The organism is Variovorax stachyos (genome assembly GCF_051400855.1).
Classification (GTDB): domain Bacteria; phylum Pseudomonadota; class Gammaproteobacteria; order Burkholderiales; family Burkholderiaceae_C; genus Variovorax.
Window position 1 is genome coordinate 1 of sequence record NZ_JBLFFN010000025.1, and the last position, 56,356, is coordinate 56,356.

The window sequence follows — 56,356 nt, forward strand, 5'->3', positions numbered from 1 at the left end:
TTTCTTTGGCGAGACAAAGAAAGTAACTCGCCCGCCGGGGCGAATTCCCGGCTCCGCACTCAACACAACAGCACCGTTCGAAATCAAACGAAAGGAGCGCCCCACCCCAACCCTCCCCCCAAAAGGGGAGAGGGAGAGAGAGAAGACCTCAAGCCAGCGTGTACGCCGTCTTCACCACAGTAAAGAACTCCTGCGCATACCGCCCCTGCTCCCGCGCCCCATAGCTAGACCCCTTCCGCCCACCAAACGGCACGTGATAGTCCACCCCTGCCGTCGGCAGGTTCACCATCACCATCCCCGCCTGGCTGTGCCGCTTGAAATGCGTCGCGTACTTCAGCGAGGTCGTGGCAATGCCCGCGGAAAGCCCGAACTCCGTGTCGTTCGCCGTCGCCAGCGCCTCCTCGTAGTTCTTCACGCGGATCACGCTCGCCACCGGCCCGAAGATCTCTTCCTTGTTGATGCGCATGCTCGCCACCGTTTCGCTGAACAGCGCCGGCGACATGTAGTAGCCCTCGGTGTCCAGCTTCAACCGGTCGCCACCGGCCACGAGGCTGGCGCCTTCGCCCTGGCCGATCTCGATGTAGTCCAGGTCCTGCCGCAGCTGGCTCTCGCTGGAGACCGGGCCGATGTCGGTGCCCTGCGCCAGCGCATCGCCGACCTTGATCTTGGCCATGCGCGCCTTCATCGCCTCGATGAACTTCGGGTAGATGCCCTCGGTCACGATCAGCCGGCTGGACGCGGTGCAGCGCTGGCCGGTGGAGTAGAAGGCGCTCTGCACGCTGAGCTCCACCGCCTGGTTCAGGTCGGCATCGTCGAGCACCACCTGCGGGTTCTTGCCGCCCATCTCGAGCTGCACCTTCTTGTGGGTCGTCGCGCATTGCACCGCGATGCGGCGGCCGACGCCGACCGAGCCGGTGAAGCTGATGGCGTGGATGCCCGAATGGTTGACCAGCGCATCGCCGATCACGCTGCCGCGTCCCATCACCAGGTTGAAGACGCCGGCCGGAATGCCCGAGCGGCTGATGATCTCGGCCAGCGCCCAGGCGCAGCCCGGCACCAGGTCGGCGGGCTTGAGCACCACGCAGTTACCATAGGCCAGCGCGGGTGCGACCTTCCAGGCCGGGATCGCGATCGGAAAGTTCCACGGGGTGATCAGCCCCACCACGCCCACCGGCTCGCGCGTGATCTCGATGCCGATGCCGGGGCGCACGGACGGGATCACCTCGCCCGCCAGGCGCAGGCATTCGCCGGCGAAGAACTTGAAGATGTGGCCGGCGCGCGTGGCCTCGCCGATGCCCTCGGCGCGGGTCTTGCCCTCCTCGCGCGCGAGCAGGGTGCCGAGTTCTTCCTTGCGGGCCAGGATCTCGTTGCCGATCTTGTCCAGCGCATCGCTGCGTGCCTGCACGCTGCCGGTGGACCAGGCCGGGAAGGCGGCATTGGCCGCCGCCACGGCCTCGTCGACCTGGGCGGCGTCGCCCTGGGCGTACTGGCCGAGCACATCCTGCAGGTTGCTCGGGTTGATGTTGGGGCTGTAGCCGGCGCCGGCGCGCCATTCGCCGTTGATCAGGTTGTCGAAGTTCTGCATGGCAGGTCCTTGGTGTCGTCGGAAAAAGTGCGGGGCCGTCTGGGCGGCCCCGCACGCTGTCTCAAGAATAGGCCAGGCGCGGCGCCTCGGCCAGTGCCCGGCCCTGCGACCCTACTGCGGCCCGAGTTGGCCGATGAGCGCCGCCAGCGCGTCGTATTCCTGCGGCTTGAGCTCGGTGAGCGGCGTGCGCACCGGGCCCGCGTCGTGCCCGACGATGCGCGCGCCGGCCTTGACGATGCTCACCGCGTAGCCCTGGCCCTTGTTGCGGATTTCCAGGTAGGGCATGAAGAACTGCTTGAGCAGGCGGTGCTGCGTCGCCGTGTCGTCGGTTGCCACCGCCTTGTAGAAGTCCATCGCGGTCTTCGGGATGAAGTTGAAGACGGCCGAGGAATACACCGGCGTGCCCAGCGCCTTGTAGGCGGCGGCGTAGACCTCGGCCGTCGGCAGGCCACCGAGGTAGGCGAAGCGGTCGCCCATGCGCAGGTAGATCGAACTCATGAGCTCGATGTCGCCGATGCCGTCCTTGAAGCCGACGAGGTTGGGGCAGCGCTCGGCCAGCTTCGCCAGGGTCTCGGGGTACAGCCTGCTCTGGCCGCGGTTGTAGACGATGACGCCGAACTTCACGCTCTTGCACACCGCCTCCACGTGCGCCGCCAGGCCTTCCTGGCCGGCTTCGGTCAGGTAGTGCGGCAGCAGCAGCACACCGTGCGCGCCGGCCTTCTCGGCCGCCTGCGCGCACTGGATCGCGAAGCGCGTGGGCCCGCCCGCGCCCGCGATGATCGGCACCTTGCCGCGGCAGGTCTGCACCGCCGTCTCGATGATCGCCGGGTACTCGTCGGCGGTCAGCGAGAAGAACTCGCCCGTGCCGCCGGCCGCGAACAGTGCGCTCGCGCCGTAGGGGGCCAGCCATTCGAGTCGCTCGATGTAGCCCTTCTTGTCGAAGTTGCCCTCGGCGTCGAAGTCGGTCAGCGGAAAGGACAGCAGGCCGGAGCCCATGATGGATTTGAGTTCTTGGGGATTCATCCAAAGATCCTAAAAAGAATGAAGGGAAGTCGGGGAACACCGCGGAACCGGCTTTGCCGGGCCGCTGGTGTTGCCCCCGGTGAGGGGGTGGGCGGCTACACGAAGTGAGCCAACCTGGGGAGAGCTTCAGTCGAGCTTGATCTGCGCGGCCTCGACCACCTTGGCCCAGCGCGCGCGTTCCTTGTTGAAGAACTGCTCCTGCTCGGTCGGCGTCATGGTCACGACCTCGGCGCCCTGTCCGGCCAGCCGCGAACGGATGTCGGCCGAGCGGATGATGGTGACCAGTTCCTTGTTGAGGCGCTGGATGACCGCCTCGGGCGTGCCGCGCGGCGCCAGCATGCCCTGCCAGGTGCCCGACTCGAAGCCCGGCACGCCCTGCTCGGCGATGGTGGGCACGTCGCCGATCAGCGGCATGCGGGTGGATTTGGAGACGCCCAGCACCTTCAGCTTGCCGCTCTGCACGTGCGGCAGCGTCGCGAGCATGCCGTTCATCAGCACCTGGGTCTGGCCGCCCACCGTGTCCTGGATGGCCTGCACGCCGCCCTTGTAGGGCACGTACTGCCAGCGCGCACCGCTGGCGCGCTCGAGCGCCACACCCGCCAGGTGCGGTGCGCTGCCGGTGGCGGTCACCGCGAAGTTCAGGTCGGCCTTCTTCGACAGCGCGATCAGTTCCTTCAGGCTGCCGGCCTGCACCGACGGATGCACCACCAGCAGGTGCGGCGAATAGGCCAGCATGGTCACGCCGCGCAGGTCCTTCGACGGATCGAATGCGAGCTTGGTGTAGACCGAGGGGCTGATCGCCAGCGCGCCGACGTCGCACAGCAGCAGCGTGTAGCCGTCGCCGGCGGCCTTGGCCACGAGGTCGGCGCCCAGATTGCCGTTGGCGCCGGCGCGGTTCTCCACGATCACCGACTGCTTCAGCGCCTCCGACAAGGGCTGGCTGATTGCACGCGCAATGATGTCGGAGGAGCCGCCCGGCGGGTAGGGCACCACGATGCGCAGGGGCTTCGAAGGCCAGGCGTCGGCCGCATGGGCAGAGCCGGCCAGCAGGCCCGCGCCAACGGCGCCGAGCACGAGATCGCGTCGATTGAGGGTCATGTCTTGTGTCTCCTTGGAGATGAAGGGATGTGGGGCGCCACGCAGGCGTTTCGGAAACTGCGAAGTTGTTTTAAGTTATCAGTCATCGTACAACTAGGCCGACACAATGTCCAGCACAGGCCACTGCGCCGCTCAGGTCGAAGCGGCTCCGCCTGGCGCCGGCGCCTCCGCTTCGCGCTGCGCCGCCTCCTGCGCCAGGCGCAGGCGCTCCCGGCTGTTGGTCAGGTGGATGCGCATGGCCGCGCGGGCGGAGTCAGGATCGCCCCGCGCGATGGCCGCGTAGATCTCCTCGTGCTCGCGATTGACGCGGCTCAGGTATTCGCCACGGCGGTCGTGGTTGCGGATGGCCGTGATGCGGGTGCGCGGAATGATGGTGGTGCCGAGGTGGCTCATGATGTCCGCGAAATACGGGTTGCCCGTGGCCTGCGCGATCTGCAGGTGGAAGCGGAAGTCGGGTGCCACCGTGTCCCCCGCCACGGCCACGTTGCGCTCGAAGTCGTCCAGGGCGTCGCGCATCGCAGCCAGGTGCTCCTCCGTGCGGCGGGTGGCGGCCAGCCCTGCGGACTCGGTCTCCAGGCTGATGCGCAGCTCCAGCACCGCCAGCACGTCGACCGTGGTCGCGATGTCCGAGCCCTCCAGCCGGAACATGCCCGCCGCCCGGGGCTGCAGCACGAAGGTGCCGATGCCGTGGTGCGTCTCCACCAGGCCGCCAGCCTGCAGCTTCGACAGCGCCTCGCGCACCACGGTGCGGCTGACGCCGTAGGCCTGCATGATGGCCGACTCGGTGGGCAGCTTGTCGCCCGGGCGCAGCTGCTGGCTGCGGATCTTCTCGCCCAGGTCGTCCACCAGGCCATGCGCCAGGCCGCGCCCGCGACGGCGCGGGCTGCCGCCCAGGGCGGCCGGCTCGGCGGCTGCGGTTGTCCCCGTTGACAGGTTCGACATGGGGTGATGATAATCAACCGAGCGTTGTACGACAACCGATAACTTACGACATTCAGAGAGACAAGCAAACGATGAGCGCGCCTTCCTCCCCTCCCCGCATGAGCAGCACGGCCGCTCCGAAGGCGAATAGCACCGCAGCCAAAGGCGAAGGTGCTCCAGTAAACCGCCTGCTGCTGACCGGTGCCGCCGGCGGCCTGGGCAAGGTCCTGCGGGAGCGCCTGCGCCCCTTCGCCCAAGTCCTCCGCGTGTCCGACATCGCCGCGCTCGCGCCGGCCGAGGGCGCGCACGAGGAAGTCGTCCCCTGCGACCTGGCCGACAAGGCCGCGGTCGATGCGCTGGTCGCCGGCTGCGATGCGATCGTGCACCTGGGCGGCGTCTCCGTCGAACGCCCTTTCGAGGAGATCCTCGAGGCCAACATCAAAGGCGTCTTCCATATTTATGAAGGCGCGCGCCGCCACGGCGTGAAGCGCGTGGTGTTCGCGAGCTCCAACCACGTGACCGGCTTCTACAAGCAAAGCGAGAAGATCGACGCCCATGCCCAGCGCCGGCCCGACGGCTACTACGGCTTGTCCAAGTCCTTCGGCGAGGACATGGCCCAGTTCTACTTCGACCGCTGGGGCATCGAGACGGTGAGCATCCGCATCGGCTCCTCTTTCCCCGAGCCCGCCAACCGCCGGATGATGAGCACCTGGCTCAGCTACCGCGACCTCACCTCGCTGATCGAGAAGTCGCTCTTCACGCCGGACGTCAAGCACACGGTGGTCTATGGCATGTCCGCGAACCGCGATGTCTGGTGGGACAACAGCGCCGCCGCGCACCTGGGCTTCCAGCCTCAGGACAGCTCGGAGGTCTTCCGCGCCAAGGTCGAGGCGCAGCCGCCGGTCGCCGCCGACGATCCCAACGCGATCTATCAGGGCGGCGCCTTCACCGCCCAGGGCCCCTTCGGCGACTGAGGGCGCAACCATGTCCACGCAGGCCGAGCTCGTGGTCGATGCCCGTTGCGGCACCGGCGAAAGCCCCGTCTGGTCGACGGCCGAGCAGGCGCTCTACTGGGTCGACATCCCGGGGCGGGCCCTGCACCGCTGGTCGCCCGACGGGCACCGGCATTGGACCGGCGAGGAAATGCTCGCCTGCATCGCGCCGCGCGCCGATGCGCCGGGGACATGGATTGCAGGCATGGAAAGCGGCCTCTTCTCGATCCAGCCGAAGGACGACGGCACCCTCGCCGCGACGCCGCTGGCGAAGGTGACGCACGCCCTCGACGGCATGCGCTTCAACGATGGCCGCTGCGACCGCCAGGGCCGCTTCTGGGCCGGCACCATGCTGATGGACATGGCGGCCGGCGCGCGCGCCGGCCGGCTTTATCGCTTCGACGGCGGCACCAAGGCGCCATCGCTGCAGCTCGAAGATCTCATCGTGCCCAACGGGCTGGCCTTCAGCCCCGACGGCCGCACCATGTACCTCTCGGACTCGCACCCGAGCGTGCAGACCGTGTGGGCCTTCGACTACGACACCACCACCGGCACCCCGGCCAACCGGCGCGTCTTCATCGACATGAAGCCCCTGCCCGGGCGCCCCGACGGTGCGGCGGTCGACGCCGACGGCTGCTACTGGATCTGCGGCAACGATGCCGGCCTGGTGCACCGCTTCACGCCGCAAGGCCGGCTCGACCGCTCGCTCGAAGTGCCGGTGAAGAAACCGGCGATGTGCGCCTTCGGCGGCCCGAAGCTCGACACGCTCTTCGTGACTTCGATCCGGCCCGGCGGCGATCTCTCCGACCAGCCGCTGGCCGGCGGCGTGTTCGCGCTGCGCCCCGGCACGCAGGGCATCGCGGAGCCGCCCTTCGGCACCCCGCAACAACAAGATCTCGTCTCGACCACCACCACTACAGAGGAAGACAAATGAAGTTCAAGTTCAACCGCACCCTGATCGCCCTGGCGGCCGGCGCCCTGGGCCTGGCCGCGCAGGCCGTCGAGTTCCGCTCGGCCGACGTGCACAACAGCGACGACTACCCCACAGTGGCGGCCGTCAAGCACATGAGCGAGCTGCTGGACAAGCGCAGCAACGGCAAATACAAGATCAAGGTCTTCAACAAGAGCGCGCTCGGCTCCGAAAAGGAAACGCTGGACCAGGTGAAGATCGGCGCACTGGAAATGAACCGCGTGAACATCAGCGCGCTCAACTCCATGTGCCCCAAGACGCTGGTGCCCACCATGCCCTTCCTGTTCGGCTCCATCGACCACATGCGCAAGACGCTGGACGGTCCGATCGGCGAGGAGATCCTCAAGGGCTGCGAGCACGAAGGCCTGATCGGCCTGGCCTTCTACGACAGCGGCGCACGCTCCATCTACGCCAAGAAGCCGGTGAAGTCGGTGGCGGACACCAAGGGCCTGAAGATCCGGGTGCAGCAGTCCGACCTGTGGGTCGCGCTGGCAAGCGCCATGGGCGCCAACCCGACGCCCATGCCCGCCGGGGAGGTGTACACCGCGCTCAAGACCGGGCTGATCGACGCGGCCGAGAACAACATCCCCTCCTACGACGGCTTCAAGCACTACGAGGCGGTGAAGTTCTATTCGCGCACCGAGCACTCGATGGCGCCCGAGATGCTGGTCATGTCCAAGGCCGTGTACGACAAGCTGCCCAAGGCCGACCAGGAACTGTTCAGGCAGGCGGCCAAGGACTCGGTCCCGTTCCAGCGCAAGAAGTGGGACGAGCAGGAGGCCAAGTCGCTCAAAGTCGTGACCAAGGGCGGCGCGACCATCGTGTCGGACGTGGACAAGACTTCCTTCCGCCAGGCGATGGCACCGGTGTACGCCAAGTTCATCAACACGCCTGACCTGCAGCGCCTCGTCAAGGCCGTGCAGGACAGCCAGAAGTAAAGCGTCCAGCCCGCCCCCGCCTGCGACGGCGCGGGGGCGTCCGCCGGTTTCCTTCCTGAAAGACTTCCATGACCCTTGCCGCCGCACCGGCAGAGACGGCCACGGACGTGAACGACGTGCCGCTGCAGCTCCCGGACCTGGGGCACATGCACGATCGTCCGCCCGCGCGCCACGCCTATACGCGCATCTGCGCCATTCTTTCGAAGGTCAGCCTGATGCTGGCAGTGGCGATGCTCATCGCCATCATCGTGTGCGTTCAGTACCAGGTGGTCGGCCGCTACGTCTTCAACGACACCCCCACCTGGGCCGAGGGCCTGGCGCTGCAGCTGGTGCTGTACGTCACCGCACTGGGCGTCGCCGTGGGTGTGCGCGACGCCGGCCACATCGGCCTGGAGTCGCTCGTCTCCCTGCTGCCCGAGGGCATGCGCCTGAAGCTCGAGGTGCTGATCCACGCACTGGTCGCGTTCTTCGGCGGCATCATGACCTGGAGCGGCTGGACCTGGACCGTCCTCAAGTGGACCGACATCAAGCCCATGATGGGCATCCCCGTGGGCGCCGACTATCTCGCGCTGATGGTTGCGGGCATTCTCATCGTGCTTTTCTCGATTGAACATATCGTCGCCCTGCTGCGCGGCGAGGAAGTGGTGCCAGCGTGGAATTGACTGTCTTGACCGTGTCCTTCCTGGCACTGCTCGTGCTGGGCGTGCCGGTGGCGTTCTCGATCGGCCTGGCCTCGGTGGCCACCGTCTGGTATGCGGGCCTGCCGACCGCGGTGGTGTTCCAGAAGATGGTCGGCGGCATGCAGATCTTCTCCTTCCTGGCCATCCCCTTCTTCGTGTTCGCGGGCGAGCTGATGCTCTACGGCGGCATCGCGCAGCGCATCGTGCGCTTCGCCAACAGCCTGGTGGGCCATGTGCGCGGCGGGCTGGGCATGAGCAACGTGGTCGGCTGCACGCTGTTCGGCGGCGTGGCGGGCTCGCCGGTGGCCGACGTGTCGGCCATGGGCTCGGTGATGATCCCGCTGATGAAGCGCGAGGGCTACGACGCGGACTACGCAGTCAACGTCACCACGCACGCGGCGCTCGTCGGCGCGCTGATGCCGACCTCGCACAACCTCATCATCTTCACGCTCGCCACCACCGGCATCGCCTCCGTCAGCGTGCTGAGCCTGATCCTCGCCGGGCTGATCCCGGCCCTGCTCCTGACGCTGTGCAACCTGGCGGCGGCCTACTACGTGGCGATCAAGCGCGGCTACCCGGTCCGCGGCGCCTTCCCCGGCTGGGGCGAGGTGCTGGCGGCCTTTCTCGGTGCACTGCCGGGGCTGCTGATCGTGGCGATCATCCTGGTCGGCATCCTGTCGGGGGTGTTCACCGCCACCGAGTCGGCGGCGACGGCAGTGCTGTGGGCGCTGGGCGTCACGGTGCTGGTGTACCGGTCGCTGAGCTGGAAGGACTTCCTGAAGGCCTGCGCCAAGGCCTGCAAGACCACCGGCGTGGTGCTGCTGCTGATCGGCATCTCCTCGGCCTTCGGCTACTTCATGGCGCTGTACGAGGTGCCGCAGAAGACCGGCGAGCTGATGACCTCGGTCTCCAGCAGCCCGTGGGTCATCTTCCTGATGATCAACGTGCTGCTGTTCGTGCTGGGCACCTTCCTGGACATGGCCGCCACCATCCTGATCTGCACGCCGATCTTCCTGCCGATCGCGATGCAGTTCGGCATGAGCCCGGTGCAGTTCGGCATCGTCATGCTGATCAACTGCGCGCTCGGGCTGAACACGCCGCCGGTGGGTACCACGCAGTTCATCGGCTGCGCGATCGGAGGCGTCTCGGTCGGGCAGGTGATGCGATCGATCTGGCCCTTCTACGGGGCGCTGCTGGTGTGCCTGATGCTGGTGACCTACGTGCCGGCCTTCTCGCTGTGGCTGCCCGACCTTCTCTCCGCACCCAAATGAGCGAACCCCTCTGCATCGCCATGCACGAGCGCGACAACGTCGCGATCGTGGCCAACGACGGCGGCCTTCCCGCGGGCACCGTCTTCCCATCGGGGCTGACGCTGCGCGAGAAAGTGCCGCAGGCGCACAAGGTGGCGCTGGTGGACATCCCCGAGGGCGGCGAGGTGCGCCGCTACGACGTCGTGATCGGCTACGCGCTGAAGCCCATCGCGGCGGGCAGCTGGGTCCACGAGCGCCTTCTGCGGATGCCCGCTGCGCGCGCGCTCGAGGGGCTGCCGGTCGCGACCGTGAAGCCCCCGCTTCCGCAGCCGCTGGAGGGCTACACCTTCGAGGGCTACCGCAACCCGGACGGCTCGGTCGGAACGCGCAACATCCTGGCCATCACCCAGACCGTGCAGTGCGTGGCCGGCGTCACGGAGTTCGCGGTGCAGCGCATCAAGGCCGAGCTGCTGCCGAAGTACCCGAACGTCGACGACGTGGTGGCGCTGGAGCACGGGTACGGCTGCGGCGTGGCCATCGATGCGCCCGACGCGGTCATTCCGATCCGCACGCTGCGCAACATCAGCCTCAACCCTAACTTCGGCGGCGAGGTGATGGTGGTGAGCCTGGGCTGCGAGAAGCTGCAGCCCGAGCGGCTGCTGCCGCTCGGCACCATCCCGCTGATCGACGAACGCAACGTGGCCGACATCGGCGACACCGCCGAGCCGAAGCTCGACGTGGTCTGCCTGCAGGACGAAGCGCATGTCGGCTTCATGTCGATGGTCGACTCGATCCTGCGCCAGGCAGAGGAACACCTGGAGCGGCTGGACGCCCGCCGGCGCGAGACGGTGCCGGCCAGCGAGCTGGTGGTCGGCGTGCAATGCGGCGGCAGCGACGCCTTCTCGGGCGTCACCGCCAACCCGGCCGTGGGCTTCTGCACCGACCTGCTGGTGCGCGCCGGCGCGACCGTGATGTTCTCGGAGGTGACGGAGGTGCGCGACGGCATCGACCAGCTCACTTCGCGCGCGGCAACGCCCGAGGTGGCCGAGGCCATGATCCGCGAGATGGCCTGGTACGACGCCTACCTGGATCGCGGCCGGGTCGACCGCAGCGCGAACACCACGCCCGGCAACAAGAAGGGCGGGCTTTCCAACATCGTCGAGAAGGCGATGGGCTCGATCGTCAAGTCGGGCAGCGCGCCGATCTCCGGTGTGGTGCCGCCCGGCGAGAAGGCCCGGCAGAAGGGCCTGCTCTATGCGGCCACGCCGGCTTCGGATTTCATCTGCGGCACGCTGCAGCTCGCGGCGGGGATCAACCTGCATGTCTTCACCACCGGCCGCGGCACGCCGTATGGCCTGGCCGAAGTGCCGGTCATCAAGGTTGCGACCCGCAGCGAGCTGGCCAGACGATGGCACGACCTGATGGATGTGAATGCAGGCCGCATCGCGGACGGCGAAGCGAGCATCGAGGACGTGGGCTGGGAGCTGTTCCGCCTGATGCTCGACGTGGCCAGCGGTCGCAGGAAGACCTGGGCCGAGCATTGGAAGCTGCACAACGCGCTGGTGCTGTTCAACCCGGCACCGGTGACTTGATTCACGAAAACAGGAAAACAGGAGAACATCATGGAAGACCTCAAAGGCAGGATTGCCCTCGTCACCGGTGCCAGCACCGGCATCGGCGCTGCTGTGGCCAAAGCATTCGCCGCCCGCGGCATGCGCGTGGCGGTGCACTACAACCGCTCGGCCGGCCCCGCGCAGGAAGTGGTCGACGCGATCACCGCCGCCGGCGGCGAGGCCTTCGCGCTGCAGGGCGACGTGCGCGACAGCGAAGCGATCCGGCGCGTGGTGCGTGAAACCACGGCGCGCTGGGGCGGCCTCGACGTCCTCGTCAACAACGCGGGCAGCCTGGTCAAGCGCGTGCCGATCGCCGAGTTCGACGACGCTCTGTTCGACGAGATCCTTCACATCAATGCCCGCTCGGTGCTCGCCTTCTGCCGCGAGGTGGTGCCGCTCATGCGGGCGAAGGGGCGCGGCGGCAGCATCATCAATGTGTCCTCGGTAGCGGCGCGCCACGGCGGCGGACCGGGCGCCTACCTGTATGCGGGCGCCAAGGGTTTCGTCAGCACGGCAACCCGCGGCCTGGCCAAGGAACTCGCGACCGAGCGCATCCGCGTCAATGCGGTGGCGCCGGGCGTGATCCAGACGCCCTTCCACGACCAGTTCTCGACGCCGCAGATGCTCGAGTCCTTCAAGGCCACCATTCCGATGGCGCGCATCGGCGACCCGGACGACTGCGTGGGCGCCTTCCTCTATCTCGCCTCGGAGCAGCTCTCGGGCTATGTGACCGGGCAGATCCTCGAGGTCAACGGCGGCCAGTACATGCCCTGAGCCCACCAGGGCATCGAGACAAGAACATGCATAAAGCCACTACCTCTCGCGCACTGCGCAGCGCGACACTGCTGCTTGCGGCCGGCCTTGCCGCCATCGGCGGCAGCGCTTCGGCCGCCACCTGGGTCTACGTGTCGAACGCCGACAGCCAGGAGATCTCGGTTCTGGAGCTCGACCGCAGCCAGGGCACGCTGAAGCCAGTCGAATCGGTGAATGTCGGCGGCACGGTGATGCCGATGGCGGTCAGCCCCGACAAGCGCTTCCTGTACGCAGCGCTTCGCTCGCAGCCTTTTCGCGTCGTGAGCTTCGCGATCGATGGCGCGAGCGGCAGGCTGAAGAAGCTGGGCGAGGCGCCGCTGGCCGACAGCATGGCGAACATCGACACCGACGCGACCGGGCGCTGGCTGTTCGCGGCCTCCTACCCGGGGCACAAGATCACGGTCAACGGCATCGACAAGACAGGCGCCGTGGGCGCGATCCAGCAGTTGCTGCCGACGGCACCGAATGCCCACGCGATCCACGCGGACGCTAGCAACCGCTTCGTGCTGGCGACCAGCCTGGGTGCCGACCACGTCTCGAGCTGGCGCTTCGATGCGCAGTCCGGCGTGCTGTCGCCCAACGAGCCCGCGCTGACAACCGGCGCCGCCAAGTCCGGACCGCGCCACTTCGTCTGGGACAAGGCGCAGCGCTTCGTCTACCTCCTGGGCGAACTCGACGCCCGGCTCCATGTGTACGCCTGGGATGCCACGCGCGGCACGCTCCAGTTGCAGCAAAGCACCACCGCCCTGCCCGAGGGCTTCACCGGCAAACCGTGGGCTGCCGATCTTCATCTGACACCGGACGGCCGCTATCTCTACGCGTCGGAGCGCACGTCCAGCACGCTGTCGGCCTTCAGGGTGGACGGCGCGACAGGCCGGCTGCAGCCGCTCGGCCAGACCCCGACCGAGAAGACGCCGCGCGGCTTCGCCATCGACCCGAGCGGCCGCTTCCTCGTCGCCGTCGGCCAGGAGTCCCACAGCGCCGCGGTGTATCCCATCGATGCTGCAACGGGGGCCCTTGGAACGCCGCAGCGGCTGCCGCTGGGCAAGAACCCGAACTGGGTCGAGATCGTCGAGGTGCCTTGAGCGCCTCTCGCTCCGTCCCCGGCAGGCGCGCAGATGCCGCGTCTATTTATTACCTGAACGTCAAGGAGACACCCTCATGCAACGCCGCACACTGATCCGCACCGCGCTCGCCTCGCTCGCCGTGGGCTTGCCGGGGCTGTCCGCCCTCGCGCAAGGCCAATGGCCGACCGGCAAGGCCATCACCTACCTCGTGCCCTTCCCGGCCGGCGGCACCACCGACGTGCTCGGCCGGCTGATCGCCCAGAAGCTCGGGCCGGCGCTGGGCACCAGCGTCGTGATCGACAACAAGGGCGGCGCGGGCGGCAGCATCGGCTCCGAGATCGCGTCGCGCGCCGCACCCGACGGCTACACGATGCTGGGTGGCACCATCAGCTCGCACGCCATCAACGTGAGCCTCTATCCGAAGCTCGGCTACGACCCGCTGAAGTCCTTCGCGCCGGTCACCCTGATCGGTACCAATCCGGTGGTGCTGGTGGTGAACCAGGCCAGCCCCTACAAGACGCTGAAGGATGTGCTGGAGGCCAGCAAGACCAAGTCGGGCGGGCTCTCCTCCGCCTCGGCCGGCACCGGCACCTCGCAGCACCTGACGCTGGAGCTGCTGGCCTACAAGTCCGGCGTCAAGTTCACCCACGTGCCGTACAAAGGCAGCGGCCCCGCGATCCAGGACGTGATCGGCGGCCAGGTCGACATGATGTTCGACACCACCGTCGTCGCCGGCCCGCACGTCCAGAGCGGCAAGCTGCGCGCGATCGCGGTGAGCTCGGCCAAGCGCCTGCCGTCGATGCCCGACGTGCCGACGGTCGCGGAATCGGGCCTGCCCGGCCTGCAGGACTTCGAGGTGCTGTCGTGGCAGGCCATCTTCGTGCCGGCCGGCACGCCGGCGCCGGTGATCGACCGGCTGCACACCGAGATCCGCAAGATCCTGGCCGAGCCCGAGATGCAGGACAAGCTCAAGGGCTTCGGCATGCAGCCGGCCGACATGACGACCACGCAGATCGCGGCCTTCCAGAAGGCCGAGGTCGAGAAGTGGGCGCAGGTGATCAAGGCGGCGAACATCAAGCCGGAGTAGGCGCCGTCCCGCAGGCGGCGAACGGGGCGCTGGCTAGAATCGCCTTCCTTTTCCGGAAGCCAGCCGTGTCCCGTTTCGCCGTCCTGCCGCAGTACCTGTTTCCCAAGCAGGCGCTGACCAACTTTGCCGGCTGGGTCGCGGGCAAGGAACGCGGCGCCGTCACCACCTGGATCATCCGGCGCTTCGTCGCCAAGTACGGCGTCGACATGGCCGAGGCGCTGAACAGCGACATCGCGAGCTACCCCAGCTTCAACGAGTTCTTCACCCGCGCGCTGAAGCCCGGCGTGCGGCCGATCGCGCAGGCCGACCTGGTCTGCCCGGTCGACGGCGCCATCAGCCAGTTCGGCCTGATCGAGGGCGACCAGATCATCCAGGCCAAGGGCCACCTCTACACCACCACTGCGCTGGTGGGCGGCGACGCGGCGCTGGCCGCGCAGTTCCAGCACGGCAGCTTCGCCACGCTGTACCTGAGCCCGAAGGACTACCACCGCATCCACATGCCCTGCGACGGGCGCCTGCTGCGGATGATCCATGTGCCGGGCGAGCTGTTCTCGGTCAATCCGGTCACGGCGCGCGGCGTGCCGGGGCTGTTTGCGCGCAACGAGCGCGTGGTGTGCGTCTTCGAGTCGGCCCGCGGGCCCTTCGTGCTGGCGCTGGTCGGCGCCACCATCGTCGGCAGCATGGCCACGGTCTGGCATGGCGTGGTCAACCCGCCGCGCGGCGGCACGCTGCGCGAATGGCGCTATGACGATCGGCAGACCGTGCTCAGGCAAGGCGAGGAGATGGGCCGCTTCCTGCTCGGCTCGACGGTCGTGATGCTGTTTCCGAAGCCGCCGTTGGAATTCAATCGCGACTGGGCTCCGGGCCGCGCGGTGCGCCTCGGCGAAGCCATGGCCAGCTACCCGGCGACTTGAAGAGCCCGCTTCACAGCCCGCGGCAGGGTTGACGGGGCAGCTATGAAACTTGTAGCAGCCCGCCATCTGGGATATAGTCGCCGGCCCGGTCTGTGGCCGGTTCGACAAGAACATGCAGCGCCGCGTCGCGGCCGCCGTCCCCGAGGAGATGCCCCGAATGAGCAGCAAGGAAAACGCGGCGGTCAGCCAACTGCTCGCGTTGCTCGAAGCCCGCTACGCACTGCGCGTGCTCTGGGCGCTGCGCGACGGCCATGCCCAGACCTTCCGGCTGCTGCAGGACAGCGTCGGCAACATCACGCCGAACACACTCAACACCCGCATCAAGGAGATGCGCGAGGCCGGCATCGTGAGCCACGGCGGCGAAGGCTACAGCCTCACGCCCACCGGCCAGGACCTGCTCAGGCGCCTGTCGGACCTGCAGGCCTTCGCGGTGAAGTGGCAGCTCAACCAGGTCAAGAAGAACGTGCCGGCGCCGCTCAAGCCGGGCGCGCCGCCGCCGGAGGCACCACCGGAGCCTCGTTAAACTGCAGGGCTTTCCCTTCCACTTCCCAAGGAACGCCATGCCTACCACTCCCTCCGGCCTCCAGTATGAAGACAGCGTCGTCGGCGATGGCGCCGAAGCCAAAGCCGGCCACCATGTGCACGTGCACTACACCGGCTGGCTCTACAACGACGGCGTGCAAGGCGCCAAGTTCGACTCCAGCCGCGACCGCAACGACCCCTTCGCCTTCTCGCTCGGCGCCGGGCAGGTGATCAAGGGCTGGGACGAGGGCGTCGCCGGCATGAAGATCGGCGGCAAGCGCACGCTGATCATTCCGCCCGCGCTGGGCTACGGTGCGCGCGGCGCCGGTGGCGTGATCCCGCCCAACGCCACCCTGAAGTTCGACGTGGAGCTGCTCGACGCGCATTGAGCAGCCTCCGCGGCACGCTGACCGCGCCGCTCGCCAGATGCGCCTCCCGAGGCGCATTTTTTTCTTGAAATCCCCCCGCCTGGCCCCAGTTGGCCGTGATCGTTCGCTTTTTCCTGAGTCCCGGCGAGGCCGCCGGCTTTTTTGAGCATGACTGACCCGCAAAAACCCCCATCGAATCCCGAGACGCTGCAAGGCGAAGCCAGCCCCGAGGAGCAGGAGGCCGCCCAAGCCGCCAACGAGGCCGATGCGCTGACGGCCGCCACTGCCGAGATCGCACAGCTGCAGGCCAAGAACGCCGAGCTGGCCGACCAGTTCCTGCGGGCCCAGGCCGACGTGCAGAACGCGCGCCGCCGCGCCGACGAGGAGATCACCAAGGGCCGCAAGTTCGCCATCGAGTCCTTCGCCGAGAGCCTGCTGCCGGTGCTCGACAGCCTCGAGGCCGGCCTCGCGCACAAGGACGCCACGCCCGAGCAGATCCGCGAGGGCGCCGAAGCCACGCTGCGCCAGCTCAAGAGTGCGCTCGAGCGCAACAAGGTGATCGAGATCGCGCCATCCGCAGGCAGCAAGTTCGATCCCCACCAGCACCAGGCGATCTCCGTCGTGCCGGCCGAGGGCCAGGAGCCCAACACCATCGTCGGCGTGCTGCAGAAGGGCTACACCATTGCCGACCGCGTGCTGCGCCCCGCACTGGTGACTGTCTCGTCGGCCAGCTGATCCACAAGAAAAGCACAGGAAATCCCCGCTTCTTCCCTTGAATCGAGCCGGGTTATCCACACGTTCACAACAACATCTTTATCGCGTTCCAGGAGAAACAACATGGGCAAAATCATCGGCATCGACCTCGGCACCACGAATTCGTGCGTGTCGATCATGGAAGGCAACACGACGCGCGTGATCGAGAACTCGGAAGGCGCCCGCACCACGCCCTCGATCGTCGCGTACCAGGAAGACGGCGAAGTCCTCGTCGGCGCGTCGGCCAAGCGCCAGGCAGTGACCAACCCCAAGAACACCATCTACGCGGTCAAGCGCCTGATCGGGCGCAAGTTCGAGGAAAAGGAAGTCCAGAAGGACATCGACCTGATGCCCTACAGCATCGTCAAGGCGGACAACGGCGACGCCTGGGTCGAGGTGCGTGGCAAGAAGCTGGCGCCGCCCCAAGTCAGCGCCGAGATCCTGCGCAAGATGAAGAAGACCGCCGAGGACTACCTCGGCGAGCCCGTGACCGACGCCGTGATCACCGTGCCGGCCTACTTCAACGACAGCCAGCGCCAGGCCACCAAGGATGCCGGCCGCATCGCCGGGCTGGACGTCAAGCGCATCATCAACGAGCCCACCGCGGCCGCGCTGGCCTTCGGCCTGGACAAGCAGGACCGCGCCGACCGCAAGATCGCCGTGTATGACCTGGGCGGCGGCACCTTCGACATCTCGATCATCGAGATTGCGGACGTCGACGGCGAGAAGCAGTTCGAGGTGCTGTCGACCAACGGCGACACCTTCCTCGGCGGCGAGGACTTCGACCAGCGCGTGATCGACTACATCATCGGCGAGTTCAAGAAGGACCAGGGCGTGGACCTGAGCAAGGACGTGCTCGCCCTGCAGCGCCTGAAGGAAGCGGCCGAGAAGGCCAAGATCGAGCTGTCGAACAGCGCGCAGACCGACGTCAACCTGCCCTACATCACGGCCGACGCATCGGGCCCGAAGCACCTGAACATCAAGCTCACCCGCGCCAAGCTGGAGAGCCTGGTCGACGAGCTGATCGAGCGCACCATCGCGCCCTGCCGCACCGCCATCAAGGACGCCGGCGTGTCGGTCAACGACATCCATGACGTGATCCTGGTCGGCGGCATGACCCGCATGCCCAAGGTGCAGGAAAAGGTGAAGGAGTTCTTCGGCCGCGAGCCGCGCAAGGACGTGAACCCCGACGAGGCGGTGGCCGTGGGCGCCGCGATCCAGGGCCAGGTGCTCTCGGGCGACCGCAAGGACGTGCTGCTGCTCGACGTGACCCCGCTGTCTCTCGGCATCGAGACGATGGGCGGCGTGATGACGAAGATGATCACGAAGAACACCACGATCCCGACCAAGTTCGCGCAGACCTTCTCGACCGCCGAAGACAACCAGCCGGCAGTGACCATCAAGGTGTTTCAGGGCGAGCGCGAGGTGGCCGCGGGCAACAAGCTGCTGGGCGAGTTCAACCTGGAGGGCATTCCGCCGGCCGCGCGCGGCACGCCGCAGATCGAGGTGAGCTTCGACATCGACGCCAACGGCATCCTGCACGTCGGCGCCAAGGACAAGGGCACCGGCAAGGAGAACAAGATCACCATCAAGGCGAACTCGGGCCTGTCGGAGGACGAGATCCAGAAGATGGTGAAGGACGCCGAGCTCAACGCGGCCGAGGACAAGAAGAAGGTCGAGCTGGCCCAGGCCCGCAACCAGGGCGAGGCCATGGCTCACAGTGTGAAGAAGTCGCTGGCCGAGCATGGCGCGAGCCTGGAAGCCGGCGAGAAGGACAAGATCGAGACCGCGATCAAGGAGCTGGAAGAAGTCCTCAAGGGCGAGGACAAGGCGGCGATCGAGGACAAGACCAACACGCTGATGACTGCCAGCCAGAAGCTCGGCGAGAAGATGTACGCGGACGCCCAGTCGGCAGCCGGCGCGGCCGGTGCGGCAGCAGGCGGCGCGGGCGGCGGTGCTGGCCCGGAAGCTGCAAGCAGCGCCGCGGCCGACGACAACGTGGTCGATGCCGAGGTCAAGGAAGTCAAGAAGGGTTGATCTGAAGACGCCCCCCATGCAAGGCTGGATCTCCTGACGAGGCGGTCCGGCCTTTTCCGTTCTCGACACCGCTACCGAACATGGCCACCAAACGCGACTACTACGAAACCCTCGGCGTTCCCAAGAACGCGAGCGAGGAGGAAATCAAGAAGGCTTATCGCAAGCTGGCGATGAAGCACCACCCTGACCGCAACCATGGCGACAGCAAGGATGCCGAGACGAAGTTCAAGGAGGTCAAGGAAGCCTACGAGATGCTGTCGGATCCGCAGAAGCGCGCCGCCTACGACCAGTACGGCCATGCAGGAGTCGATCCCAACATGCGCGGCGGCCCCGGTCCCGAGGGCTTCGGCGGCTTTGCGGAAGCGTTCGGCGACATCTTCGGCGACGTCTTCGGTGCCCGGGCCGGCCGCGCCGGCGGCCGCCAGGTATTCCGCGGCAGCGACCTGAGCTACGCGATGGAGATCACGCTCGAAGAGGCCGCAGACGGCAAGGACGCACAGATCCGCATCCCCAGCTGGGACGACTGCAGCACCTGCAAGGGCACGGGCGCCAAGCCCGGCACCAAGCCGATCACCTGCACCACCTGCCACGGCAACGGCGTCGTCCAGATGCGGCAGGGCTTCTTCAGCGTGCAGCAGACCTGCCCGACCTGCCATGGCACCGGCAAGATCATTCCCGAGCCCTGCGCCACCTGCCACGGCCAGGGCAAGATCAAGCACCACAAGACGCTGGAGGTGAAAATCCCCGCCGGTATCGACGATGGCATGCGCATCCGCAGCACCGGCAACGGCGAGCCCGGCACCAACGGCGGGCCGCCCGGCGACCTCTACATCGAGATCCGGCTCAAGAAGCACGAGCTGTTCGAGCGCGACGGCGACGACCTGCACTGCGTGGTGCCGGTCAGCATCACGACCGCAGCGCTCGGCGGCGAGATCAGCGTGCCCACGCTCAAGGGTCCGGCGGCCATCGACATCCCGGAGGGCACCCAGAGCGGCAAGCAGTTCCGCCTGCGCGGCAAGGGGATCAAGGGCGTGCGCTCGAGTTACCCCGGCGACCTGTACTGCCACATCCGCGTCGAGACGCCGGTCAAGCTCAGCGAGCTCCAGCGCAAGCTGATGAAGGAGCTTGACGATTCGCTCAAGAAGGGCGGCAACAAGCACAGCCCCACAGACAAGGGCTGGTTCGACAAGGCCAAGGAATTCTTCAGCTAGGCAGGCTCAGGGCCGATCCTGTCGATTGGGCCTGATTGGTACAGGCGCGCGCCGCGCCCCCTTTTTCAGTAGCCGAGCAGGTTGCGCCGCACGTGCGAAAGGTGCTCCAGGCAGAGCTGCACGGCGCGGGCGCCGTCCCGGTCCTTCAGTGCCGCCACGAGTTGGCGGTGCTCGCGCTGGTAGTCGAGCCGGCGCTCGGGCGTGGCGCTGCGGCGCTTGAGCATGCCCCACTCGCTCTGCGCCCGCACCTCGTTCATGCGCCGGAACACGGCCGAGATGAAGGCGTTGTGCGCGGCATCGGCGATGGCCTCGTGCAGGCGGCCGTCCCACAGTTCGAACTCTTCCAGCGTCGCGGCCGCCTCGCCCCTGTCGCAGCAGTTCTCCATGCGGGAGAAGTCCGCCGCGGTGGCGTTCCCGACCACCATGGCGATGACCGCCGGCTCGAGCACCAGGCGCGCGCTCATCAGCTCCGCGGGGCTGGTGGCGAGCGGCGCCTCGCCCTGGCCGAGGTCGGCCAGCGCCCGGGCGACCTCGTCGCTCACATAGGTTCCGCTGCCCACGGTCTGGGTGATCAGGCCGCGCTCCTTCAGCTCCGCCAGCACCCGCCGCACGGTCGTGCGGCTGAGGCCGAACTGGCCGCTCAACGCGCGCTCGGTGGGCAGGCGCTGGCCGGCCCGCCAGGTGCGTGACTTGAGGTTGTCGAGAATGGCTTCCCGCAGGGTCAGGGCGCTGTACACGGTTGCGAAAGGTTCGAGCTCGGAAGCTTGGAAAAGGCGGGCGGCTATCGTACCAACCGCGGTTCTGCGCCTGCATCGTTGTGCGTTTGGTATTCGATTGGTAGCATTTGGTCTCCCATAGGAGATCATTTTGCGCATTGCCACCTACCAATATCAAGCCCGTCGGCAGGTCGGCCTGGTTGCCGATGACGGACAGACCGTCCGCCCGCTCGCGCTGGATGCCGGTCGCGCGCGCCACGGCGTCCTGCCCCTCATCGAAGACCAGGCCGCCGGCACGGCCTGGCCGGCGTCAACCGGCGAGACCCTGGCGCTCGCCGACGTGAGGCTCGAAGCCCCCTTGCCGCTGCCGCGCCGCAACCTGTTCTGCGTGGGCCGCAACTACCACGCGCACGCCAAGGAACTGTCGGCCTCGGTGTTCAGGAACAACGCGGCGAACCCGCAGGAATGGCCGATCGTGTTCACCAAGGTGCCCGAATGCGTGATCGGCCCGGCCGACGAGGTCCGGCTGCCGGGCGACGCGGTCTCGGCGCAGATCGACTACGAGGCCGAGTTGGCCGTGGTCATCGGTAAAACTGGCTGCAACATCGCGCGCGCGGAAGCGATGTCGCACATCTTCGGCTACACGATCGTCAACGACGTCACCGCGCGCGATGTGCAGATGCGGCACCAGCAATGGGACCTCGGCAAGTCCTTCGACACCTTCTGCCCGATGGGGCCGTGGATCGTGACTGCCGACGCGCTGGACGGCACGCAGACCCGGGTGCGCTGCTGGGTCAACGGCGAGCTGCGCCAGGACGCGCGCACCACCGATTTCATCTTCGACATCCCGACCCTGATCGAGACCTGCTCCCGCGGCATCACGCTGTACCCCGGCGACGTGATCGCGACCGGCACGCCGGCCGGCGTCGGCATGGGCTTCACGCCGCCGCGCTACCTGAGGTCGGGCGATACGGTCCGCATCGAGATCGACGGGCTCGGCACTTTGCAGAACAGCTTCGCCTGAGGCCTCGAGATCCCTCCGGGGGCACTCCGAACGCAAATGCATACATATACAGATAGAACGGAGACAAGAACCATGCACCGATCCCCCCGCGACCTGCTGCGCGCCGCGCTGCTCGCTGCCGCTTGCTGCATTGCGGCAAGCGCGCCGGCCCAATCCAGCTGGCCCTCCAAACCGATCACCATGATCGTGCCCTTCCCGCCCGGCGGCGTGGCCGACACCGTCGCCCGGCCGGTGGCAGAGGGCTTGTCGCGCGAGCTGGGGCAGCCGGTCGTGGTCGAGAACCGGGCCGGCGCAGGCGGCGCGGTGGGCATCGGCTTCGTGGCCCGCGCGCCGGCCGACGGCTACACGGTGCTGCTGAGCCTGTCCTCGATCTCCATCCTGCCGGAGGCCGACCTCCTCCTGGAGCGCAAGCCGGCCTACCAGACAAGTCAGTTCACGCCGATTGCCCGCTTCACGGCGGATCCGACCGTGCTGGCGGTGCGCGCCGACGCGCCGTGGCAGACGCTGTCCGAGTTCGTGGCCGATGCGCGCCGCAAGCCCGGCACTTACAACTACGGCAGCTCCGGCAACTACGGCACCATGCACGTGCCGATGGAAATGCTGAAGAGCGCAGCCGGCTTCCGCATGACCCACATCCCCTACACCGGCGCGGGACCCGCCGTGGTCGCGCTGCTTGCGGGCCAGGTGGACGCTGTCGCCAGCGGGCCGGCGACGGTGGTGCAGCAGATCAAGGCCGGCAAGCTGCGCGCGCTCGCACACTGGGGCGACCGGCCGCTGGCAGCGCTGCCGGGCGTCCCCAGCCTCGAGGAGGCCGGATTCAAGGTGAAGTTCGCGCAGTGGTCGGGCCTGTTCGTGCCCGCCGGGACGCCGGACGAGGTAGTCAGGAAGCTGCGCGCGGCCTCGGCCAAGGCGGCGGCGGACCCAGCGGTGATCCAGGTCATCGAGAAGGCGGGCAGCCCCATGGCCTACCTCGATGCGCCAGAGTTCCAGGCCTACTGGCACACCGACGCCCGCGCGATGACCGAAGCGGTCCGGAAGATCGGAAAGGTCGAGTAACAAAAAAAGGCGGCCTCGGGGGCCGCTTTTTTACATCTCGCCGGCCACTGTCGCGTTCACGTCATGACCAGAATAGTCTTTGCTCAAACCCTGCTGACGCGCGAGCGCGAATCGAAGATGATGTCCTACATCGGCATATGCGGTGCAGACGATGAAGGTGCTACTTCTCCTGTCATACGCTTACTCCGATTTGCAGCACGTTGTGCCGATTGCTCCCGCTTCTGCGTTGGAACTTTTAGACGGACGGTTCGTTCTTATTTGAAAACCAATTTGCTCGACGCGTTGTTTGTTCTATGCTTTGAGCCAAGTTACTGCTCGAGGAGTTTTTCGTAAGCGTGCTCAACTCACCTGGCACCATTCCTGCGAACGATGCGACGTGTGCAGCACGGAAACTCCGGGCAGCGCCCCGCTGACTCGATGGAGGTGTTTATGGATGTCATCAGTAACTTCGCCGCCCGCTACGAGCGGACTCGCGAAGAGGTCCTGTCCCTGCAGGAGTACCTCGAGATCTGCAAACGGGAGCCCACGGCCTACGCGACTGCGGCGGAGCGAATGCTCAAGGCCATCGGGGAACCGGAGCTTGTCGACACGCGCAACGACCCGCGCCTGTCGCGCATCTTCGCCAACAAGGTCATCAAGATCTACCCGGCCTTTCGCGAGTTCTACGGCATGGAGGACGCCATCGAACAGGTGGTCTCCTACTTCCGGCATGCGGCGCAGGGGCTCGAAGAGAGGAAGCAGATCCTCTACCTGCTCGGCCCGGTCGGCGGCGGCAAGAGCTCGATTGCCGAGCGGCTGAAGCAGCTGATGGAGCAGGTGCCCTTCTATGCCATCAAGGGATCGCCGGTCAACGAATCGCCGCTCGGCCTCTTCAATGCGGCGGAGGACGGCGAGATCCTCGAGAAGGAATACGGCATCCCGCTGCGCTACCTCAACCGCATCCTCTCGCCCTGGGCGGTGAAGCGGCTCGAGGAATACGGCGGCGACATCCGGCAGTTCCAGGTCGTCAAGCGCTACCCCTCGGTGCTGCGCCAGATCGCAGTTGCCAAGACCGAGCCCGGCGACGAGAACAACCAGGACATCTCCTCGCTGGTCGGCAAGATCGACATCCGCAAGCTCGAGACCTACGCGCAGGACGATCCCGATGCCTACGCCTACTCCGGCGGCCTGTGCCTGGCCAACCAGGGGCTGCTGGAATTCGTCGAGATGTTCAAGGCGCCCATCAAGGTGCTGCACCCGCTGCTGACGGCCACGCAGGAAGGCAACTTCAAGGGCACCGAAGGCTTCGGCGCCATCCCCTTCGACGGCATCGTGCTCGCGCACAGCAACGAGAGCGAGTGGAAGGCCTTCCGGAACAACAAGAACAACGAGGCCTTCCTCGACCGGATCTACATCGTCAAGGTGCCCTACTGCCTGCGCGTCTCGGAAGAGATCAAGATCTACGAGAAGCTGGTGCGCAACTCCTCCCTTTCGCTGGCGCCCTGCGCGCCCGGCACGCTGCGCATGATGGCCCAGTTCTCGGTGCTCACGCGGCTGAAGGAGCCGGAGAACTCCAGCATCTTCAGCAAGATGCAGGTCTACGACGGCGAGAACCTCAAGGACACCGACCCCAAGGCCAAGTCGATCCAGGAGTACCGCGACTACGCGGGCGTCGACGAGGGCATGAGCGGCGTGTCCACCCGCTTCGCCTTCAAGATCATCTCCAAGGTCTTCAACTTCGACAGCGGCGAGGTTGCCGCCAATCCGGTGCACCTGATGTACGTGCTCGAGCAGCAGATCGAACGTGAGCAGTTCGCGCCCGAGACCGAACAAAAGTACCTGTCCTACATCAAGGAGCTGATGGCGCCGCGCTATGCGGAGTTCATCGGCAAGGAGATCCAGACCGCCTACCTCGAAAGCTACTCCGAGTACGGCCAGAACATCTTCGACCGCTACGTCACCTATGCCGACTACTGGATCCAGGACCAGGAGTACCGCGACCAGGACACCGGCGAGGTGTTCGACCGCGGCTCCCTGAACGCCGAGCTCGAGAAGATCGAGAAGCCCGCGGGCATCAGCAACCCCAAGGACTTCCGCAACGAGATCGTGAACTTCGTGCTGCGCGCGCGCGCCGGCAACGCGGGCAAGAACCCGCTGTGGACCAGCTACGAGAAGCTGCGCACGGTGATCGAGAAGAAGATGTTCTCCAACACCGAGGAGCTGCTGCCCGTCATCAGCTTCAACGCCAAGAGCAGCGCCGACGAGATGAAGAAGCACGAGGATTTCGTCAACCGCATGGTGCAGAAGGGCTACACCGCCAAGCAGGTCCGCCTGTTGTGCGAGTGGTATCTGCGCGTACGCAAGAGCTCATGATGAGCTGACAAGGGAGTTTGGCCGTGGCCATGCTGCAGCAGATCATCGACCGTCGTCTGTCGGGGAAGAACAAGTCCATCGGCAACCGCGAGCGTTTCCTGCGGCGCTATCGCGAGCAGATCGGGGAGGCCGTGCGGCGTGCCGTCAGCGGCCGCAACATCCGGGACCTCGAACAGGGCGAGGACATCACGCTGCCCAAGCGCGACGTGTCCGAGCCGGTCTTCGGCCACGGGCCCGGCGGCGACCGCGAGTACGTGCATCCGGGCAACCGCGAGTACGTCAAGGGCGATCGCATCGAGCGGCCCCAGGGCGGGGGCGGGGGCAAGGGAAGCGGCTCCCAGGCCGGTGACGGCGAAGGCGGCGAGGACGACTTCGTCTTCCGCCTCACCAAGGAAGAGTTCATGCGGGTCTTCTTCGAGGACCTCGCCCTCCCCCACCTGGTCCGCACCCAGCTGGCCGAAGTGCCGGAATGGAAGAGCCACCGCGCCGGCTTCACGCAGGACGGCATGCCCACCAACCTGCACGTGGTGCGCTCCATGCGCGGCGCGCTGGCGCGGCGCATCGCGCTGGGCGGCGACTCGCGGCGCGAGATCCGCGAGCTCGAGGCCCACCTGCTGCACCTGAAGCGCAGCCCGCGCGCCGCCGATGCGCTGGTGCAGCGCGAGATCCGCGACACCGAGGCCAAGATCGAGGAGCTGCGAGCCAAGGCCAAGCACGTCCCTTTTCTCGACCCGATCGACCTTCGCTACCGCAACCGGGTGAAGGTGCCGATCCCCTCGGCCAAGGCGGTGATGTTCTGCCTGATGGACGTCTCGGGCTCGATGGACGAGGCGCGCAAGGACATGTCCAAGCGCTTCTTCATGCTGCTGTACCTGTTCCTGACGCGCCACTACGAGAAGATCGAGCTGGTGTTCATCCGGCATCACACCCAGGCCAGCGAAGTCAGCGAGGAAGAGTTCTTCCACGCCACCGAGACCGGCGGCACGGTGGTCTCCAGCGCGCTCACACTGATGTACGACATCATCCGCGCGCGCTTCCCCAGCAGCGAGTGGAACATCTACGGCGCCCAGGCCAGCGACGGCGACAACTGGCACCAGGACAGCGGCCGCTGCCGCGAGCTCCTGGCCGACCACCTGCTGCCGCTGGTGCGCTACTACGCCTACGTGCAGGTGGCCGACGCCGAGCAGAACATGTGGGAGGAGTACACGCAGCTGGTCGACTCCCACAAGAACTTCGCGATGCGCAAGGTCGCCGACGCGGCGGACATCTACCCCGTGTTCCGCGATCTGTTCAAAAAGGAGAGGGGGACGGTGTGAACGCCAGGAAACGAGAACCTCTGCCCAGCCCTTCGGACTGGACCTTCGAGCTGATCGAGCGCTACCACAGCGAGATCGCCCGCGTGGCGCGCGGCTACAACCTGGACACCTACGCCAACCAGCTCGAGATCATCACGGCCGAGCAGATGATGGACGCCTACGCCTCGGTGGGCATGCCGGTCATCTATCGCCACTGGTCCTACGGCAAGCAGTTCATCTCCACCGAGAAGAACTACCGGCGCGGACACATGGGCCTGGCCTACGAGATCGTCATCAACTCCGACCCCTGCATCGCCTACCTGATGGAAGAGAACACCATGGCCATGCAGGCCCTGGTGATCGCCCATGCCGCCTACGGGCACAACAGCTTCTTCAAGGGCAACTACCTGTTCAAGATGTGGACGGACGCATCGTCCATCATCGACTACCTGGTCTACGCGCGGAACTACATCAGCGAGTGCGAGGAACGGCACGGCCTGTCGGCCGTCGAGGACCTGCTCGACTCCTGCCACGCGCTGATGAACCACGGCGTGGACCGCTACCGCCGCCCGCAACGCCTGTCGCTGAGCCAGGAACAGGCGCGCCGCGAGGACCGCGAGCACCATCTGCAGCAACAGGTCAACGACCTCTGGCGCACCCTGCCCAAGCGCGCCGGCCGCACCGCCGAGGAAGAGGAAGCCGCCAAGCGCTTCCCCTCCGAGCCGCAGGAGAACCTTCTCTACTTCATCGAGAAGAATGCACCATTGTTGGAGCCCTGGCAGCGCGAAGTGGTGCGTATCGTGCGCAAGATCGGGCAGTACTTCTATCCGCAGCGCCAGACCCAGGTCATGAACGAGGGCTGGGCCACCTTCTGGCACTACACCCTGCTCAACACCCTGTACGACGAGGGCCTGCTGGCCGACGGCTTCATGATGGAATGGCTGCAGTCGCACACCAACGTGGTGTTCCAGCCACCGGTCGGCCACCGCGCCTACAGCGGCATCAACCCGTATGCGCTGGGCTTCGCGATGTACACCGACCTGCGGCGCATCTGCGAGGACCCCACCGAGGAGGACCGCCGCTGGTTCCCCGACCTGGCCGGCTCGCCCTGGCAGCAGACGCTCGACTACGCGATGCGCAACTTCAAGGACGAGAGCTTCGTCGGCCAGTTCCTCTCCCCGAAGCTGATGCGCGACTTCCGCTTCTTCGCGATCAGCGACAAGCAGAGCGAGCCCGAGCTCGAGGTCTCGGCCATCCACGACGACAGCGGCTACAGGCAGCTGCGGGAGTCGCTGTCGCGCCAGTACGACCTCAACCACCGCGAGCCCAACATCCAGGTCTGGAGCGTCAACCTGCGCGGCGACCGCTCGCTGACCCTGCGCCACACCCAGCACAACGACCGCCCGCTGCACGACGATGCAAGCGAAGTGCTCAAGCACGTGGCTCGGCTCTGGGGCTTCGACGTGCATCTCGAGAGCGTCGACAGCCACGGCCGGGTGAGCCATCGCAAGGTGGCCGGCCCGCAAGCGGCCTAGGGCCGTCAAGGCTAGCGCGGCACCTTCAGCTTGCCGCGCGCCGCCAGCGCGAGTTCGCGCGCTTGGCAGTCCTCGACGTGATCGTTGACCAGGCCCATGGCCTGCATGAATGCATACACCGTGGTCGGGCCGACGAAGGTCCAGCCCCTTTTCTTCAGGTCCTTGGACATCGCCACCGACTCCGGCGAGGTCGTCATCGCCTTCAGCGCCTCGGGGGTGATGCGCCGCGGGCGCGAGGCCGGGTCAGGCTCGAAGCCCCACGCGTAGGCTGCCAGCGAGCCGAACTGCTCGCGCAGTTCGAGCACCCGTTGCGCGTTGTTGATGGCCGACTCGATCTTGCCGCGGTGCCGCACGATGCCCGCGTCGCCGAGCAGGCGCTCCACGTCTTTCGGCTTGAAGCGCGCGACGCGCTCGGCATCGAACTCGGCGAAGGCGCGCCGGAAGGCCTCGCGCTTGTTGAGGATGGTGAGCCAGCTGAGCCCCGCCTGAAAGCCTTCGAGGCACAGTTTCTCGAACAGGCGCCGGTCGTCGGTGACGGGAAATCCCCATTCGTTGTCGTGGTAGTGCTGGTAGGCCGTGGTGGACTGGCACCAGCGGCAGCGCAGTGCACCGTCCTCTCCCGTGAACAGCCCCGGCCGGTCCAGGCTCACTGGAGTGGCTTCTCTCATGCACTCACCCGCACCAGCGCCTCGATCGCCAGCGCATAACCCTTGACGCCGAAGCCGACGATGATGCCGCGCGCCGCCGGCGAGATGTACGAGTGGTGGCGGAACTCCTCGCGCGCATGCACGTTCGAGATGTGCAGCTCCACCAGCGGCACGCTCGCGCCCTTGATCGCGTCGTGCAGCGCGATCGAGGTGTGGGTGTAGGCGCCCGGGTTCATCACCACCCCCAGCATGCGGCCGGCGGCCACCTCGCGCCCGGCTTCGTGGATCCAGTCGATCAGCTGTCCTTCGTGATTGGACTGCCGGCACTCGATGCCCACGCCCAGCTTCGTGCCCGCCTCGGCGCACAGGCGCTCGACATCGGCCAGTGTCTCGTGGCCGTACTGCGCGGGCTCGCGGGTGCCGAGCAGGTTGAGATTGGGACCGTTGAGGATGAGGATCTTTTTCATGGCCCGTTTGTAGCAGGTGCGGCAGCCTTCGGAGCAGCCGCCGGCTCGACGGGCAAGGTGGGCGTGGCCAGCTCGCGCTCGATCCATGCGCCGAAGCGCAGCAGCGCGGGCTCCGAGCGCGGCGGCCCCATGACCTGGATACCCACCGGCAGGCCCGCCGCGCTCCGGCCCACCGGCAGCGCCAGCACCGGGCAGGCAACCAGGGACCAGACATAGTCGATCAGGATCCAGTCCACGTAGTTCGACAGCGGCACGCCGGCGATCTCCGCCGGCCAGCGCACCTCGACCGGAAACGGCAGGGCCTGCGTGGCGGGGCAGACGAAGAAGGGCGTGCCCTGCAGGAAAGCGGCCACCTCGCGCTGCAGCTCGGCACGGTGGCGCTGCGCCGCACGCAGTCGCTGCGGCGCCTGGCACAGGCCGCGCTCGATGTCGCCCAGCACCTCGGGCGTGAAGTCGTCGCGATGCGTCTCGAGCAGCGGCTCCCAGGTCCGGGCGTAAGCGTCGCCGCGCAGCGCGAGCACGGTCTCGCGCGCGCCTTCGATCGCAGGCTCGGCAGCCACCACCCGCAAGCCCGCAGCCGCCAGCCGCAGCATGGCGCGCTCGCAGACTGCGGCGATTTCGGCGTCGACCGGCAGCCCGCCGGGCGCCGTGCTGAACGCCACCCGATCCACCGGCCGCAGCGGCTTGCGCCCTGCCTCTCGGAAGGGTCCATCCGGCGAGGGCGCGCTGAGCGGGTCGCGCGCGTCGAAGCCCACCATGGCATCGAACATCAGCCCCAGGTCTTCGACCGAGCGCGCGATCGGGCCGTCGACCATCACGGTGTCGAAGGGCTCGCACAGTTCCTTGCGCACCACCCGCCCCGGCGTGGGCCGCAAGCCCGCGACACCGCAGAAGGCCGGCGGAATGCGCAGGCTGCCGCCCACGTCGTTGCCGTGGGCCAGCCAGGCCTGGCCGGTCGCCACCGCCACCGCCGAGCCGCCGGACGAGCCGCCGCAGGTCAGGGCCAGGTCGTGGGGGTTGCGCGTGGCGCCGAACACGCGATTGGTGGTGTTGGCACCCCCGAGCTCCGACAGGTTGGCCTTGGCCACGGGGATCGCGCCCCGCCTCTCGAGCAGTGCGATGGTGCGGTCGGATCGCGCCGCCACCCGGCCGCGAAAGATCGGCGTGCCGCCCGAGGTGCCGACCCCGCCGACGTCGTTGTTGTCCTTGACCACGATCGGGATGCCGCCCAGCAGCGTGGGCGCGGCACGGCCCTGCTCGAGCGACAGCGCCTGCGCGCGGGCGCGATCGAAGCAGCGCACCGGCAAGGCATTGAGCAGCCCGTCGATCGCCTCGATGCGCGCAATCGAGGCCTCGACCAGCGCCGAGGGCTGCAGCTCGCCCGCACGCAGCAGGTCGGCCACCCGGCTGGCCGACAGCCGGGTCAGCTCATCATTCACGACGTCGCTCCGGCCACGACCCGCCGGGGAGGCGCGCAGCAGGAATCGCGCACCACCAGCATGGGCGCCATGATCTCCGTGCGCGGGGGCAGCGCCGCCGCGCTGCGGTCGATGCGCGACAGCAGCATGCGCACCGCCGACTCGCCCATTGCAGCAACCGGCTGCGCCACCGTGGTCATGCGCGGGCGGAAGGCATTGGCCCAGGCGAAGTCGTCGATGCTGACCACCGACACGTCCTCCGGACAGCGCAGTCCCAGGTCGGCGATCGCACGCATCAGGCCGATGGCGATCAGGTTGTTGGCCGCGAAAACGGCGGTCGGGCGCTCAGGCGTGCGCAGCATCTCGCAAGCCGCGTCGTAGGCGCGCTCCTCGCGGTAGCCGGTGTCGCGCACCCAGCGCTCGTCATAGGCCAGGCCGCCTTCGAGCAGCGCCTCGCGGTAGCCGGCGAGGCGCTCGGCCGCAGTGCTGACGGCGGCCGGCCCGGAGAGCATGGCGATGCGCCGATGGCCGAAGCTGACGATGTGACGCACGGCTTCGAGGCCGGCGCGCCGGTTGTCCAGCATCACCGCGTCGCGCCCGAACTCGGCCGAGCCGCGGTCCACCAGCACCACCGGCACCTGCAGCTGGCCGAGCGCCGCCGCGCGCTCGTGCGAGGCATGGCCGGTCGCCGCCAGGATGATGCCGTCCACCCGCTGCGCGCGCAGCAGCTGCAGATGCTGCTGCTCGCGCGCCGGGTCCTCGTCGCTGTTGCACAGCAGCACCGCATAGCCGCCGCCGTGGGCCGCGCGCTCCACCGCATGCACCAGCGAGGTGAAGAAGGGGTTGGTGATGTCGGCCACGATCAGCCCGATGAGTCCGCTGCCGCGCCCGCGCATGCTGCGCGCCGCCGCATGCGGCGTGTAGCCCAGCGCCGCCACCGCCTTCAGCACGCGTGCCCGGGTGGCAGCCGCAACCGGGCGCGACTCGTTCAGCACGTTGGAAACCGTGGCCACGGAAACCCCGGCGAGCCGCGCGACGTCATGAATATTGGCGTTGGCAGGCGGTGCGTTGTCGTTCATTGAAAAAGAAGAGCCCGAAGTGCTGCAGGATTGAAACGATTCAATGATGAGTCATGGCTCGGCCACCGTGCCAAGGCAGAGCACCCCTTTCCTTCAGTACTTTCCCTCGGTGAGGTTTTCACCAATATGGCGCCGCGTGCTCTCCACGTAGATTAATAAAACGTTTTACATCCAAGACTAAGGAACCGCCCGATGGCCTATGTGCTGCGCCGCCTGCTCGCCGTCGTGCCGGTGCTGGGCTTCGTCGCCGTCTTCGTCTTCGCGCTGCTGCAGCTCACGCCGGGCGACCCGGCCGCCGTGCTCGCAGGCGACTACGCCTCGCCCGAGCAGATCGCGGCCATCCGGACCCAGCTCGGCCTCGACCGGCCGGTGCTGGAGCAGTTCTTCGGCTGGCTGCTGCGCGTGCTCTCGGGCGACCTCGGCGTCTCGATCTTCTCCGGCCAGGCAGTGTCGCGGCTGATTGCGCAGCGCGTCGAGCCGACCCTGCTGCTGGCCCTGCTGACGATCGTGATCGCGGTGGCCAGCGCCATTCCGCTGGGCGCGCTGGCCGCCTACCGCGCCGGAAGCTGGCTCGACCGCGTGGTGATGGGCCTCGCGGTCACCGGCTATTCGACGCCGGTCTTCGTCGTTGGCTACCTGCTGGTCTACCTGTTCGCGATGCAGCTGCGCTGGTTTCCCACGCAGGGCTACGCACCGCTGGCCGAAGGCCTGCTGCCCTGCCTGCGCAGCCTCTGCCTGCCGGCGCTCGCGCTGGCCTTTCTCTACATGGGCCTGATCGCGCGGGTCACGCGCGCCGGCGTGCTGGAGGTGCTGTCCGAGGACTACATCCGAACGGCCCGGGCCAAGGGCCTCAGGCGCCCGCAGGTGCTGCTGCGCCATGCGCTGAAAAACGCCGCGGTTCCCATCCTCACGGTGGTGGGCATCGGGATCGCGGCGCTGCTGGGCGGTGTGGTCGTGACCGAGACCGTGTTCAACATTCCCGGGCTGGGCCGGCTCGCGGCCGACGCCATCTCGCGGCGCGACTACCCCATCGTGCAGGGCCTGATCCTGCTGTTCGCGGCCACCTATGCCGCCATCAACCTGCTGGTCGACCTGGGCTATGTCCTGTTCGACCCGCGCATCCGCTACTGACGCGATGGCCGCCGTGCTCGACGTTCCCGCCACCGCCGCGCTACCCGCGCCCGGCCGCCTGCGTGCCTGGGCCGGCCTGGCGCGGCGCCATCCGCTGCTCGCCTTCGGCGCGCTTGCTCTCCTGCTGCTCGCCGCCCTCGCCCTGCTCGCGCCGCTCCTGTTGCCGGACCCGCGCAGCCTCAACCCGGTCCAGCGCCTGCGGCCGCCGGGCTGGGAGCACTGGTTCGGCACCGACCATCTCGGCCGCTCGGTGGCGGTGCGCACCGCCTACGGCACCCGCGTCTCGCTCGCGATCGGCGCCGCGGTGGCGCTCGCGACCACCGTGCTGGGGCTGGCGGTGGGCGTCGCCGCGGGCTTCCTGCGCCGCTGGGACGGGCCGATCATGCGGTGCATGGACGGCGTGATGGCGATCCCCGGCGTCCTGCTGGCGATTGCGCTCATGTCGCTGTTCGGCGCGGACATCCGCACCGTGATCGTGGCGATCACCATCCCCGAGATCCCGCGGATGGCGCGGCTGGTGCGCAGCCTGACGCTGGGCATCCGCGCGCAGCCCTACATCCAGGCCGCCATCACCAACGGCGCGCGCCTGCCGCGCCTGATGACGCGCCACGTGATCCCCAACCTGATGTCGCCGGTGCTGGTGCAGGCCACCTACGTCTTCGCGTCGGCCATGATCCTGGAGGCGGTGCTCTCCTTCCTCGGCGCCGGCACGCCGCCCGACATCCCGAGCTGGGGCAACATGCTCGCCGAGGGCCGCAACTACCTCGGCCGCGCGCCGTGGATCCTTGCCTTTCCCGGCGCTGCGCTGGCTGCGCTGGTGCTGCTGGCGAACGTGACCGGCGACGCCTGCCGCGACATCCTCGACCCGCGCCTTGCACGCGCGCTGGCGCGATGAGCGGCACTGCGCTGCTCCAGGTCGAGGGCTTGCGCATTGCGGTGCGCACGGCCGAGCGCTTCCACCCGATCGTGCGCGACCTGAGCTTCGAGGTGCGCGAGGGCGAGACGCTCGCCATCGTCGGCGAGAGCGGCTGCGGCAAGAGCATCAGCGCGCTCGCGATCATGGGCCTGCTGCCGCCGGGCGGCGCACGCATCGAAGGCGGGCGCATCCTGTTCGAGGGACGCGACCTGCGCCTCGCCGGCGAGGATGCGCTCTGTGCCTTGCGCGGCAACCGCATGGCCATGGTGTTCCAGGAGCCGATGACCTCGCTCAACCCCGTGCTCGACATTGGCCGCCAGGTCGCCGAGGCGCTGGTGCTGCACCGGGGCCTGAGCTGGCGCGCGGCACGGCGCGAGGCCATCGCCGCGCTGGAGCGCGTGCGCATTCCCGAGGCTCCGCGCCGCGCCGGCATGTACCCGCACCAGCTCTCCGGCGGCATGCGCCAGCGCGTGATGATCGCGATGGCGCTGGCCTGCCGTCCGCGCCTGCTGATCGCCGACGAGCCCACCACCGCGCTCGACGTCAGCATCCAGGCCCAGATCCTCGCCCTGCTGGCCGAACTGCAGCGCGAGCAGGGCACGGCCATCGTGCTGATCACGCACGACCTCGGCGTGGTGTGCGAGATGGCCGACCGCGCCATGGTGCTGTACGGCGGCCGCACGGCCGAGCAGGGCAGCGTGGCGCAGCTCTTCGACGCGCCGGTGCATCCGTACACACGGGGCCTGATGGGCGCCATGCCGCGCCGAGCCCTGCGCACCGGCGCCTCGCGCCTGCAGGAGATTCCGGGCACCGTGCCCTCGCCCGCCGCCCTGCCCCCGGGCTGCGCTTTCGCCGGCCGCTGCCCGCGCGCACTGCCGCACTGCGCCCACGAGCAGCCGCCGATCGCGTGGCGCGTGCCGGGCCATGGCTTCGCCTGCTTCAATCCCGAGCCCATCGCTGCGACCGGGCTCTCGCCGACATCGGAGCCAGTCCATGTGGCCTGAGGCCCCACTGCTCGAGGTGCGCAACCTCGCGAAGCGCTTTCCGATGTCGGGCGGCTGGGGCTTCGCGCGCCGCGAGGTGCGTGCGGTCGATGGCATCTCCTTCGAGATCCGCCACGGGCGCACGCTGGCCCTGGTCGGCGAGAGCGGCTGCGGCAAGTCGACCGTGGCCAACCTGGTCATGCAGCTGATGGCGCCCAGCGCCGGCGAGGTGCGGGTGGCCGGCGAGCCGGTCGATGCAACGAGCGGTGCCGCGCTGCGCCGCGTCTGGCGCCAGATGCAGATGATGTTCCAGGACCCTGCGGCCTCGCTCAACCCGCGCATGCGCGCACTCGACATCGTGGCCGAGCCGCTGCGCAACTACGGCCTCGGCGACCACGCCGCGCGCGACCGGCAGGCCCGCGAACTGCTGGAACGCGTGGGCCTTGCCGCGGCCATGCACAAGCGCTACCCGCACGAGTTCTCCGGCGGCCAGAAGCAGCGCCTGGGCATCGCCCGCGCCCTCGCCCTCGCGCCGGCCCTGATCGTGGCGGACGAGCCGGTTTCGGCCCTCGATGTCTCGGTGCAGGCGCAGGTGCTCAACCTGCTGCGCGACCTGCAGCGCGAGCGCGGCCTGGCCTACCTGTTCGTCAGCCATGACCTCGGCGTGGTCGAGTACATCGCGGACGACGTGGCGGTGATGTACCTGGGCGTGATCGTGGAGCGCGCGCCGCGGCAGGCCTTCTTCGCACGGCCGCTGCACCCGTACGCGGAGGCGCTGCTCGCCTCGGTGCCGGCCATCGATCCGCACCACCGGCGACGCCACGTGCTGCTGGAGGGCGATGTGCCCAGCGCCGCAGCGCTGCCGAGCGGTTGCCGCTTTCGCACGCGCTGCCCGCTGGCCCATGCACGCTGCGCCGCCGAAGAGCCCGCGCTGCGCGAAGTCGCGCCCGCCCGATTCGTGGCCTGCCACGCCGTGGCGGGCCAGCCAGACCACCCAGCCCCGGGGCTTGCGGGGACACAACCATGAAGGAGACCGCCCATGCCTAGCCTCATTCGTCCGCGCGTGCTCGCCGCCGCGCTGCTGCTCGCCGCTGCCGCCGGTGCCCATGCGCAGGGCACCACCCTGCGCGTGCGGCCCTTCGGCGACCTCAAGGGCATCGACCCGATCGTCAACTCCGACTACATGGCGCGCAACCACGGCTACATGGTCTACGACACCCTCTTCGCGCTCGACGACAAGCTGCAGGTCAAGCCGCAGATGCTGGAGAGCTACGCCGCCACGCCCGACGGCCTGAGCTGGACCTTCGTGCTGCGCGAGGGTCTCAAGTTCAGCGACGGCGCCGCCGTCACTTCGGCCGACGTGGTCGCCTCGCTGCAGCGCTGGGGCCAGCGCGACGGCCTCGGGCAACAGCTGGCGGCCCGCACCGCGGAGCTGGTCGCAGTCGACCCAAAGACCGTGCGCCTGAAGCTGCGCGAGCCCTGGGGCCTGGTGCTGGACGCGCTGGGCAAGCCCAGCTCCAACGTGCCCTTCATCATGCCGGAGCGCATCGCGAAGACCCCGGCCACCACGCCCATCACCGACCCCACCGGCTCCGGCCCCTTCATCATGAAGAAGGACGAATGGGTGCCCGGCTCGAAGATCGTGTACGTGAAGAACCCTGGCTACGTGCCGCGCAAGGAAGAGCCCAGCGGCCTTGCCGGCGCCAAGCGCGCCAACGTGGATCGCGTGGAATGGCTCTACATGCCAGACCCGCAGAGCGCCGTCAACGCGGTGCAGGCGGGCGAGCTCGACATCTTCGAGGAGGTGCCGGCCGACATGCTCAAGGGCCTGGGCGATGCGAAGAACGTCAGGCTCGCGCCGCAGGATTCGCTGGGCGTGCAGGCCGTGTTCCGCATGAACACCACGCAGCCGCCTTTCGACAACGTCAAGGTGCGCCAGGCGGTGCTCGCGATGATCGACCAGGAGACCTTCCTGCGCGCCGCGGTCGACGACCCGAAGCTCTACAAGGTCTGCGGCTCCTTCTACATGTGCGGCTCGCCCTACTACACCGCCGCCGGCTGGCCCAGGCCCGACATGGCGCGTGCGAAGCAACTGCTCAAGGACAGCGGCTACAAGGGCGAGCCGGTGGTGGTGCTGCACGGCAACGAGGGTCTGACCAACGTGCTGAGCCTGGTGGCCGAGCAGGTGATGCGCGACGCCGGCTTCAAGGTCGATGCGCAGGCGATGGACTGGGGCACGCTGACCGCGCGCCGCGCCAGCCGCAACCCGCCGGCGCAGGGCGGCTGGTCGCTCTTCATCTCGGCCCCCACCGGCGCCGACATGATGGACCCGCTGGGCCATCTCGCACTGCGCTCCAACTGCGACAAGGCCTGGTTCGGCTGGCCCTGCGACGAGCAGATCGAGAAGCTGCGCGACCAGTTCGCGGTGGCGCCCGACCTCGCCAGGCGCAAGGAGATCGCGGCCGCCGTGCAGGCGCGTGCGCTGGAGACCGTGCCCTACGTGCCGCTGGGCCAGATGTCGCTGGTGCGCGCCTATTCGGCCAAGCTCAGCGGCGTGCTGAACGCGGCCGTGCCGGTGTACTGGAACATCCGCAAGGCCCCCTGAGCCGCGCCCGCACGCCCATGCTGAAGACCATCGATCCGCTGCTCGGCCCGGACCTGCTGCACGCACTCGCCGCCATGGGCCACGGCGACGAGATCGCCATCGTCGACGCCAACTTCCCGGCCGCTGCCTGCGCACGCCGGCTGCTCCGGGTGGAAGGCGCGAGCTCGCCGCAGCTGCTGGTTGCCGTGCTCGGCCTCCTGCCGCTGGACGATTTCGTCGAGGCCCCGATGGCGACGATGGAAGTGGTGGGTGCAGTGGCAGAGGTGCCGGCGATCGTGCGCGAGTTCCACGGCCTGGCCGAGCGCGCGGAGGGCCGCGCCCTGCCATTGGCGACCTTGCAGCGGGACGCCTTCTATGCCCGGGCGCGCGGGGCCTTTGCCATCGTCCAGACCGGGGAGATGCGCCTCTATGGCAATGTGCTGCTGCGCAAGGGCGTGGTCCGCCCGAAGGAGCCGCACGCGTGAATCCGACTTGGCTGCCGCCGCTGCAACGCCTCGCCGCGCCGCCGCGGCTGGGGCTCGGCGGCGCGCCGTTGGGCAATCTCTACGCGCCGCTCGATGACGACGAAGCCGAGCGCACCATCGAGGAAGCCTGGCGCCTCGGCCTGCGCTACTTCGACACCGCGCCGCTCTACGGCCACGGCCTGAGCGAAGTGCGCCTGGGCCGCGCGCTGCGGCGCAAGCCGCGCGGGGACTTCGTGCTCTCCACGAAGGTCGGCCGCCTGCTCGATGCCGATCCCGCGCCGCCGACGGAGCGCGACGGCTACGTGCGCGGCCTGCCGCTGGCCCCGCGCTTCGACTACAGCCATGACGGCGCGCTGCGCTCCATCGAGCAGAGCCTCGAGCGCCTGGCCCTGTCGCGCATCGACATCGCCTTCATCCACGACATCGACCGCCACACCCACGGCCCCGAACAGCCCGCGCGCTTTCGCGAGGCGATGGAAGGCGCCTACCGCGCGCTCGAGCGCCTGCGCAGCGAAGGCGTGCTCGGCGCCATCGGCATCGGCGTCAACGAATGGGAGGTCTGCAGCGACGCGCTCGCCGCCGGCGGCTTCGACTGCCTGATGCTGGCCGGCCGCTACACGCTGCTGGACGACTCGGCCCGGCGCGAGCTGGTGCCGCTGTGCAGGTCGCGCGGCGTGAAGCTGATCCTGGCCGGCGTCTTCAACTCCGGCATCCTCGCCAGCGGCGCCACGCCGGGTGCGCATTTCCACTACCGGCCGGCCCCCGAGGCAGTGCGGGCGCGCGTCGCTCGCCTCGCTTCGACCTGCGCCGCCTTCGGCGTCGCGCTGCCGGCTGCTGCGCTGCAGTTCGCGCTGGCCTGCCCCGCTGCGGCCGCGGTGGTAGTGGGTGCGCGCAGCGCCGAAGAGATCGCACAGGCCGTCGCACACGCGCAAGCGACCATTCCGCCCGCGCTGTGGGATGCACTGGCGCGCGAGGGCTGAGAAGGTGGGCACGCTGCGCATCGATGCACACCAGCACTACTGGTCGCTCGCGCATCGCGACTACGGCTGGCTCGAGGACACGCCGGCGCTGCACCCGATCTACCGCGACTTCGCTCCCGAAGACCTGGCCCCGCTGCTGGATGGCGCCGGTATCGATGGCACCGTGCTCGTGCAGGCCGCCCCGAGCGAGGCCGAGACCTGGCGCCTGCTGGCCCTGGCCGCGCAGCCCGGCAGCCGTGTGCGCGCTGTCGTCGGCTGGACCGACCTGGCCGCGCCCGACGCGCCCGCTCGCATCAGGCGGCTCGCGCAAGAACCCTTGCTGAAGGGCCTGCGGCCCATGCTGCAGGACATCGCGGAGCCGGACTGGATCCTGCGGCCTGCACTGCGACCCGCCATCCAGGCGATGACCGATGCCGGGCTGCGGCTCGATCTCCTGATCAAGCCCCGCCAGCTCGAGGCCGCCCTGGCCTTCGCGCGCGCGCATCGGACGCTGCCGATGGTGATCGATCACGCGGCCAAGCCCGACATCGCAGGCGGCGCCTTCGAGCCCTGGGCGACATGGATCGCGCGCTTCGCCGCGGAGACAACGGTCCACTGCAAGCTCTCGGGACTGGCCACCGAGGCCGGGCCCGGCTGGGACGTCCGGCGCCTGCGGCCCTGGGTCGAGCACCTGCTGCGGCATTTCGGCCCGGCGCGCCTGATGTGGGGCAGCGACTGGCCGGTGCTGAACCTGGCGGGCAGCTACCCGCACTGGCATGCCGTGTCCGACGCGCTGCTCGACGGCCTGCCGCTCGAGGCGCAAGCGGCCATCCGCGGTGCGAACGCGGCGGCGTTCTATGGCATAAAGTGATGCGCGGCCTTCTCCCCGCGCCTCTTCACTTCCTGCCCTCCCATGAAAACAAAAGCTGCCGTTGCCTGGAAATCCGCCGACCCCCTGTCCATCGAGACCGTGGACCTCGAAGGTCCGAAGTTCGGCGAGGTCCTGGTCGAGATCAAGGCGACGGGCATCTGCCACACCGACTACTACACCCTCTCCGGCGCCGACCCGGAAGGCATCTTCCCGGCCATCCTCGGCCACGAAGGCGCGGGCATCGTGGTCGACGTCGGGCCCGGCGTCACCTCGCTCAAGAAGGGCGACCACGTCATTCCGCTCTACACGCCCGAGTGCCGGCAGTGCAAGTTCTGCCTCTCGCGCAAGACCAACCTCTGCCAGCTGATCCGCGGCACCCAAGGCAAGGGCCTCATGCCCGATGCCACCAGCCGCTTCAGCCTGGACGGCAAGCCCATCTTCCACTACATGGGCACCTCCACGTTCAGCAACTACACGGTGGCGCCCGAGATCTCGATGGCCAAGATCCGCGAGGACGCACCCTTCGACAAGGTCTGCTACATCGGCTGCGGCGTCACCACCGGCATCGGCGCGGTGATCTTCACCGCCAAGGTGGAAGCCGGCGCCAACGTGGTGGTGTTCGGCCTCGGCGGCATCGGGCTCAACGTGATCCAGGGCGCCAAGATGGTGGGCGCCGACAAGATCATCGGCGTCGATCTGAACCCTGCGCGCGAGGCGATGGCACGCAAGTTCGGCATGACGCACTTCCTCAACCCGAAGGAGCACGCCAACATCGTCGACGCCATCGTGCAGCTGACCGACGGCGGCGCCGACTACAGCTTCGAGTGCATCGGCAACACGCAGGTGATGCGCCAGGCGCTGGAGTGCACGCACAAGGGCTGGGGCCGCAGCATCATCATCGGCGTGGCCGAGGCGGGCGCCGAGATCAGCACCCGTCCCTTCCAGCTCGTGACCGGCCGCAAGTGGGAAGGCTCGGCCTTCGGCGGCGCGCGCGGGCGCACCGACGTGCCGAAGATCGTCGACTGGTACATGGAAAACAAGATCAACATCGACGACCTGATCACGCACACCATGCCGCTCGAGGACATCAACAAGGGCTTCGACCTGATGAAGCGCGGCGAATCGATCCGCGGCGTGGTCCTCTACTGACGGCGGCATCGCGATGGCGACGATGACCCCGGTTCGACAGGTCCGGGCCGGCGTGCTCGACATCGGCTACCACGAGACCGGCCCGGCCGACGGGCCGCCGGTGCTGCTGATGCACGGCTTTCCCTACGACATCCACGCCTATGCGGAGGTCGCGCCGCTGCTCGCGGCGAAGGGCTGCCGCGTCATCGTGCCCTTCATGCGCGGCTACGGCAGCACGCGCTTCCTCGACTCGGCCACCCGGCGCTCGGGCCAGCAGGGCGCCTTCGGCGCCGACCTGCTCGCGCTGATGGACGCGCTGGCCATCCCGCGCGCCGTGCTCGCGGGCTACGACTGGGGCGGGCGCGCCTGCTGCGTCGTGGCCGCGCTGTGGCCCGAGCGCTGCGCGGGCCTGGTCTCGCTCAACAGCTACAACATCCAGGACATCGCCGCCGCTGCAAAGCCGATCGCGCCCGAGAACGAGCGGCGCTACTGGTACCAGTACTACTTCCACGGCGAGCGCGGCCGCGCCGGGCTCGAGCAGAACCGCCGCCCGCTGTGCCGGCTGCTGTGGTCGCTCTGGTCGCCCACCTGGGCTTTCGACGACGCCACCTTCGAGCGCAGCGCCGCGGCCTTCGACCACCCCGACTTCGTCGAGGTCGTGATCCACTCCTACCGCCACCGCTTCGGCCTGGTGGCAGGCGACCCGGCCTACGACGACGTCGAACGCCGGCTTGCCGCGCAGCCGCCCATCACGGTGCCCGCCATCACCTTCGACGGCGCCGACGACGGCGTGATGATGATCGGCGGCACCGCCGCGCATGCGCGCCACTTCACCGGCCCGCACCAGCACCGCGTGGTGCCGGGTGCCGGCCACAACCTGCCCCAGGAAAAACCGCAGGACTTCGCCGATGCCGTCCTCGAACTCGTGAACACTTCCCGACCATGAACCCAGGCATCCGCACGCTGTCCGAACACCGCTGCTTCGGCGGCACCCAGGGCTTCCACGAACACGACGCACGCGAGACCGGCTTGCCGATGCGCTTCTCGGTCTTCCTGCCGCCACAGGCGCAGCAGGGCCCGGTGCCGGCCCTGATGTACCTCGCAGGCCTGACCTGCAACGAGGAGACCTTCATGGTCAAGGCCGGCGCCCAGCGGCTGGCGGCCGAGCTGGGCCTGGCGCTGATCGCGCCCGACACCAGCCCGCGCGGCGCCCGCGTGGCCGGCGAGAGCGACAACTGGGACTTCGGCGTCGGCGCCGGCTTCTACCTCGACGCCACGCAGGCGCCCTGGGCGACGAACTGGCGCATGGAAAGCTGGATCGTCCACGAGCTGCTGCCGCTGCTGGGCGCGCATTTCCCCATCGACATTCAACGCCTGGGCGTCTTCGGCCACTCGATGGGCGGGCACGGGGCGCTCACGCTGGCGCTGCGTCATCCGGGCCGCTTCGCCTCGCTGTCGGCCTTTGCGCCGATCTGCGCGCCCAGCGAGTGCCCCTGGGGCGAGAAGGCTTTCGGCGGCTATTTCGGCCCGGACCGCGAGCAATGGCTGGCGCACGATGCGAGCGCGCTGATGCAGTCGCAGACCGCTGCGCCATACCCCGGAGGCATCCTCGTCGACCAGGGCCTGGCGGACAAGTTCCTGGCCGACCAGCTGCATCCGCAACGGCTCGAGACCGCCTGCCGTGCCGTGGGGCAGCCGCTCACGCTGCGCCGGCACGAGGGCTACGACCACGGCTACTACTTCATTCAGACCTTCATCGCGGACCACCTGGCGCACCATGCCCGGTTCCTGCGCGGCTGAGGCAGCCCCTGCCCGGCTGCACGGCCGCTCCGAAGGCGACAGCACCGTAGCGCAAAGCGAAGGCACTCAGTGAGCCATTTCGTCGAAAGCCTGCACGAAGTGTTCGAGCGCATGGGCCGCATCGAGGCGCGCCGCATGTTCGGCGGCCACGGCATCTACCACGACGGGCGCATGTTCGCCCTGGTGGCCAATGACACGCTCTACTTCAAGGCCGATGCGAACACGCTGGCCGAGTTCGAGAGGCGCGGGCTGCCCGCCTTCGGCTACGAGCGCGAGGGCCGGCGCACGGAGATGTCCTATCGCCAGGCGCCCGAAGAGATCTTCGAGGACCGCGACGAGGCCATGCGCTGGGGCCGGTTGGCGTGGGAGGCGGCGTTGCGCGCGGCCGCGCCCAAGCGGGCGCGGCGCCCTGCAGGGAAGCAGGGCAAAGGCACGGCGCGCTGAAATCGGCGCTGCAGCGGTCGATCTCCAGACGGAGCGTCGTTGGTTGCGCCGCGGAGGTCGGTCTTCATGACGCCTGGCGCAGCCAGGCCCGGGCCCGGTCCACCAGCTCAGGCAGCGGCGCCGTTGCATCGACCGCCAGCACGCCGGCCTCCCCGACCGGCGATTCGAGAGTCGCGAACTGGTCGGCGACCAGGCTCGCGGAGAAGAAGTGCCCGGCCCCGCGTCCCGCAACGCGGCGCTCGGCCTCCTCGCGCGACAGGTCCATGAAGACGAAGAGCAGCCGGGGCACCGCGGCACGCAGCCGGTCGCGGTAGCCGCGCTTGAGCGCCGAGCAGCTCAGCACCGCGCCCTGCGGATGCGCGGCGAGCGTGCCCGCCAGCGTGTCCAGCCAGCCGGCCCGGTCGGCGTCGGTGAGCGCGATGCCGGCGCGCATCTTGCTCACGCTTTCGGGCGGATGAAAGTCGTCGCCTTCGATCAGCGGCAGCCCCAGCTCGCGGGCCAGCGCGGCGCCGAGGCTGGACTTGCCGCAGCCCGACACGCCCATCACGACGAGCCAGCGGGATGGGCTCTGCGACGAAGATAAGTAAAGCTCGGTCATTGGAACTATTGTGTTGCGATCTCTACTTATGATGGCGCCCTTCGACGGGAAGTAACAAGCCGTGTCCATGGTCTCGCTCGCTCTGCGCCGCCCCTACACCTTCATCGTGATGGCGATGCTGATCGTGCTGGCCACGCCTTTCGTGCTGGCACGCATGGCAACCGACATCTTCCCCGAGATCAACATCCCGGTGCTCAGCATCATCTGGAACTACGGCGGCCTGCCGGCCCAGGAGATGGGGCAGCGCATCGCGGGCCAGACCGAGCGCGGCCTCACCACCACGGTGAGCGACATCGAGCATATCGAGTCGCAGTCGCTGGCCGGCGTGAGCGTGATCAAGATCTTCTTCCAGCCCACGGCCAACATCGAGACCGCGATCGCCCAGACGGTCGCCTCGGTACAGACCCAGGTGCGCCAGCTGCCGCCGGGCATCACGCCGCCGCTGGTGATCAAGTACTCGGCCTCCAGCATCCCGGTGATCCAGCTGGCGCTGTCGAGCAGCGAGCGGCCGGAGAACGCGCTCTTCGACTCGGCCATCAACCAGCTGCGGCCGCAGCTCATCACCATTCCCGGCGTCGCCATTCCCTTCCCCTACGGGGGCAAGAACCGCGTGATCTCGGTGGACCTCGACACCCAGGCCCTGCAGGCGCGCGGGCTCTCGCCGGCCGACGTGGTGAACGCGGTGAACGCGCAGAACCTGATCCTGCCCTCCGGCACCGCCAAGTTCGGCGCCACCGAGTACAGCGTGAGGATGAACGGCTCGCCCGAGGTGCTGGCCGGCCTGAACGACCTGCCGGTGCGCACGGCCAACGGGGCCACCACCTACCTGCGCGACGTGGCCTACGTGCGCGACGGCTTCCAGCCGCAGACCAACATCGTGCGGCAGGACGGCGTGCGCGGCGTGCTGCTGTCGGTGATCAAGAACGGCAGCGCGTCGACGCTGGACATCGTCTCCAACCTGCGCGCCATGCTTCCGGTGGCGCAGCAGAGCATGCCGGCGGACATCAAGGTCACGCCGCTGTTCGACCAGTCGCTGTTCGTCAAGGCGGCCGTGCAGGGGGTGGTGCTCGAGGCCGTCATCGCGGCCCTGCTGACCGCCGCGATGGTGCTGATCTTCCTGGGCAACTGGCGCAGCACGCTGATCATCGCGGCGACGATTCCGCTGTCGATCCTGGCTTCGGTCCTGGCGCTCTACGCCCTGGGCGAGACGCTCAACCTCATGACGCTGGGCGGGCTCGCGCTCTCGGTCGGCATCCTGGTCGACCAGGCGATCGTGACCATCGAGAACATCGAGCGCCACCTGCACATGGGCACCCCGCTCAACGAGGCGATCATGGTGGGCGCCGGCGAGATCGGGCCTGCCGCCTTCGTTTCGACGCTGTGCATCTGCATCGTGTTCGTGCCGATGTTCTTTCTCTCGGGCGTGGCGCGTTTCCTGTTCGTGCCCTTGGCCGAGGCGGTGGTGTTCGCGATGCTGGCCTCCTACATCCTGTCGCGAACGCTGGTGCCGACGCTCGTCATGCTGCTGATGGGCCGCGTGCATGCGCAGCATGCCCAACACGCGCACGGCAGCCCGGCAGCCGACAAGCCCAGCCTGCTGCAGCGGGTCTACCGCAGCTTCGACCGGCGCTTCGAGCGCGTGCGGCGCGCCTACACGCTGGTGCTGTCGGCGCTGCTGTCCAAGCGCGGCAGCTTCATCGCCCTCTTCCTCGGCTTCTGCCTCCTGTCCTGCCTGCTCTACCCGGTGCTGGGCCGCGACTTCTTCCCCGGCGTGGATGCCGGCCAGATCCGCCTGCACATGCGCGCGCCCACCGGCACGCGGATCGAGGAGACGGCGCGCCTGGCCGACGAGGTGGAGGCGGCGATCCGCGAGCTGGTGCCGAAGGACCAGCTCGAGACCATCCTCGACAACCTGGGCGTGCCCAACAGCGGCATCAACCTCTCGTACAGCAACGCCGGCACCATCGGCACGCTCGACGGCGAGATCCTGCTCTCGCTGCGCGACGGCCACCGGCCGACCGAAGAGTTCGTCTCGCTGCTGCGCGCGGAGCTGCCCCGGCGCTTCCCCGGCATCGAGTTCTTCTTCCAGCCCGCGGACATCGTCACGCAGATCCTGAACTTCGGCCTGCCCGCGGCCATCGACGTGCAGTTCAGCGGCAACGACCTGGCCGGCAATGCGCAGCATGCCGCGGCACTGGTCAAGGCCATCCGCAAGATCCCCGGCGCCGTCGATGCCCATGTGCACCAGCGCCTGGACACGCCCAGCCTCAGCCTGCAGATGGACCGCACGCGGTTGCAGCAGGTCGGGCTCACGGCCCAGAACGTCGGCCAGAACGTGCTGATCGCGTTGTCGGGCAGCTCGCAGACCGCACCGGCCTTCTGGCTCAATCCGCAGAACGGCGTGGTCTACAACGTCGCGGTCCAGACGCCCCAGTACAAGGTCGACTCGCTCGACGCGCTGCTCAACATCCCCGTGGGCGGCCAGGGCGCCGGGGCCGGGCCGCCGCAGCTGCTGGGCAACCTGGTCGAGGCGCAGGCCGCGCGGCAGCCTTCGGTGGTCTCGCGCTACAACATCTCGCCGGTGATCGACGTGTACGTCAGCGTGCAGGGCACCGACCTCGCCAGCGTGGCGGGGGAGGTGAAGAAGCTGGTCGACGAAATTCGGCCCAGGCTCTCGCGCGGCAGCCAGGTCGCGATCCGCGGCCAGGTCGAGACCATGCAGTCCTCCTTCCTCGGGCTGGGCGTCGGGCTCGCGATGGCGATCGTGCTGGTGTACCTGCTGATCGTGGTCACCTTCCAGTCGTGGCTGGACGCCGCGATCATCATCACCGCCCTGCCCGCGGCGCTGGCCGGCATCGCCTGGATGCTGTTCCTCACCGGCACCACGCTGAGCGTGCCGGCGCTGACCGGCGCCATCATGACCATGGGCGTCGCCACCGCCAACAGCATCCTGCTGGTGTCCTTCGCGCGCGACCGGCTGGCCGCCGGCGTGCCGCCGCTGTCGGCCGCGCTGGAGGCCGGGGCCACCCGCATCCGGCCGGTGCTGATGACGGCGCTGGCGATGATCATCGGCATGATCCCGATGGCGCTGGGCGTGGGCGAAGGCGGCGAGCAGAACGCGCCGCTGGGCCGCGCTGTCATCGGCGGCCTGCTGTTCGCGACCGTGTCCACCCTCTTCTTCGTGCCGGCCGTGTATGCCGGCATCCACAACCGCATGGTCCATCGCAAGGCGCGCCGGGCCGGATCGTCCGCGCCGCCGCAGGGCGCTGCGCCCCAGGAGAGTTGAGACCATGACGGAGCAACGCCACGTGGCATTGGGCATTCATCCGATCGCCGCCGACGAACAGGGCGAGCATCACGAGCTGCTGCGGCGCCGCCAGATCGTGCGCCGCGCGCGCATCGCCGTGCTGATCGTGCTGGTGCTGCTGGCCATCGGGGCGGCGCGCACGGTGTTCGTGCGCATGGCCAATGCGCGCGCGCTCGAAGCCTCCTCCACCGAGCTCGCCAGGCAATACGTCAAGACCGTGCTGCCGCAGACGGCCGCGGCCGGGCAGACGCTGGCGCTGCCGGGCACGCTGCAGGGCTTCGTGCAGGCGCCGATCTCCGCGCGCGCCAGCGGCTACCTCAAGCGCTGGACCAAGGACATCGGCAGCCAGGTGCAGAAGGGCGAGTTGCTGGCGGAGATCGAGACGCCGGAGATCGACCAGCAGCTCTCGCAGGCGGTCGCCGCGCGGCAGCAGGCGGCCTCCAGCCTCGAGCTGGCGAAGAGCACGGTGGCGCGCTGGGAAAACCTGCGCAAGAAGGACGTGGTCTCGCAGCAGGACCTGGACGAGCGGCGCAGCGGCCTCGCGCAGGCCACCGCCAACGTGGCCGCGGCCGATGCCAACGTGCAGCGGCTGCGCCAGACGGAGGGCTTCAAGCGCATCGTCGCGCCCTTTGCGGGCGTCATCACGCGGCGCAACGTCGATGTGGGTGACCTGATCGACGCAGGCGGCAGCCGGCCGCTGTTCTTGCTCGCGCAGACCGATCCGCTGCGCGTGTACATCAACGTGCCGCAGGCCTACGCGCAGCTGGTCAAGACCGGCCAGCCGGTGGTGGTGACGCAGGCCGAGCTGCGCGGCCAGAGCTTCAAGGGCGAGGTGGCGCGCACCTCCGGCGCCATCGACACGGCCACGCGGATGATGCAGGTCGAGGTCGCGCTGCCGAATCGCGAGGGCCTGCTCCTGCCGGGCGCCTACGTGCAGGTCTCGCTGCCGCTGGCGGCCAGCCGCGCGCTCAGCATTCCGGCCAACACGCTGCTGTTCCGCCCCGAGGGCACGCGCGTTGCCACGGTCGATGCCGAAGGGCGCGTGCGCCTGCGCACCGTCAACCTCGGCCGCAACTACGGCGAGACGGTCGAGGTGCTGGACGGCATCGCCGCGAACGATCGGCTGATCCTCAATCCCTCCGACTCGCTAGCCGAGGGCGATGTGGTGGCGGTGGCCAAGGAACCGGCGTGAAGGTGCGGCTGCGTCCCTGGGCCGCCCTGGCAAGTGCACTGCTGCTTGCGGCCTGCGCCGCGGGGCCGGACTATCGCGCGCCCCAGGTCGAGGTGCCGGTGAGCTGGCAGCTCGAGGCGCCCTGGCGCAAGGCCGCACCCAGCGATGCGCTCGACAAGGGGCCCTGGTGGCAGCGCTTCGGCGATGCCCAGCTCGATCGCCTGCAGCAGCAGGCGCTGCGCAACAGCCCCACGCTGACGCTCGCGGGCGCGCGGCTCGCGCAGGCGCGCGCCACACTGGCCGCAGCCGACGCGGCACGCTCTCCGCAGCTGGGCCTGGGCGCACGCGCGGCACGGTTCAAGATCTCCGCCAACCGCCCGCTCACCAACTATGCGGCGCAGAACTTCTCGACGGTGCAGAACGATTTCGCGCTCTCGCTCAACGCCAGCTACGAGCTGGACCTCGCCGGCCGCGTGCAGCGCTCGGTCGAGGGCGCGACCGCTTCCGCCGAGCAGTCGGCGGCCGATCTGGAGAACACGCGCCTGCTGCTCACCACCGACCTCGCCTCGGCCTACTTCAACCTGCGCGCGACCGACATCGAACTGGACGTGCTGTCGCGCTCGATCGCGCTGCAGCGCCGCGCGCTGGAACTGGTGACGGCGCGCCACGAGCTCGGCGCCGTCTCGGGGCTGGACGTGGCGCAACAGCAGGCGCTGCTGGACAGCACGCTGGCGCAGGTGGACGTGCTGAGAAGGCTGCGCTCCCAGTACGAGCATGCCCTCGCCACGCTGACCGGCACGCCCGCGCCCAGCTTTGCGCTGGCGCCGGACCTGCGCCCCATCGTGCCGCCGGCCATCCCCATCGGCGTGCCCTCGGAGGCGCTGGAGCGCCGTCCCGATGTGGCCTCGGCGGAGCGCGCCATGGCTGCGGCCAACGCGCAGATCGGCGTGGCCACCGCCGCCTTCTATCCCAGCGTGATGCTGGCGCCGATGCTCGGCGTGGACAGCCGCATGATCGAAAGCCTGTTCGATGCGCCGAGCCTGCTGTGGTCGGTGGGCGTCTCGGCCACGCAGGTGCTGTTCGACGGCGGGCGCGTGCGTGCCAACGTCGATTTCGCCCAGGCCGGGCATGCGGCCACCGTCGCCAACTACCGGCGCGTGGTGCTGACGGCAATGCAGGAGGCCGAGGATGGCATCACCGGCCTCGCCGCGCTGGACCGCGCGGTGACGCAGTCGCTCGCCGCCGTCGATTCGGCACGCCGCGTGCTGGACATGGCGACCAGCCGCTACGAGGGCGGTGCCTCGACCTACCTCGACATGATCAGCGCGCAACAGTCGCTGCTGACCGCCGAGCGCCAGGCCGCGCAGTTGCAGGGCCAGCGCCTGCTGACCTCGGTGTTTCTCGTGAAGGCCCTGGGCGGCGACTGGTGCGGCGTCGCACCGGACAGCGCCGGCAGCGCAGCTGACGCTAGAACAGACTGCCCTGCCCCGCTGCGCCGGGTGGCCGGAACGCGCTGAGGTCGAGCGCGATGCGTTCGCGGTTGAAGCCCAGCCGATGCGCCGCCTTCTCGAAGCGCTGGCGGATCAGCTCGGCCCACAGCCCGGTGCCGACCATGCGGGTGCCGAACGACGCGTCGTAGTCCTTGCCGCCGCGCATCTCGTGGATGCGCGCCATGATGCGCGCGGCACGCTGCGGGTAGTGCAGCTCCAGCCACTGCTTGAAGAGCGGCGCCACCTCCCAGGGCAAGCGGATCACCGTGTAGAAGGCGCTGCGCGCGCCGGCCTCCCACGCCGCCTCCAGCACCTTCTCCATGTCCTCGGTGACGAAGGGAATCTGCGGCGCCACGCTCACGCCCACAGGCACGCCCGCCTCCGCCAGCGTGCGCACCGTGCGCAGACGCCGGTGCGGCGCAGCGGCGCGGGGCTCCAGCTTGCGCGCGAGCTCGCCGTCGAGCGTGGTGATGGTGACGTAGACCGCCGCCAGATGCTGCGCGGCCATCGGCGCAATCAGGTCGAGGTCGCGCTCGACGGCACTGGACTTGGTGACCAGGCCGAAGGGATGGCGCACCTCCTGGAGCAGCTCGATCACCGAGCGCGTGAGCCGCAGCTCGCGCTCGATCGGCTGGTAGCAGTCGGTCGCGGTTCCGATCGCCAGGTTTTGCGGCCTGTAACTGCGCCGCCCCAGCTCGGCGCGCAGCACTTCCACGATGTTGCGCTTGGCGATCAGCTTGGTCTCGAAGTCGAGGCCGGGCGAGAGGTTCAGGTAGCTGTGGGTCGGCCGAGCGAAGCAGTAGATGCAGCCGTGCTCGCAGCCGCGGTAGGGATTGATCGAGCGGTCGAAGTGGATGTCGGGCGAGTCGTTCTCGCTCAGCACAGACTTCACGTCCTCGAAGCGCACCTCGGTCTGCAGGGGCGGGAGCGGCTCGGCGGCGCCTTCCTCGAGCGTGCCCCAGCCGTCGTCGAAGGCGTCGCGCTCGTCGCGCTCGAAGCGGTGGGGCAGCCGGGTCGCCGCGCCGCGGCCCTTGATCGCATGAAGGGGAATGAAAGCATCGGGCATGGTCTTTCACCTCGGAAAAACTGTATGGATATACAGTATTCCACCAATCCGCCGGGCATGCACGCGGAACGGACATCGCACCCGGCTGGCTATCCGCGCGTGCGCGAGATGAGCCATACGGCGACCGAGCTGCATTGATTAGGGCTAAGCCTTGCGCAGCCTCTTCTTCGCTATGCGCACCGCCTGCGCGGCAGCGGCGGGCCCCGGTAACCGTCGGCGCAGGAAGGCGATGAGCTCCTGCGCCACCACGTTGCGCGTCGGCCCCGGCAGGTAGACCAACGCCACGCGTCGCGTGATGCGCGGCTTCGCCAGCGGCAGCACGACCAGCTCGGGATCGCGCAAGGTCCCGGTGTAGAGCCGCGGCATCAGGCCGAGCGCAAGGCCGCCGCGCACCAGCGCATAGAGGGTTTCCGAATAGCTGACGCGGTAGGGCTCGGCGCCCTGCGCGAATTGCGCGCGCGCCGGGTCGCCCAGCGCCGGCATGCTGCCGCTTTCGAACAACACCAGGCGCTGGTCGCCGATCGCCTCCCATTCCACCTCCCGGGCGCGCGCCAGCGCATGGTCGCGGCGCACCACCAGCACCAGCGGATCGCGCAGCAGCTCGACGCAGGCCAGGCCGCCCGGCGGCTCGGTGATGGCGGCGATCGCCAGGTCGAGCTGGCCGCTGCGCACCTCGGCCAGCAGCGTGGTCGAAGGCGCATCGCGCCAAGCCAGCTCCAGCGCACGCCCGGTCTCGCGTAGGAACCCGCTCACCGCCGCCGCGACGCTGTCGCTGGCGGAGGGGATCACGCCGATGCGAACGAAGGCGCGACCGCGCTGCACGGTGCTCTCGATGTCGCGCAGCGCCACTTCCACCGTGTTGACCAGGAAGTCCGTGCGCGCCAGCACCTCGGCGCCCACCGGCGTGAGTTCCAGGCGGTGTGTGGAACGCGTCAGCAGTTCTGCGCCGAGCAGCTTCTCCATCTGCTTGATGGCGTTGCTCAGCGCGGGCTGGGTAATCGACAGGCGCCGCGCGGCACGGCCGAACTGGCCCTCCTGGACCAGCACCGAGAAAAACTGCAGCTGGCGCAGGGTCAAGGCACGCAGAGGCAGGGAAGCCATGGCGCTTGCTTATTAATTGGATGAATCAAATTATAGGAATTCAAAACTTTGCTTATGGCCTGGCACTGACTAGACTGGCCCGATGACACCCGCGCCACTCGATGCCTTCCTGCACGCGATGCCCAAGATGGAGCTGCATTGCCACCTGTTCGGCACCGTGCGCCACGCCACCTTCGCCGCGCTCAATCGCCGTGCCGGGTCCCCGCTGGCCGAACAGGAGGTGGAGGATTTCTATACGCGCGGCGAGAAGCCCGTCGGCGTGCTGCGCGTGCTGCGCGCGCTCGACGCCCATCTGCTGCGCACGCCGGACGACCTGCACCGGCTGGCACTCGAATACCTCGAGGACGCCGCGGCCCACCACGTGCGCTACAGCGAGTTCTTCTGGAATCCGACGGGCACGGTGCATGTCTCCGGTCTTGCCTATGCGGACGCGCAAGCGGCGATCGTGCGCGCCATCCACGACGCGGAGCGGGACTTCCGCATCACCGGCCGCCTGATCGCGGCGATCGACCGCGAGGCCACGCCCGAAGCCGCCGTCGAGATGGTGGAATGGGTCACGGCCAACCGCTGCGATGAGGTGATCGGCATCGGCATCGACTACCGCGAGGTCGATCGTCCGCCGGAGCTCTTCCTGCAGGCCTACCGCGACGCCCGCCGCGCCGGCCTGAAGACCACCGCGCATGCCGGCGAGTTCGGCATGCCGTGGACGAACGTGCGCACCGCGCTCGACCTGTTGCACGTGGACCGCATCGACCACGGCTACACGGTGGTGGACCAGCCCGAATTCGCGCGCGAGTGCGCGGAGCGCGGCGTGCTCTTCACCGTGGTGCCGACCAATTCGTACTATCTGCGCACGCTGCCGCCCGAGCGCTGGGCTCTGGACCATCCCATCCGCCGCATGCCCGGCCTGGGACTGCGCATCCATCCCAACACCGACGATCCCACGCTTCACAAGGTCACGCCCACCCAGGCCTGGGCCATGATGGTGCGGGACTTCGGCTTCGGCCCCGACGACCTGCGCAGCTTCATGCACAACGGCCTCGAGGGCGCCTGGATCGACGACAGCACGCGCCGTGCATGGCGCGCGCAGTGGAGCCAGGAATTCGACACGCTGCGCGCACAACTGCCCCCCGACGCCATCCTTTCCGGAAACTGACCATGCCTCAACCCAAGCTTCCGCTTCTCGCCTCCCTGCTGCTGACCGCCGCCCTGCCCGGCGCGGCCATCGCGCAGGCCGCGTGGCCCAGCGCCAAGCCGATCACGCTGATCGTGCCCTACTCGGCCGGCGGCAGCGTGGACTTCAATGCCCGACTGGTCGCCACCAAGCTGGGCGAGCGGCTCAAGCAGTCGGTGGTGATCGAGAACGTGACCGGTGCCGGCGGTGCCATCGGCGTGGCCAAGGCGGCGAACGCGGCGCCCGACGGCTACACGCTGGTCGCCGGCCCCGACAGCGCGATCGCGATCGGCAAGCTGATCAACCCCGCCGCCTTCAAGTTCGACCCGCTGAAGGACCTGGCGCCGGTCGGCATGCTCAACACGGCGCCGATGGTGCTGGTGGCGCGTCCCGGCCTGCCGGTGCAGAGCTATGCCGATTTCGTGAAGCTCGCGAAGGCCGCGCCCGGCAAGTACAACTACGCGACCTCGGGCGTGGGCACGGTGCTTCAACTGGCGATGGAATTGCTCAAGGAAAAGAGCGGCATCTTCGTGACCCACGTGCCCTACCGCGGCGGCGCGCAGATCGCGACCGACGTGATCGGCAACCAGGTCGACCTGGCGATGCTGGTCAGCACCAGTGCCATCCCCCATGTGAACGGCGGCCGGCTCAAGGCCCTGGGCGTGACCGGCAGCACGCGGCTCGATGCGCTGCCCCATGTGCCGACCTTCGGCGAAATGCCTGGCCTCAAGGGCTATTCGATGGTGAGCTGGACCGGCATCTTCGCGCCGGCCCGGACACCGGCGCTGATCGTGAACCGCCTCAACGACGAGCTCAATGCAGTGCTGAAGGACCCAGAAGTGCGATCCAAGCTGCAGGAGCAGGGCGCCCTCCCCGGCAGTGGTTCGGCCGAGGATCTGGGGAAGTTCGTGCAGGCGGAGTACGCGCGCAATCAGAAGATCGTGCAGGCGGCGAATATCAAGGAGTGAAGTGCGGGGCGAGGGAGAGGGAGCAATACCGGCAAGAAATCTCGCCAAATCTCTTCAAGCGCGGTCATCTCGAAGTCAGCTGCGTAGCATCCTCTCGCGCCCGCAGGGATGCGGCTTTCCAATGCTGACTTTCGATGATCATGATTTCATTGCTGCGCTACGCAACACTCGTCATCGCGTGCCTGACCGCCGGCTGCGCGAGCTTGCCGCCACCTGCGCCCCGCATCCCCGAGCAGGCGATTTCGGCTTCGCCGCGAACAGAACTCGGAAGGATCGCGCTGTCAGCGAAGACCGGGGCTGCCGATCGGTCGGCCGTGCGGCCTTTGCCGCAGGGCAGTTTCGCGCTCGATGCCCGGCTCGAGCTCATCCGCCGGGCGCAGGCCTCGCTGGATGTGCAGTCCTACCACCTCTCCAACGACAAGACCGGCCTGCTGATCCTGCGCGAACTGCGCGACGCAGCGCGGCGCGGCGTGAGAGTCCGGTTGCTGCTCGATGACTTTCATACGGTCGGCCTCGATCGCGCCCTGCTTGCATTGGCCGCCGAAACCGGCGCCGAGGTACGCCTGTTCAATCCGTTTGCAAGTGGCCGCGAGCACACAGCCACGCGCTGGCTCGTTTTCTTCAGCGACTTCAGCCGCCTCAACCATCGCATGCACAACAAGCTCCTTGTCGCGGATGGCGCCATTGCGATCGCAGGCGGGCGCAACATGGCCGACGAATACTTCATGCGCAGCGATGGGGCCAACTTTCTCGACTTCGAGCTGCTGATGGCCGGCCCCGTCGTACCGCAATCGGCGCGAATCTTCGACGAGTACTGGAACAGCGACGTGGTGTATCCATTGGCGCACGTGGTGCACACGCAGGACGCCGCGGACAAGCTGAAAGACGAATTCGAGCTCGCCAGCTCCGAGGCGCGTGCCCCCCGGCCCGACGCGCTACCCGAGGTCGACGCCTTCGGCGAACCCCCGTTGGGCAAGGAACTCGCACGCGGAGAGCTTCGATGGATGCAAGCCGAGGCAGAGGCCTTTGCAGACAGCCCGAACAAGGCCCTCGGCACGCGCCCGGCGGGCATTGTGACACTCGCGCAACGCTGGTACGCGGCCATGGAAGCCGCCAAATCGGAACTGCTCGTGATTTCGCCGTACTTCATTCCCGGCGACAAAGGGATGGAACGGATCCGCGCCGCCCGTGCGCGCGGGCTGCCCATCACCATCATCACCAACTCCCTGGCCGACACCGACGAGCCGCTGGTCAACGTCAACTACAACAGCTACCGGGTTGCGCTGCTCCAGGCAGGCGTCGAACTGTTCGAGGTGAGCTCGCGCCAGATGAAGCGCAACAAGCTCATGCGTCGCGCGCTGCGCAACGCGCAAGGCCGGCTGCACGGCAAGCTGGCCTTGATCGATCGCGAATGGGTTCTGCTCGGCTCCATGAACCTCGACCCGCGCTCGGCACTGCTCAATACCGAGTTCGGCGTGCGGGTACGGAGCTTCGAGCTCACGCACGCCCTGCACTACGCCTATCTGCTGGACAACGTCGAAGGCGTGTACCGCGTCAAGCTCGGTCCCGATGGCCAAAGCGTTCAATGGGTAGGAACCGGCGACGAATCCAACGAAGTGCTGGACGACGAGCCCGACTCCAGCATGCTGACGCGCCTTCAGCTGCTGATGTTCTCTTGGTTCGTGCCGAGCGACCAGCTCTGAACCTGGTCAGAAGCAAAAATGCGCGGCGCCCCGCGCACGCACGCACCGAGGCACTCAGGACGGCTCGTCCTCCGCAGGCCAGTCGCGGATGTAGGCCTTGAGCATCTTGTTCTCGAAGTTCTGGCTGTCCACCACCGCCTTGGCCACGTCGTAGAAGCTGATCACGCCCATCAGCATGCGCTTGTCCATCACGGGCATGTAGCGGGCGTGGCGCTCGAGCATGATGCGGCGGATCTCGTCGAGGTCGGTCTCCAGCGTGCAGGTGACGGGGTGGTCGTCCATGGCCTTGCGCACCACCGTGCCACCGATCTGTCCGCCGTTGGCAACGATGGCGAGGATCACTTCGCGGAAAGTGAGCATGCCCACGAGCTCGCCATGCTCCATGACCACCAGCGAGCCGATGTCCTTGTCTGCCATGATGCTGACGGCGTCGGCCAGGGGTTCGTCAGGCGTGATGGTGTAGAGCGTGTTGCCCTTCACGCGCAGGATGTCGCTGACTTTCATCGTGTTGCTCCTCACTTGGCTCGGCGCTGCTGCCGAAATTGAATATAGCCCACAATGGCCGCCCGTCCACAGGCCCCTGCCGCCGGCGCAGTCATTGCGCGGCGCAACAGGGGCATTGCAGAAACGACCTTGCTTCGAAAGGCCCCCATGCCCGGCTATTCCGATCCTGGCTTCGACACGCTCGCACTGCACGCCGGTGCCGCGCCCGACCCCGCCACCGGCGCGCGCGCCGTGCCGATCCATCTCAGCACCTCCTTCGTCTTCGAATCGAGCGACCACGCGGCGGCGCTCTTCAACCTGGAGCGCGCGGGCCACGTGTACTCGCGCATCAGCAACCCGACCAACGCGGTGTTCGAGCAGCGCGTGGCCGCGCTGGAAGGGGGCATCGGCGCGATCGCCACCGCCAGCGGGCAAGCCGCCCTGCACCTGTCGATTGCAACGCTCATGGGCGCGGGTGCGCACATCGTCGCGAGCACGGCGCTCTACGGCGGCTCGCAGAATCTCCTGCACTACACGCTGCGGCGCTTCGGCATCGCGACCAC

At 68.3% G+C, this 56,356-nt stretch carries 52 protein-coding genes (1 of these 52 cut by a window edge); 39 read left to right on the plus strand and 13 right to left on the minus strand.

Annotated elements, in window-relative coordinates:
* Window positions 1-148: 148 nt before the first annotated feature.
* The 4 genes from ACMGEZ_RS27075 to ACMGEZ_RS27090 form a co-directional block, all read right to left on the minus strand.
* Window positions 149-1,585: an aldehyde dehydrogenase family protein gene (locus ACMGEZ_RS27075; RefSeq protein ID WP_436825370.1), complete on the minus strand. Its 1,437-nt coding sequence runs from the start codon at window positions 1,583-1,585 to the stop codon at window positions 149-151.
* Between the two features lie 111 nt (window positions 1,586-1,696).
* Window positions 1,697-2,608: a 5-dehydro-4-deoxyglucarate dehydratase gene (gene kdgD / locus ACMGEZ_RS27080; RefSeq protein ID WP_436825371.1), complete on the minus strand. Its 912-nt coding sequence runs from the start codon at window positions 2,606-2,608 to the stop codon at window positions 1,697-1,699.
* A gap of 126 nt (window positions 2,609-2,734) precedes the next feature.
* A complete protein-coding gene (locus tag ACMGEZ_RS27085; RefSeq protein ID WP_436825372.1) occupies window positions 2,735-3,706 on the minus strand; it encodes a Bug family tripartite tricarboxylate transporter substrate binding protein in 972 nt (323 codons plus the stop codon).
* 132 nt (window positions 3,707-3,838) lie between these two features.
* On the minus strand, window positions 3,839-4,648 hold the full coding sequence (locus ACMGEZ_RS27090; protein ID WP_436825373.1) for a FadR/GntR family transcriptional regulator: 810 nt from the start codon (window positions 4,646-4,648) through the stop codon (window positions 3,839-3,841).
* A gap of 98 nt (window positions 4,649-4,746) precedes the next feature.
* Here ACMGEZ_RS27090 and ACMGEZ_RS27095 point away from each other — a divergent pair, with 98 nt between their 5' ends.
* From ACMGEZ_RS27095 to dnaJ, 15 genes are all read left to right on the plus strand, one after another.
* Window positions 4,747-5,601, plus strand: a complete 855-nt coding sequence (locus ACMGEZ_RS27095; protein ID WP_436825427.1) for an NAD-dependent epimerase/dehydratase family protein — start codon at window positions 4,747-4,749, stop codon at window positions 5,599-5,601.
* A gap of 10 nt (window positions 5,602-5,611) precedes the next feature.
* Entirely contained in the window at window positions 5,612-6,553 is a 942-nt protein-coding gene (locus tag ACMGEZ_RS27100; protein WP_436825374.1) for a glucurono-1,5-lactonase, read from the plus strand.
* Entirely contained in the window at window positions 6,550-7,527 is a 978-nt protein-coding gene (locus tag ACMGEZ_RS27105) for a TRAP transporter substrate-binding protein (protein WP_436825375.1), read from the plus strand. Before ACMGEZ_RS27100 ends, ACMGEZ_RS27105 begins: the two co-directional genes overlap by 4 nt.
* 146 nt (window positions 7,528-7,673) lie before the next feature.
* On the plus strand, window positions 7,674-8,189 hold the full coding sequence (locus tag ACMGEZ_RS27110; RefSeq protein ID WP_436825428.1) for a TRAP transporter small permease: 516 nt from the start codon (window positions 7,674-7,676) through the stop codon (window positions 8,187-8,189).
* Entirely contained in the window at window positions 8,180-9,478 is a 1,299-nt protein-coding gene (locus tag ACMGEZ_RS27115) for a TRAP transporter large permease (protein WP_436825376.1), read from the plus strand. Before ACMGEZ_RS27110 ends, ACMGEZ_RS27115 begins: the two co-directional genes overlap by 10 nt.
* On the plus strand, window positions 9,475-11,049 hold the full coding sequence (garD, locus tag ACMGEZ_RS27120) for a galactarate dehydratase (RefSeq protein WP_436825377.1): 1,575 nt from the start codon (window positions 9,475-9,477) through the stop codon (window positions 11,047-11,049). Before ACMGEZ_RS27115 ends, garD begins: the two co-directional genes overlap by 4 nt.
* Before the next feature lie 30 nt (window positions 11,050-11,079).
* Window positions 11,080-11,844, plus strand: a complete 765-nt coding sequence (locus tag ACMGEZ_RS27125) for an SDR family NAD(P)-dependent oxidoreductase (RefSeq protein ID WP_436825378.1) — start codon at window positions 11,080-11,082, stop codon at window positions 11,842-11,844.
* Window positions 11,845-11,870: 26 nt separating this feature from the next.
* On the plus strand, window positions 11,871-12,968 hold the full coding sequence (locus ACMGEZ_RS27130) for a lactonase family protein (RefSeq protein WP_436825379.1): 1,098 nt from the start codon (window positions 11,871-11,873) through the stop codon (window positions 12,966-12,968).
* Window positions 12,969-13,044: 76 nt separating this feature from the next.
* Window positions 13,045-14,037 carry a Bug family tripartite tricarboxylate transporter substrate binding protein gene (locus ACMGEZ_RS27135; protein WP_436825380.1) on the plus strand — a complete coding sequence of 331 codons (993 nt, stop codon included), beginning with the start codon at window positions 13,045-13,047 and terminating at the stop codon, window positions 14,035-14,037.
* A 65-nt stretch (window positions 14,038-14,102) separates the two neighbouring features.
* Window positions 14,103-14,951, plus strand: coding sequence for an archaetidylserine decarboxylase (gene asd, locus ACMGEZ_RS27140; protein WP_436825381.1), 849 nt, complete (start codon window positions 14,103-14,105; stop codon window positions 14,949-14,951).
* Between the two features lie 157 nt (window positions 14,952-15,108).
* A complete protein-coding gene (locus ACMGEZ_RS27145) occupies window positions 15,109-15,474 on the plus strand; it encodes a winged helix-turn-helix transcriptional regulator (protein ID WP_436825382.1) in 366 nt (121 codons plus the stop codon).
* Window positions 15,475-15,511: 37 nt separating this feature from the next.
* Entirely contained in the window at window positions 15,512-15,862 is a 351-nt protein-coding gene (locus tag ACMGEZ_RS27150; protein ID WP_436825383.1) for an FKBP-type peptidyl-prolyl cis-trans isomerase, read from the plus strand.
* Window positions 15,863-16,009: 147 nt separating this feature from the next.
* Window positions 16,010-16,576, plus strand: coding sequence for a nucleotide exchange factor GrpE (grpE, locus tag ACMGEZ_RS27155; protein ID WP_436825384.1), 567 nt, complete (start codon window positions 16,010-16,012; stop codon window positions 16,574-16,576).
* Window positions 16,577-16,678: 102 nt separating this feature from the next.
* Window positions 16,679-18,631, plus strand: a complete 1,953-nt coding sequence (dnaK, locus tag ACMGEZ_RS27160; RefSeq protein WP_436825385.1) for a molecular chaperone DnaK — start codon at window positions 16,679-16,681, stop codon at window positions 18,629-18,631.
* An 80-nt stretch (window positions 18,632-18,711) separates the two neighbouring features.
* Window positions 18,712-19,842: a molecular chaperone DnaJ gene (gene dnaJ, locus ACMGEZ_RS27165; protein ID WP_436825386.1), complete on the plus strand. Its 1,131-nt coding sequence runs from the start codon at window positions 18,712-18,714 to the stop codon at window positions 19,840-19,842.
* A gap of 65 nt (window positions 19,843-19,907) precedes the next feature.
* On the opposite strand, the gene ACMGEZ_RS27170 is transcribed toward dnaJ, so the two are convergent.
* Entirely contained in the window at window positions 19,908-20,579 is a 672-nt protein-coding gene (locus tag ACMGEZ_RS27170; RefSeq protein WP_436825387.1) for a FadR/GntR family transcriptional regulator, read from the minus strand.
* Between the two features lie 130 nt (window positions 20,580-20,709).
* Between ACMGEZ_RS27170 and ACMGEZ_RS27175 the strand changes: the two genes are divergently transcribed.
* The 5 genes from ACMGEZ_RS27175 to ACMGEZ_RS27195 all read left to right on the plus strand — a co-directional run bounded on the left by ACMGEZ_RS27175 (window position 20,710) and on the right by ACMGEZ_RS27195 (window position 27,820).
* A complete protein-coding gene (locus ACMGEZ_RS27175; RefSeq protein WP_436825388.1) occupies window positions 20,710-21,582 on the plus strand; it encodes a fumarylacetoacetate hydrolase family protein in 873 nt (290 codons plus the stop codon).
* 72 nt (window positions 21,583-21,654) lie between these two features.
* Window positions 21,655-22,638, plus strand: coding sequence for a tripartite tricarboxylate transporter substrate binding protein (locus ACMGEZ_RS27180; RefSeq protein WP_436825389.1), 984 nt, complete (start codon window positions 21,655-21,657; stop codon window positions 22,636-22,638).
* Window positions 22,639-23,067: 429 nt separating this feature from the next.
* A complete protein-coding gene (locus tag ACMGEZ_RS27185; RefSeq protein ID WP_436825390.1) occupies window positions 23,068-24,990 on the plus strand; it encodes a PrkA family serine protein kinase in 1,923 nt (640 codons plus the stop codon).
* Window positions 24,991-25,019: 29 nt separating this feature from the next.
* Window positions 25,020-26,306 carry a YeaH/YhbH family protein gene (locus ACMGEZ_RS27190; protein WP_436825429.1) on the plus strand — a complete coding sequence of 429 codons (1,287 nt, stop codon included), beginning with the start codon at window positions 25,020-25,022 and terminating at the stop codon, window positions 26,304-26,306.
* On the plus strand, window positions 26,303-27,820 hold the full coding sequence (locus ACMGEZ_RS27195) for a SpoVR family protein (RefSeq protein WP_436825391.1): 1,518 nt from the start codon (window positions 26,303-26,305) through the stop codon (window positions 27,818-27,820). Before ACMGEZ_RS27190 ends, ACMGEZ_RS27195 begins: the two co-directional genes overlap by 4 nt.
* Before the next feature lie 11 nt (window positions 27,821-27,831).
* Here the strand turns inward: ACMGEZ_RS27195 and ACMGEZ_RS27200 are convergent, their stop codons facing one another.
* The 4 genes from ACMGEZ_RS27200 to ACMGEZ_RS27215 are packed head-to-tail and all read right to left on the minus strand — an operon-like array spanning window position 27,832 to window position 31,431.
* On the minus strand, window positions 27,832-28,488 hold the full coding sequence (locus ACMGEZ_RS27200) for a DNA-3-methyladenine glycosylase I (RefSeq protein ID WP_436825392.1): 657 nt from the start codon (window positions 28,486-28,488) through the stop codon (window positions 27,832-27,834).
* Window positions 28,485-28,934, minus strand: coding sequence for a type II 3-dehydroquinate dehydratase (aroQ, locus tag ACMGEZ_RS27205; RefSeq protein WP_436825393.1), 450 nt, complete (start codon window positions 28,932-28,934; stop codon window positions 28,485-28,487). Before aroQ ends, ACMGEZ_RS27200 begins: the two co-directional genes overlap by 4 nt.
* Window positions 28,931-30,373, minus strand: coding sequence for an amidase (locus ACMGEZ_RS27210; RefSeq protein WP_436825394.1), 1,443 nt, complete (start codon window positions 30,371-30,373; stop codon window positions 28,931-28,933). The genes aroQ and ACMGEZ_RS27210 overlap by 4 nt, the downstream gene beginning before the upstream one ends.
* Window positions 30,370-31,431, minus strand: a complete 1,062-nt coding sequence (locus tag ACMGEZ_RS27215) for a LacI family DNA-binding transcriptional regulator (protein ID WP_436825395.1) — start codon at window positions 31,429-31,431, stop codon at window positions 30,370-30,372. The genes ACMGEZ_RS27210 and ACMGEZ_RS27215 overlap by 4 nt, the downstream gene beginning before the upstream one ends.
* Before the next feature lie 192 nt (window positions 31,432-31,623).
* Between ACMGEZ_RS27215 and ACMGEZ_RS27220 the strand changes: the two genes are divergently transcribed.
* The 12 genes from ACMGEZ_RS27220 to ACMGEZ_RS27275 all read left to right on the plus strand — a co-directional run bounded on the left by ACMGEZ_RS27220 (window position 31,624) and on the right by ACMGEZ_RS27275 (window position 42,732).
* Window positions 31,624-32,562: an ABC transporter permease gene (locus ACMGEZ_RS27220; RefSeq protein ID WP_436825396.1), complete on the plus strand. Its 939-nt coding sequence runs from the start codon at window positions 31,624-31,626 to the stop codon at window positions 32,560-32,562.
* Between the two features lie 4 nt (window positions 32,563-32,566).
* Window positions 32,567-33,457, plus strand: coding sequence for an ABC transporter permease (locus ACMGEZ_RS27225; protein WP_436825397.1), 891 nt, complete (start codon window positions 32,567-32,569; stop codon window positions 33,455-33,457).
* A complete protein-coding gene (locus ACMGEZ_RS27230; RefSeq protein WP_436825398.1) occupies window positions 33,454-34,482 on the plus strand; it encodes an ABC transporter ATP-binding protein in 1,029 nt (342 codons plus the stop codon). Before ACMGEZ_RS27225 ends, ACMGEZ_RS27230 begins: the two co-directional genes overlap by 4 nt.
* A complete protein-coding gene (locus ACMGEZ_RS27235; RefSeq protein ID WP_436825399.1) occupies window positions 34,472-35,488 on the plus strand; it encodes an ABC transporter ATP-binding protein in 1,017 nt (338 codons plus the stop codon). Before ACMGEZ_RS27230 ends, ACMGEZ_RS27235 begins: the two co-directional genes overlap by 11 nt.
* A gap of 12 nt (window positions 35,489-35,500) precedes the next feature.
* Entirely contained in the window at window positions 35,501-37,066 is a 1,566-nt protein-coding gene (locus ACMGEZ_RS27240; RefSeq protein ID WP_436825400.1) for an ABC transporter substrate-binding protein, read from the plus strand.
* Window positions 37,067-37,083: 17 nt separating this feature from the next.
* Complete coding sequence (locus ACMGEZ_RS27245) at window positions 37,084-37,530, plus strand: RbsD/FucU family protein (RefSeq protein ID WP_436825401.1); 447 nt, start codon at window positions 37,084-37,086, stop codon at window positions 37,528-37,530.
* Entirely contained in the window at window positions 37,527-38,510 is a 984-nt protein-coding gene (locus tag ACMGEZ_RS27250; RefSeq protein WP_436825402.1) for an aldo/keto reductase, read from the plus strand. The genes ACMGEZ_RS27245 and ACMGEZ_RS27250 overlap by 4 nt, the downstream gene beginning before the upstream one ends.
* Entirely contained in the window at window positions 38,488-39,360 is an 873-nt protein-coding gene (locus ACMGEZ_RS27255; protein ID WP_436825403.1) for an amidohydrolase family protein, read from the plus strand. The genes ACMGEZ_RS27250 and ACMGEZ_RS27255 overlap by 23 nt, the downstream gene beginning before the upstream one ends.
* Before the next feature lie 42 nt (window positions 39,361-39,402).
* The gene (locus ACMGEZ_RS27260; RefSeq protein ID WP_436825404.1) at window positions 39,403-40,509 is read left to right on the plus strand and encodes an S-(hydroxymethyl)glutathione dehydrogenase/class III alcohol dehydrogenase; all 1,107 of its coding nucleotides are present in this window, start codon (window positions 39,403-39,405) and stop codon (window positions 40,507-40,509) included.
* 13 nt (window positions 40,510-40,522) lie between these two features.
* Complete coding sequence (locus ACMGEZ_RS27265; RefSeq protein ID WP_436825405.1) at window positions 40,523-41,434, plus strand: alpha/beta fold hydrolase; 912 nt, start codon at window positions 40,523-40,525, stop codon at window positions 41,432-41,434.
* Window positions 41,431-42,288, plus strand: a complete 858-nt coding sequence (gene fghA, locus ACMGEZ_RS27270; protein WP_436825406.1) for an S-formylglutathione hydrolase — start codon at window positions 41,431-41,433, stop codon at window positions 42,286-42,288. Before ACMGEZ_RS27265 ends, fghA begins: the two co-directional genes overlap by 4 nt.
* A 69-nt stretch (window positions 42,289-42,357) precedes the next feature.
* Window positions 42,358-42,732: a TfoX/Sxy family protein gene (locus tag ACMGEZ_RS27275; protein WP_436825407.1), complete on the plus strand. Its 375-nt coding sequence runs from the start codon at window positions 42,358-42,360 to the stop codon at window positions 42,730-42,732.
* 64 nt (window positions 42,733-42,796) lie between these two features.
* Here ACMGEZ_RS27275 and ACMGEZ_RS27280 read toward each other — a convergent pair whose 3' ends face one another.
* Window positions 42,797-43,330, minus strand: coding sequence for a gluconokinase (locus tag ACMGEZ_RS27280; RefSeq protein WP_436825408.1), 534 nt, complete (start codon window positions 43,328-43,330; stop codon window positions 42,797-42,799).
* Between the two features lie 61 nt (window positions 43,331-43,391).
* Between ACMGEZ_RS27280 and ACMGEZ_RS27285 the strand changes: the two genes are divergently transcribed.
* From ACMGEZ_RS27285 to ACMGEZ_RS27295, 3 genes are read left to right on the plus strand one after another with little or no spacing between them, the layout of a single operon-like run.
* A complete protein-coding gene (locus ACMGEZ_RS27285) occupies window positions 43,392-46,616 on the plus strand; it encodes an efflux RND transporter permease subunit (RefSeq protein ID WP_436825409.1) in 3,225 nt (1,074 codons plus the stop codon).
* Between the two features lie 4 nt (window positions 46,617-46,620).
* Window positions 46,621-47,829 (plus strand): efflux RND transporter periplasmic adaptor subunit, encoded by a 1,209-nt coding sequence (locus tag ACMGEZ_RS27290; protein ID WP_436825410.1) that lies wholly within the window; start codon window positions 46,621-46,623, stop codon window positions 47,827-47,829.
* Window positions 47,826-49,325 carry an efflux transporter outer membrane subunit gene (locus ACMGEZ_RS27295; protein WP_436825411.1) on the plus strand — a complete coding sequence of 500 codons (1,500 nt, stop codon included), beginning with the start codon at window positions 47,826-47,828 and terminating at the stop codon, window positions 49,323-49,325. Before ACMGEZ_RS27290 ends, ACMGEZ_RS27295 begins: the two co-directional genes overlap by 4 nt.
* Here ACMGEZ_RS27295 and ACMGEZ_RS27300 read toward each other — a convergent pair.
* Window positions 49,276-50,364: a PA0069 family radical SAM protein gene (locus tag ACMGEZ_RS27300; protein WP_436825412.1), complete on the minus strand. Its 1,089-nt coding sequence runs from the start codon at window positions 50,362-50,364 to the stop codon at window positions 49,276-49,278. The two genes, ACMGEZ_RS27295 and ACMGEZ_RS27300, sit on opposite strands and share 50 nt — an antisense overlap.
* A 144-nt stretch (window positions 50,365-50,508) precedes the next feature.
* A complete protein-coding gene (locus ACMGEZ_RS27305; RefSeq protein WP_436825413.1) occupies window positions 50,509-51,465 on the minus strand; it encodes a LysR family transcriptional regulator in 957 nt (318 codons plus the stop codon).
* A gap of 82 nt (window positions 51,466-51,547) precedes the next feature.
* Between ACMGEZ_RS27305 and add the strand changes: the two genes are divergently transcribed.
* The 3 genes from add to ACMGEZ_RS27320 all read left to right on the plus strand — a co-directional run bounded on the left by add (window position 51,548) and on the right by ACMGEZ_RS27320 (window position 55,310).
* Window positions 51,548-52,621: an adenosine deaminase gene (add, locus tag ACMGEZ_RS27310; RefSeq protein ID WP_436825414.1), complete on the plus strand. Its 1,074-nt coding sequence runs from the start codon at window positions 51,548-51,550 to the stop codon at window positions 52,619-52,621.
* 2 nt (window positions 52,622-52,623) lie between these two features.
* Window positions 52,624-53,607: a Bug family tripartite tricarboxylate transporter substrate binding protein gene (locus tag ACMGEZ_RS27315; RefSeq protein WP_436825415.1), complete on the plus strand. Its 984-nt coding sequence runs from the start codon at window positions 52,624-52,626 to the stop codon at window positions 53,605-53,607.
* 134 nt (window positions 53,608-53,741) lie between these two features.
* Window positions 53,742-55,310, plus strand: coding sequence for a phospholipase D-like domain-containing protein (locus tag ACMGEZ_RS27320; protein ID WP_436825416.1), 1,569 nt, complete (start codon window positions 53,742-53,744; stop codon window positions 55,308-55,310).
* Window positions 55,311-55,364: 54 nt separating this feature from the next.
* Here ACMGEZ_RS27320 and ACMGEZ_RS27325 read toward each other — a convergent pair whose 3' ends face one another.
* Complete coding sequence (locus ACMGEZ_RS27325) at window positions 55,365-55,814, minus strand: CBS domain-containing protein (protein WP_436825417.1); 450 nt, start codon at window positions 55,812-55,814, stop codon at window positions 55,365-55,367.
* Window positions 55,815-55,961: 147 nt separating this feature from the next.
* On the opposite strand from ACMGEZ_RS27325, the gene ACMGEZ_RS27330 reads away from it, so the two are divergent.
* On the plus strand, window positions 55,962-56,356 hold the 5' portion of the coding sequence (locus ACMGEZ_RS27330; protein ID WP_436825418.1) for an O-acetylhomoserine aminocarboxypropyltransferase. It continues 916 nt past the right edge of the window; only the first 395 of its 1,311 coding nucleotides appear in the window; its start codon is at window positions 55,962-55,964; its stop codon lies beyond the right edge, outside the window.

Bases quoted from the DNA above. Each gene is read 5' to 3' on its own strand.
- ACMGEZ_RS27075 (WP_436825370.1), bottom strand. From the start codon at position 1,585: ATGCAGAACTTCGACAACCTGATCAACGGCGAATGGCGCGCCGGCGCC.
- kdgD (WP_436825371.1), bottom strand. From the start codon at position 2,608: ATGAATCCCCAAGAACTCAAATCCATCATGGGCTCCGGCCTGCTGTCC.
- ACMGEZ_RS27085 (WP_436825372.1), bottom strand. From the start codon at position 3,706: ATGACCCTCAATCGACGCGATCTCGTGCTCGGCGCCGTTGGCGCGGGC.
- ACMGEZ_RS27090 (WP_436825373.1), bottom strand. From the start codon at position 4,648: ATGTCGAACCTGTCAACGGGGACAACCGCAGCCGCCGAGCCGGCCGCC.
- ACMGEZ_RS27095 (WP_436825427.1), top strand. From the start codon at position 4,747: ATGAGCAGCACGGCCGCTCCGAAGGCGAATAGCACCGCAGCCAAAGGC.
- ACMGEZ_RS27100 (WP_436825374.1), top strand. From the start codon at position 5,612: ATGTCCACGCAGGCCGAGCTCGTGGTCGATGCCCGTTGCGGCACCGGC.
- ACMGEZ_RS27105 (WP_436825375.1), top strand. From the start codon at position 6,550: ATGAAGTTCAAGTTCAACCGCACCCTGATCGCCCTGGCGGCCGGCGCC.
- ACMGEZ_RS27110 (WP_436825428.1), top strand. From the start codon at position 7,674: ATGCACGATCGTCCGCCCGCGCGCCACGCCTATACGCGCATCTGCGCC.
- garD (WP_436825377.1), top strand. From the start codon at position 9,475: ATGAGCGAACCCCTCTGCATCGCCATGCACGAGCGCGACAACGTCGCG.
- ACMGEZ_RS27125 (WP_436825378.1), top strand. From the start codon at position 11,080: ATGGAAGACCTCAAAGGCAGGATTGCCCTCGTCACCGGTGCCAGCACC.
- ACMGEZ_RS27130 (WP_436825379.1), top strand. From the start codon at position 11,871: ATGCATAAAGCCACTACCTCTCGCGCACTGCGCAGCGCGACACTGCTG.
- ACMGEZ_RS27135 (WP_436825380.1), top strand. From the start codon at position 13,045: ATGCAACGCCGCACACTGATCCGCACCGCGCTCGCCTCGCTCGCCGTG.
- ACMGEZ_RS27145 (WP_436825382.1), top strand. From the start codon at position 15,109: ATGAGCAGCAAGGAAAACGCGGCGGTCAGCCAACTGCTCGCGTTGCTC.
- ACMGEZ_RS27150 (WP_436825383.1), top strand. From the start codon at position 15,512: ATGCCTACCACTCCCTCCGGCCTCCAGTATGAAGACAGCGTCGTCGGC.
- grpE (WP_436825384.1), top strand. From the start codon at position 16,010: ATGACTGACCCGCAAAAACCCCCATCGAATCCCGAGACGCTGCAAGGC.
- dnaK (WP_436825385.1), top strand. From the start codon at position 16,679: ATGGGCAAAATCATCGGCATCGACCTCGGCACCACGAATTCGTGCGTG.
- dnaJ (WP_436825386.1), top strand. From the start codon at position 18,712: ATGGCCACCAAACGCGACTACTACGAAACCCTCGGCGTTCCCAAGAAC.
- ACMGEZ_RS27180 (WP_436825389.1), top strand. From the start codon at position 21,655: ATGCACCGATCCCCCCGCGACCTGCTGCGCGCCGCGCTGCTCGCTGCC.
- ACMGEZ_RS27185 (WP_436825390.1), top strand. From the start codon at position 23,068: ATGGATGTCATCAGTAACTTCGCCGCCCGCTACGAGCGGACTCGCGAA.
- ACMGEZ_RS27190 (WP_436825429.1), top strand. From the start codon at position 25,020: ATGCTGCAGCAGATCATCGACCGTCGTCTGTCGGGGAAGAACAAGTCC.
- ACMGEZ_RS27200 (WP_436825392.1), bottom strand. From the start codon at position 28,488: ATGAGAGAAGCCACTCCAGTGAGCCTGGACCGGCCGGGGCTGTTCACG.
- aroQ (WP_436825393.1), bottom strand. From the start codon at position 28,934: ATGAAAAAGATCCTCATCCTCAACGGTCCCAATCTCAACCTGCTCGGC.
- ACMGEZ_RS27215 (WP_436825395.1), bottom strand. From the start codon at position 31,431: ATGAACGACAACGCACCGCCTGCCAACGCCAATATTCATGACGTCGCG.
- ACMGEZ_RS27220 (WP_436825396.1), top strand. From the start codon at position 31,624: ATGGCCTATGTGCTGCGCCGCCTGCTCGCCGTCGTGCCGGTGCTGGGC.
- ACMGEZ_RS27225 (WP_436825397.1), top strand. From the start codon at position 32,567: ATGGCCGCCGTGCTCGACGTTCCCGCCACCGCCGCGCTACCCGCGCCC.
- ACMGEZ_RS27230 (WP_436825398.1), top strand. From the start codon at position 33,454: ATGAGCGGCACTGCGCTGCTCCAGGTCGAGGGCTTGCGCATTGCGGTG.
- ACMGEZ_RS27235 (WP_436825399.1), top strand. From the start codon at position 34,472: ATGTGGCCTGAGGCCCCACTGCTCGAGGTGCGCAACCTCGCGAAGCGC.
- ACMGEZ_RS27240 (WP_436825400.1), top strand. From the start codon at position 35,501: ATGCCTAGCCTCATTCGTCCGCGCGTGCTCGCCGCCGCGCTGCTGCTC.
- ACMGEZ_RS27245 (WP_436825401.1), top strand. From the start codon at position 37,084: ATGCTGAAGACCATCGATCCGCTGCTCGGCCCGGACCTGCTGCACGCA.
- ACMGEZ_RS27255 (WP_436825403.1), top strand. From the start codon at position 38,488: ATGCACTGGCGCGCGAGGGCTGAGAAGGTGGGCACGCTGCGCATCGAT.
- ACMGEZ_RS27260 (WP_436825404.1), top strand. From the start codon at position 39,403: ATGAAAACAAAAGCTGCCGTTGCCTGGAAATCCGCCGACCCCCTGTCC.
- ACMGEZ_RS27265 (WP_436825405.1), top strand. From the start codon at position 40,523: ATGGCGACGATGACCCCGGTTCGACAGGTCCGGGCCGGCGTGCTCGAC.
- fghA (WP_436825406.1), top strand. From the start codon at position 41,431: ATGAACCCAGGCATCCGCACGCTGTCCGAACACCGCTGCTTCGGCGGC.
- ACMGEZ_RS27280 (WP_436825408.1), bottom strand. From the start codon at position 43,330: ATGACCGAGCTTTACTTATCTTCGTCGCAGAGCCCATCCCGCTGGCTC.
- ACMGEZ_RS27290 (WP_436825410.1), top strand. From the start codon at position 46,621: ATGACGGAGCAACGCCACGTGGCATTGGGCATTCATCCGATCGCCGCC.
- ACMGEZ_RS27300 (WP_436825412.1), bottom strand. From the start codon at position 50,364: ATGCCCGATGCTTTCATTCCCCTTCATGCGATCAAGGGCCGCGGCGCG.
- ACMGEZ_RS27305 (WP_436825413.1), bottom strand. From the start codon at position 51,465: ATGGCTTCCCTGCCTCTGCGTGCCTTGACCCTGCGCCAGCTGCAGTTT.
- add (WP_436825414.1), top strand. From the start codon at position 51,548: ATGACACCCGCGCCACTCGATGCCTTCCTGCACGCGATGCCCAAGATG.
- ACMGEZ_RS27315 (WP_436825415.1), top strand. From the start codon at position 52,624: ATGCCTCAACCCAAGCTTCCGCTTCTCGCCTCCCTGCTGCTGACCGCC.
- ACMGEZ_RS27320 (WP_436825416.1), top strand. From the start codon at position 53,742: ATGATCATGATTTCATTGCTGCGCTACGCAACACTCGTCATCGCGTGC.
- ACMGEZ_RS27325 (WP_436825417.1), bottom strand. From the start codon at position 55,814: ATGAAAGTCAGCGACATCCTGCGCGTGAAGGGCAACACGCTCTACACC.